Genomic DNA, 42,024 nt, shown 5'->3' with positions numbered 1-42,024 from the left:
TTTTTATCTAGTTTTACTCAAAGTCCCCGTATGCGACTTCTCCCACAAAGACACTGAGGACACAGAAAGGGCGCTGCGCTTGAAATTTGCCGAAATTAAGCTGAAAATCACTATTTTTTCAATAAAAAACATGTTATGCCGGTTTTACAGATTATATGTTTTATTTCTCTCTGTGACCTCGGTGCCTCTGTGGGAGATGGCCAAAAAAAAATTTAATCGAAATCCGCTGGTAGGTAGAAGGGACAGGTGTGGCGGGATATTGTATTGAGTACAATAAATCAACGTCTTAGCATGTTTGGGCTGGGACGCTTGTTGCATTTGTGACCCATTTGTTATATTTTTTGGGATATTAGTGAAATTTTATTTTGCCGTGTTTTATTAATTTTGCACTTGTCAAAGAATATAAACGAAACAAAAACCAAAAAAACAATACATTTGCAAATGAAAAGTTTTAAAAATTTAATTCCAGTAGCACTCGTGGCACTTGCCGCGACTACTCTACATGCAGCCACGACCGACATGACTGGCGGTCGCTGGAAAATCTCTTACGATGACCAAACCCGTATGGTGTCGCTCGCCAAGGACGGCCAGGCCGTGCTGAGCGGAGTGTATGCCAAGTTCAAAGTGAATGCCGACACGGTGAAGACCACCAGCTACACCGACGTGACGTTCAGCGACGCCACTGTCAATCCGGCAACAGGACGTGCCCGCAAGTACACAATCACCTACAAGGCCGATGATAAACCCACCGTGGAGCAGAACTTCTACCTCATGGCTGACAAGGACTACCTGCTCACCGAGGTCGTGCTGAGCAATGGCGGCGCCCAGGTGGCAAGCAACTACATCTGCCCCATCTACAGCGAGGCTAAAAACCTGTTCCTGCCACAGGATGCCAACAACCGTTTCCTCACCGTCCCCTTCGACAACGACGGCTTCGTGACCTACGGCAGTTATCCCTTGAGCCGCGGACAGTCGCTCACCTCAATGGCTAGCGGACGCTATGCCCGCGACAGCGTGTCGTTTGAGGTGACAGCAGTGTTCAACGGCGTTACCCAGAAGGGGCTCGTGCTGGGTAGCGTGTCGCACGACACATGGAAGAGCGCTGTGCGCCTCACCGGCAGCCCGCTCACGCAGGGCCACTTGTCAAAACTGGAGGTATTCAGCGGCATAACACATCCCGCCACCCGCGACCACTACAGCCGTGGCGAGGGCGTTCCCGGCTACCTCCAGCCTCACGGCACAGTGAAAGGCACCGAGGTGAAGAGCGCCATGATGATGGTGGGTCTCTTTGATGACTGGCGCACCGGTATGGAAACTTATGGCGATGTGAATGCCCAAATCGCTCCCAAGCGTCCTTACAATGGCCCCACTATCTACGGCTGGAACAGCTGGGGCGGCATGGAGAAGAACTGTAACTACGCTGGCGTGCTCTCAGTGAGCGATTTCATCAAGAAGAATCTTCAGGACAATGGCTGGGCCAAGGACGACGTAATCTACGTGGGCCTTGACTCTTGGGACAACATGAACTGGGACGAGCGCAAGGCATTTGCCGACCGCTGCCATGCCAATGGACAGAAGGCTGGTATCTACTGGACTCCCTTCAACGACTGGAGCGGTAGCGACAGCCGTGCAGTAGAAGGCAACAACGGTTACTCTTATGGCCAGGCACGTGTGAAGGTTGACGGCAAGATTATGACAGGCCGCGTCGATCCCACATCGCCCGCATCACTGTCTCGCATGAACTACTATATCACCAAGTTCCGTGAGTGTGGTTTTGAATACATCAAGCTCGACTTCATCAACGAGGGTATCAAGGAAGCCGACTCTTTCTATAACCCCGAAATCACCACCGGCGTGCAGGCCTACAACTACGGTATGAACTACCTGCGCGAACTCTGTGGCGACGACATCATCCTTGACCTTTCAATTTCTCCCCTGTTCCCCGCGCAGTATGCCGAGGCACGACGCATCAGCTGCGACGCATGGGGCGAGATGTGGCACACTAGCTACATGATGAACAGCCTCTCATTCGGCTGGTGGCTCAACCGCGTTTATTGCTACAACGACCCCGACCACTTGGTGATGGGTGGACGCAGCGAGGCCGAGAACATCTCACGCATGACCACTGCTGCCGTGTGTGGCTACTGCATCCTGGGCGACAACCTCGCTACCGAGGGCTCAGCGATAGGTCTCCCCATCTCACAGGAGAAGACCATCAAGTTCACCAGCTATCCCGAGGTCAACAAAATCATCTCTATGGGCAAGTCGTTCCGTCCCGCCTACGGTCACAAGCTCTATGGTGCCAACAACTCAGTTGACCTCTTCCAGCTCGAGGTTGAAGACAGCTACCTCATTGCTCACTTCAACTACAGTGTGGGCGACCAAAACGTGAGCCTCGACCTTGCTGGTATGGGTATTGACGCCAGCAATGTCGATCTGGATCGCAGCATCGAGTGCTGGACCAACCAGAAGGTTGACATCAGCAATGGCAAGCTCAACTACAAGTCGCTCCACGACCGTGCTCGCTTGTTCCGCTTGTACAAGAAAAATAAATAAGGAAATAAAATTAAAATATATATAACAATGAAACATTTACTCAAATTAGGAATGGGCACAGTGGCGGCAATGCTGGCTGTGCTGTGCCTTGCAACTTCTTGCAAGGACTCTAAGGATGATGTGAAGGACTATGACCCCTCAAAGCCCATCACTCTCACTGACTTCTATCCTGATTCAGGCGGTGTTGCAACCAAGGTTATCTTGAACGGAGACAACTTTGGCGGCGACGCAAGCATGATCCAGGTATTCTTCAACGACAAGCCTGCCGCTGTGATTCAGGCTATCGGCAACAAGATTTATGCCATCTGTCCCCGCAAGCCGGGCGAAGGCGACGAGCAGGGTCTCGTAAACTGTAAGGTGACCGTGAAAATCGGTGACAAGACTGTCGAGTACCCCAATCCCTTCAAATACCGAATCCAGACTGTGGTTACCACAGTGTGCGGTATCGTGGGTGCCCCCGACGACGTGGTCATGGGTGGCCTTGCGCAGACTTCATTCCCCCCTGTAACTTATCTTGCAGTGGATAATGACAACAACATCTTTGCATCGCTGCGCAACCGCAACAATTATTATAATTATAACAAGGTTATCCTGGTCAACGAGGACGAGGACGTGAGCCGTCTGCTCATCCCCGACACTGGCGCTCCACTCAACCAACCCTGTATGCTCGACGACGGCAAGACTGTATTTATCCCCACCGACAACCACAACGACTACTGGACAATGTCGAGCGAGGACATGTGGAGCCCCATCAAGCACCAGCTCAAACCCACTACAGGCATGTCAAACTTCGACATCCAGTTCAAGCACTCATTTGCTATGTGTACCGTTGACGGATACATGTATGTCCGCGACAAGCAGGGTATCCTCTACAAGTTCGAGCCCGAGACCGGTCTGACAACCCAGGTTGCTGCTGGCCTCATGAGCGGTAGTGACTCTTACACTGCCTTCTCAACCAAGAACCCCGAGGTTCTGTACCTGGCTTACACTAACAACCACTGCATCTACAGTTACAACATCAAGACCGGTGCCCACACCCTCATCGCTGGCATCAGCGGTAAGTCGGGGTACATCGATGGTAACGGCGCTTCGGCTATGTTCAACGAGCCTCGTCAGCTCATCCTCGACGAGAACGACGACATGTATATCGCCGACACCAACAACCACTGCATCCGCAAGGTGACCCCCAGCGGCAAGGTGAGCACCGTGATCGGCCAGCCCGGCAAGAGCGGTTATCAGGACGGTAGCCCCGAGATCGCACTGTTCAACCGCCCCTTCGGCGTGTGTCTCAACAAGGAAGGCATCATCTATGTGGCCGACTATGAGAACCAGTGCATCCGCCGACTCGCTATCGAGTAACACAACCGTGAGTGCTAAGCAATACTTAAATAATACATTCTAATGAATATGAAAAAGTTATTTGCAATAATATTATTACTGTGCTGCACGCTCACAGCGGTAGCGCAACAACTGACGGTGGCGGGTACCGTTTTCGATGAAAATGACGAACCATTCATCGGTGCCATCGTTTATGCTAAAGACCGTCCCGGTGCCGGCACTTCGACCGATGCCGACGGTAAGTTCTCTATCAAAGTAGGTAAGAACGACGTCCTCATCGTCTCTTGCGTGGGTTACAACAACCAGGAAATACCCATCACCAAGAGCGTGAGCGACCTCACAGTGAAAATGGAAATCTCGAGCACCATGCTCGAGGAAACCGTTGTCGTGGGTCTCGCCCGCCAGCGCAAGATCAGCACCGTGGGTGCAATCACCGCTGTTGACACCAAGGACCTGCAGGCTCCTGCAACTAACATCCAGAACATGCTCGGTGGACGTGTCCCCGGCGTGATCTCTATCCAGCGCAGCGGTGAGCCCGGTAAGAACATCTCTGAGTTCTGGATTCGCGGTATCGGCACCTTCGGTGCCAATAGCAGCGCGCTCGTGCTCATCGATGGTCTTGAGGGCGACCTCAGCCAGATCGACCCCACCGACATCGAGTCGTTCTCTGTCCTCAAGGACGCGAGTGCTACCGCTGTCTATGGTGTGCGTGGCGCTAACGGCGTTGTGCTCGTGACCACAAAGCGTGGTACTGCCGACCGTCTCCAGATCACCGGACGTGCCAACTTCACAATGTCGCACCTCACCAACATGCCCAAGTACCTCAACTCTTACGAGTATGCTAAGCTTGCCAACGAGGCTCGCGCCGTGCGTGGCAACACCGAACTCTACAGCCCCATCGAGATGGACATCATCAAGTATCACCTCGACCCCGACCTCTATCCCGACGTTAACTGGCAGAAGGAAGTCCTCCACAAGAACTCTTTCGCACAGACCTACTTCATCAACGCTCGCGGTGGTGGTAGCCTCGCTCGCTACTACCTCTCACTGGGTACCAGCATGGAGAGCGCTGCTTATCGCCAGGATAAGTCTTCTAAGTACTCTACTGCTGTGGGTTACAACACTTTGAACTACCGTGCTAACTTGGATATCAACCTCACCAAGACCACTCAGCTCTACTTCGGTGCCGACGGTTTCGTGTCAACCAAGAAAGAGCCCGGTAACAACAACACCGACGCTCTGTGGGCAACACAGCGCAACCTTACCCCCATCACCATCCCCACTCGCTACTCTAGCGGTGAACTTCCCGCCTATGGCGCCAACAATGCTTACTCGCCCTACGTGATGCTCAACAACACCGGTATGAGTAGCATTCGCCACTACCGCGGCAAGGCTACCCTCGAGATCAAGCAAGACCTCTCAATGATCACCGAGGGCCTCAAGCTCCGCATCCAGGGTGCTTATGACAACTCTTCTAACCTCAAGGAAATACGCTCTATCCTTCCCGAGATGTACTACGCTGCAACACGCAAGTACACCGGTGAGCTTGGTCTCGTGAAGCGCGTTGAGGCTCAGCCCGCAACTTATCGCCACGAGGATGCGCAGTACTACAAGTGGCACGTCGAGGGTACCGCAACTTGGGACCGCGTGTTCGGCGACCACCGCGTGGGCGCGCTCGCTTATTATTATATGAGTAGCGAGCAGACCATGGACGGCAACATCGACTCTAAGGATGCTTCTCTGCGCAGTATGTACGCAATTCCCATCCGCTACGAGGGTCTCTCTGGACGTTTGACTTACGGCTTCAAGGACACTTACTTCATGGACGTAAACTTCGGTTACACCGGCTCTGAGAACTTCGAGGCTGGTCACCGCTTCGGTTTCTTCCCCTCAATCGGTCTCGGTTGGGTTCCCACTAGCTACGACTGGCTCCACAAGGCAGCTCCCTGGCTTAACTTCTTGAAAATCCGTGCTTCTTACGGTACAGTAGGTAACGACCGCCTCACCAACGAGCGCTTCCCCTATCTCACTCTCATGCAGATGAGCACCAGCGGTGGCGGCTGGGGTAGCACCAGCGGTTGGATCACCGAGGAACGCGTGGGTGCCAACAACCTGCGCTGGGAGCGTGCCAAGAAGGCCGACATCGGTATCGAAGGTAAGCTCTTCAACCAGAAACTCGAATTCGTAGTTGACTTCTTCCAGGATATGCGCGACGGTATCTACCAGCGCCGCAGCCAGATCCCCTCTTACGTAGGTCTCACCCAGATGCCCTTCGGTAACGTGGGTAAGATGAAGAGCTACGGTAGCGACGGTAACATCTCTTACACTCACGACTTCGGCAAGGACTGGTCGATAACAGGACGTGCTAACTTCACTTACAGTGCCAACAAGGTTGAGAACTGGGAGCAGACCGAGCAGCCCTATGACTACCAGAACTACACCGGATATGTGAACAACGCATTCCGCGGCTATATCTCTCTCGGCCTCTTCCGCGACGAGCAGGACGTGGCTCAGAGCCCCGTGCAGACCTTCGGCTCTTACACCGTGGGTGATATCAAGTACAAGGACGTGAACGGCGACGGTAGAATCGACGAGGACGACAAGGTGCCCCTGTCTTATCCCAACTATCCCCGCCTCATGTACGGCTTCGGTCTCGAAGGACGCTGGAAAAACCTTTCAGTGGGCGTTATGTTCAAGGGTACTGGCAACACCGACTACTACTATGTTAACGGTACTACCAACGGTGAGGGTTACATCCCATTCTACAACGGTGAGACTGGTAACGTGCTCACAATCGTTGCCGACCAGAAGAACCGCTGGACTCCCGCCTCTTACTCTGGAACAAAGGACACCGAGAACCCCAACGCACTGTTCCCCCGCCTGAGCTACGGACGCAACGAGAACAACACCCAGCACTCTACATTCTGGCATGCTAACTCTCGCTACCTCCGCCTCCAGGAAATCAACATCAACTATCACCTCGAGTCTTATGGCGTGATCAAGCGTCTCGGCGTCAAGTCTATCGACTTCCAGGGCGTGATTTCTAATCTGGCAGTTTGGAGCCCCATGAAGCTGTGGGATCCCGAGCAGAGCGAGTACAATGGCGGTGCTTACCCCATCCCCACTACCTACGCTTTACAGATGTATATTAATTTCTAATAAACCGCAACATTAAAATATAATATGAACGCTATGAAAAGTTTAAGAAAACTCTTTTGGCTCGCTATAGTGGCGGTGGTAGTAATGGCTACATCGTGCGAGAAATTCCTCGATGTTGACGGTTACTTTGACGACACTTTGAAGTATGACTCTATATTCACTTCGCGCAACAATCTGGAGCGTTACCTCTGGGGGGCCGCAGGTGAACTCCCCGACGAGAGCGCTATCTTCGGTAACGATGTGATTCCCGGTGAAACTGGTACCGACGAAATCTTTACTCTCATGACCGAGGGCCTCTTCCACGGCAAGGCTCTCACACTGGGCCTCGTGAGCCCCAGCAACCTCCGTGGCATGAACACCTGGAATCCTTGCTACAAGGTCATCCGCAAGGCCAACGTGATCATCAGCCGCATCAACGAGTGCCGCGACCTCACTCCGCTGCAGCGTGCCGAGCTGGTGGGTTATGCCCACTTCATGCGCGGATATGCTTACTGGCAGATTCTACAAGTTCACGGACCCGCTGTGATCATCGGCGACGAGGTGCTTGACAACAACCAGGACGCTTCCTACTACGAGCGCGGACGCGCAACCTACGACGAGACCGTTGACTACATCTGCAACGAACTCGAGGAGGCTGCTAAGTACATCCCCAGCGAGGTGCCCGTCAACAACTTCGGACGCCCCACACGCGGCGCCGCTTATGGCATCATCGCTCGTGTGCGCCTCCAGGCTGCAAGCCCCGCTTTCAATGGTGGAGCGGCCGCTCGCCGTTACTTCGGCACTTGGACCCGCAGTACCGATGGCGCTTACTACGTGTCACAGGAATATGACGAGAACAAGTGGGCTCTTGCAGCAGCAGCTTGCCAGCGCGTCATCGACATGAAGAAATATGAACTCCACACCATGCCTCGAGTTGTCGAGAGTGGCGACGTGAGCGAGAAGACCGAACCGCTGCCTGCCAACGTCAGCGATCTCGACTTCCCCTATGGCGCTGGTAACATCGACCCCTTCAAGTCTTACTGCAACATGTTCAACGGTACCACTTATCCCGTTCAGAACAAGGAGCTCATCTGGGGTAAGAAGTCTGGCTCTATCCGCGACTTCACACAGCAGTCGTTCCCCATCTACATGAATGGTTTCAACGGCATGTGCATTCCCCAGAAGGCTATCGACCAGTTCCGCATGAAGAACGGTAAGACTATCGAGCAAGCCAAGATCGACGGCGAGTACAGCGAGACTGGTGTTGCGCGCACACAGAGCGTCTTCTCTGGCTACCGCCTGCTCCGTGGCACTAACAACATGTATGTCAACCGCGAGTGGCGTTTCTATGCTTGCGTTGGTTTCAACGGCTGCTACTGGCCCGGAACTTCTTGCAGCAACAACAACTTCAGCCAGCAGACTGTTTACTACTACAATGGTGCTAACGCTGGTAGCGACAAGGCCATCCAGGAGCCCCGCAACCGCTGTATCACTGGTTACGTCCTCAAGAAGTACATCCATCCTGAGGACAACTGGTACAACGGCGACGGTTCTACCCGCACCGACAAGACTTTCGCTATCATTCGCTATGCCGAGATTCTCCTCTCTTATGCCGAGGCTGTTAACCACCTCACTCAGTCTCACACAGTGAAATTGGCTAGCGGCGAGACTTACACCATTTCTCGCGCATCTAACCTTGCCGACGCTACGTTTGCTGTCAACCAGGTACGCTTCCGCAGCGGTCAGCCCGCTCTCAGTGCCGACGAGCTTGCAAGCGAGGAAGCGCTCGATGAAGCAATCCGCCACGAGCGTTTCGTTGAGTTCTTCTGCGAGGGCCGCCGTTTCCACGACGTGCGTCGTTGGGGTATCCTTGAAGAGGTTGAAAGCGAGCCCATGACTGGTATGAACGTTGAGGCCGATGCTGCCAACTACTATGTTCGCACCATCATCAACCACAGCGACTACCGCAACCGCGTGTGCGACAAGAAGATGGTATTCATTCCCCTCGAGCGCAACGAGGTGCGCAAGTCTAAGTCTCTTGACCAGAATCCTGGTTGGTAATTTATAATAAAATTGATTTTTCACGACAATAATTTATAAGATTATGAAAAGCAAATTATATATTGCACTCGCTCTGCTTGCCTCTGTCGCTCTCACCAGTTGCGACGAGGACGCTCAATTCCGCGGCGAACTCTACAAGAAGGTGATATATGTGCTCAGCAACACTGACTACACCTTCGAGGCCGAGCATGCTCTGGGCGAGACTAGCACTGGCTATGTAACCGTGTATTGCGGCGGCACTGAGCACATCAGCAAGGATGTCACCGTGCAGCTCGAATATGATGACGAGGCTGTGGGCAAGTACAACTACATCAACTATGACCTTGACGAGTCTAGGTATGCTCACGAGCTCGACCCCAAGCATTACACTATCGAAAACTTCAGCGTGGTTCTCAAGGCTAACAGCCCCGACAACTACTCTCTGCTCCCCATCAAGATTAATCCCGACGGACTGAGCCCCGACTCAATCTACTTCATCCCCTTGCGCATCAAGAGCGCTAGCGCACACGAGATTAACCCCGACAAGCAGTATGTTATGTATCGCGTCCTGCTCAAGAACGAATATGCGACAATGAAGAATACTACCTATTATCAGGTAACTGGTGTTGAGACTCGTGGCTCTGATGCCGCTGGTATCTCTATCACTCGCATCGTGGCTCCCGTGAGCAAGAACCAGGTGCGCTTCTTCGCTGGTACTACTACCTACAACCCCACTACTGTAACCAAGGAAGAGATTGCCAAGCTGGCGCTGATGGCTACTATCAATGCCGACAAGTCAATCTCCGTTTCTTCTTACAGCGGTTGTGAGGTTGAGCAGATCGAAGACCCCGAGTCTAACTTCTGTGAGGTAAATGCCCGCAAGCAGTATGTTTTCCACTTGCATTATCGTTACAAAGACACTAACGGTAACTGGGTGGAAATGGTTGAGAACTGCGTACAGCGCAACTAATTTAAAATAATATGGTCCCGGAAATTCCGTAAACTCTGGAATTTCCGGGCACTATATGAAATAAAAGAAACCCCGAATGAAATGCGTGCTGAACTTCTGCCAGAGTACACGACTTACCTGCGATAGGCGATATTTGACAAGACAAAATCGGAAACTTAAATAATTTTAATTATTTTAATTTCTTTCAGTTCAACTTTCGTATTAGATCCGCGAGGGAGCTCTTTAAGTAACGCATTTCCACACGGCAGTAACATGATTATTATGAAACAACTTTTTTTATCGGTATTGGTGTCAGTAGCGGCATTGACCCAGGCTGCCACACCCAAGGTTCAGCCAGTTGACTATGTAAACCCCTATATGGGGGCCATCAGCCACCTGCTGCAACCCACGTTGCCCACCGTGCACGTGCCTTACGGTATGATGCGCGTCTATCCGCAGCGCGGCAGCTATGTCGATACTCGCATCAACGGACTGCCCGTGCTCTGCCTCAATCATCGTGAGAATTGTTGTTTCAACATCTCGGCTACGCAGTCGCAGCGATTGTCTCACGTCATCAACACCGACTGGGACAACGAGACCGTGAAGCCCTATTACTACAGCGTGGACATTGACGGTCAGCGTGTGCACGCCGAGTATGCTCCCGCCCAGCATTCTGCCATCTACCGCTTCACCTTCCGCGACAAGGAGCCCGGATATGTTGTGGTCAATGGCAACGAGATGACCGTCAGCGGCAACGAGATCTCTGGCTTCCAGAACACCTGGGGCAATGTGAGGGTATATTTCGTTGCTCAGGCCGACGCGGCGCCTGTCAAGGCGGGTGCGCTGCATCACGGCAGCATCACTGCCGACAAAACTGGCCATGGCGCTGTCGCTTTGCAGTTTGCTGGCAACAGCACAGTGAACTTGCGTTATGCAGTGTCGCTCATCAGCGTGGATCAGGCTCGTGCCAGCCTCAAAGACGAGATTAGCACATTCTCTCTCGACAAGGTGGCTGAGCAGGCTCGCAAGCAGTGGAACGACGAGCTCGGCAAGATTATCGTTGATGCCCCTGCCAGAGAAAGCGACCTCAAGGTGTTCTACACATCGCTCTATCGCTGCTATGAGCGCCCCGTGTGCATCAGCGAGGGTGGACGCTACCGCAACCCCAGCGACGGCAAGGTTTATGACGACAACGGCCACAAGTTCTACACCGACGACTGGCTGTGGGACACCTATCGTGCCACACATCCGTTGCGAGTGTTCATCGCTCCCGACCGCGAGGTGGATATGATAACCTCGCTCATTCGCACTGCCGAGCAAGACCGCAACCACTGGTTCCCCACTTTCCCATCGCCCACTGGCGACTCGCGGCGCATGAACTGCAACCACGGTGTTGCTGTTGTGGCCGATGCTTGGGCTAAGGGGCTGCGTGGGTTCGACCTCGGCAAAGCTTACGATTACACCCGCCGCGCCATTGAGGAGAAGACCCTCATGCCATGGCAAGGAGGCAAGGCTTGCGGCGTGGATTCTTTCTATCACAAAAATGGTTATGTTCCCGCCCTTGCCCACGGCGAGAAGGAAACCGATCCTGGCGTTAACGGTTTTGAGAAACGCCAGCCCATTCCTGTGACTCTGGGCACCAGCTACGACCAGTGGTGCCTCTCACGCATCGCTGACGCTCTGGGACGCGACGACGACGCGCAGCGCTATCTCAAGTGCAGCTACAACTACCGCAACCTCTTTAACCCCGAGACTGGCTTCTTCCACCCCAAGGACAAGGACGGCAATTTCTTGCCCGGCATTGACTACCGCTTTGCTGGCGGGCTGGGTGCTCGCGAATATTACGACGAAAACAACGGCTGGGTGTATCGCTGGGACGTACAGCACAACCCTGCCGACCTGATATCTCTCATGGGCGGTCGCGACAACTTCTGCGACAACCTCGACCGCACCTTCAGCGAGTGGCTGGGTAAGAGCAAATTTGAGTTCTACAGCCAGCTGCCCGACCACACTGGCAATGTGGGTCAGTTCTCCATGGCCAACGAGCCCTCGCTGCACATCCCTTATTTATATACTTACGCCGGACGCCCCTGGATGACGCAGAAGGTGATCCGCGACCTCGTGCACGAGTGGTTCCGCGACGACCTCATGGGAGTGCCTGGCGATGAAGATGGCGGCGGCATGTCGGCTTTTGTGGTGTTCTCGATGATGGGTTTCTATCCTGTCACTCCGGGGCAACCTGCCTACACGCTCGGTAGCCCATTCTTCGGCAACATCACTTTGAAACTTGCTGGGGGCAAGTCTCTGCGCATCGTGGCACAGAACTGCTCCGACAAGGCTAAATATATACAGAGTGCTACGCTCAACGGACGACCGCTCAATCGAGCATGGTTCAGCCACGACGACATCAAGAACGGGGGCACACTGGTGCTGGTCATGGGCGAGCGCCGCAACACGGCATGGGCTTCAGCTCCCGGACAGGAACCGCCCAGCGCTCTACCGTATCCCGCTAAATGATAAATATTAAACATAGAACACATACTTAATTAATAATAGAGAATGAGATTACTAAAACTTGCATCATTTGTCTGCGCCGTGGCAGTGGCTACAGCAGCCCATGCCCTGGACGTGGAGTGGGTGGCTTCGACTGCTTCTGCTCCCTGGCTGCCACAGAATGATTACAGCGTTTCCAAGTTTGACCAGCACACGGTCTATGACGTGATTGTGACACGTTACACCGAGCAGACCATGCTGGGGTGGGGCGGTTGCTTCGGCGAACTCTCATGGGATGCTCTCAACCTGCTCGGAAAGAAGGATCAGGACAAAGTGCTCAACGAGTTGTTCAACACCAAGACTGGCATTGGCTTGACTTTCAATCGTTTCCCCATCGGCGCCAATGACTTTGCTCGCGACTGGTACAGTCTCGACGAGACTCCGGGCGACTACGCTCTCAAGCATTTCAGCATCAAGCGCGACAAGAAGTGCATGATTCCGCTCATCAAGAAGGCTCTCGCCGTGAACCCCGACATGACTTTGTGGGCTTGCCCCTGGAGTCCTCCCACTTGGATGAAGAGCAACCACAACTATGCTACCAAGGCCGATAAACTCAACGGCATGGATCCCAAGCTGGAGGTAAAGACGGGGGCCGAGGATATGGTCTTTCAAGACGAGCGCACGCTCGATGCCTATGCTCGCTACCTGTGCAAGTTCCTCACTGAATATAAGAAGGCTGGCGTGAATGTTGGCATGATTATGTTCCAGAATGAGCCTTACACTCACAACATCTGGCCCAACTGCTCATGGAGCCCCCGCGGCATTGCTAATTTTGTGGGCAAATACCTGGGACCGCGCATGCGTCGCGAGCACAAGGACGTGGAGCTGTGGCACGGCACGATGAACACCAGCAACTTCGATGACCTCATGACCGTGATGACCGACCCCGAGGCTGGGCAGTATTTCACCGGCATGGGCTTCCAGTGGGAAGGCAAGGACGTGCTCAAGCAAATCCACGGTGCGCTGCCACACATGAAGATGATGTGCACCGAGAACGAGTGCGGTAGCGGCACTTTCGACTGGCCAGCGGCTGAAAAAACTTTCGACAATATAAAGACTTATCTTGAAGGTGGTTGCGGTGCTTATATGTACTTCAACATGATTCTCAAGGACAAGGGAACCAGCTCATGGGGATGGGATCAGAACGTGCTCGTGCGTGTTGACTCGAAGACTCACACTGCACAGTTCACCCCCGAGTTCTACCTCATGAAGCACCTGGGCTACTACGTGAAGCCCGGTAGCGTGAAGATGAAGACTATGGGCAACGACGAGAATTTGCTCGCCTTCAGGCTTGAGGACGGCTCCACGGTGGTCTTTGTTGCCAACAAGGACAAGAACGACCGCAAGGTCACCGTGGCTCTCAAGGGCGACGTGATCACGTTCAATCTCAAGGCAAAGTCGTTCAACACCGTCTTAATCAAGAAATAACTTTCTCGGTTGATGGTGCGATTTTGCCGAGCACAGCTTATTTTTGCACCGAAACGCGATTTTGCGACAGTTACTGATTTCACGACTTTTCAGGCACTTCTGTTTTGGACCAGTTTTTTGGTTCAAAACTCGCTCAAAAAAGTGATAAAAGTGATCAACCTGATAAATTGGTGATAAAAGTGATAAACATGATTAATGTGATAAGCGTGATAAAGTCGATAAATGTGATAAATCAGCACTTTTTCATGCCCGTTAACCAGGCAAGCCACCGTGCCCGAGGGGTCACCCGAGGGAATAATAAAAAAAAGATTATGATAAAGAAATCACTATTACTGGCATCATGCCTTGCTTTAGCACTTGCCGCCACTGCCCAGAAGGTGGAGTGGCGCACATCGACCGAGGGTAACTACTGGCAGCTCAACAAGACTGCCAAGCTGACAACAGCACCTGCGGCAGGTGCTCAGGTAATTGAGATCACTGATGTCAAGAAGCAGACGCTCGACGGCATGGGCGGTTGTTTCAACGAGCTGGGCTGGGACGTGCTGTGCGAGGTGAGCCCCGAGCAGCGCCAGGACGTAATCAACAAGCTCTTCAGCAAGGACGAGGCCAACTTCACTTATTGCCGCATGCCCATCGGCTCGAGCGACTTCGCGATGAACTACTACTCGCTGTGCGACGTGGACGGTGACTACAACATGATAAACTTCTCCATCGACCGCGACCGCCACATCCTCTTGCGATACATCAAGGAAGCGCAGAAGGTGCAGCCCGGACTCAAGATTTGGGGCTCGCCTTGGACTCCTCCGGCTTGGATGAAGACCAACAACCACTATGCTAGTTCCTACGACAACGACAAACCCAATCACAACGGCCTGCCGCGCGAGAAGGAACAAGAGCTCGACCGCACCGGCATTCGCATGGAAAAGGGTGTATTGCAGGCCTATGCGCTTTACTTCTCTAAGTATGTCCAGGCCTATGCCAAGCAGGGCGTGAAGATATATGCCATCAACGTGCAGAACGAGCCTTGCTCGCCCACTAAATACTCTAGCTGCCCCTGGAACCCGCAGGACCTCGCTTACTTCGTGGGCAACTTCATGGGACCGCAGTTTGAGAAGGACGGGCTCGACACCGAGATTTACCTGGGTACCTGCAACCGCGACAACCCCGACTGGAGCCGCACTGCTCTCAACGACCACAAGGCAAAGAAATACTGGGCTGGAGAGGGTTTCCAGTGGGACGGCAAGGGTGCTATCCCTTATATCAACAAGGAATATCCTCTCCTCAAGATGATGCACACCGAGGCCGAGTGCGGCAATGGCTCTAACGACTGGGGCGCTGCCGAGCACACCTGGTGGCAGATGAGCCACTACCTGCGCAACGGCTGCGTCGTGTTCTCTTACTGGAACATGGTGCTCAGCAAGGGCAACGTGAGCCCATGGGGATGGAAACAGAATGCGCTCATCTCGGTTGACCCCGCTACGCAGACAGTGACCTACAATCCTGAGTTTTACCTCATGAAGCACCTGTGCCACTGGCTCAATCCCGGTGACGTGCGTCTTGAGACCACCGATCGTGACGACGTGCTCGCCTTTGCATGCAACGATGGCTCAAAGGTTGTGATGCTCGTGAACCGCACCGGCGACGACCGCAGCCTGAGCATCAAAGTGGGCGGTCAATACCTCAACCAGGTGCTCAAACCCCACTCCTTCCACACGATATACTTAAAATAAATATAGGTTTAACCGTTTGAGAGATTAACGGATTAATGTGATGAAAGTTAAACTTTTAAACTTTTAAACCTTTAAACCTTTACAAAAAAACAATATGAAATTTTACAAAAAAATGATTGCGCTTGCTGCTGTGGCGTCGCTGGGACTCGCGGCAACTGCGCAAAACGAACTCTTCCGTGACCCCAATGCTCCCATGCACGACCGCATCATGGACTTGCTCTCACGCATGACCGTTGAGGAGAAAATCTCCATGATGACCCACAACGCTCCGGCTATTCCGCGCTTGGGCATTGACAAGTTCTACATCGGAAACGAGGCCCTGCACGGCATCGTGCGCCCGGGCAAGTTCACTGTGTTCCCACAGGCTATCGCGCTATCGGCAACATGGAACCCCAATCTCATCCACTCGGTTTCATCCGCTATCAGCGACGAGGCTCGCGGCAAGTGGAACAAGTTTGAACTGGGCAAGAAGCAGCACGACGGTTCTAGCGACCTGCTGTGCTTCTGGTCGCCCACTATCAATATGGCTCGCGACCCACGCTGGGGACGCACCCCCGAGACCTACGGCGAGGACCCCGTTCTCACCGGTAACATTGCTATGGGATTCGTGCGCGGTCTCCAGGGCGACGACCCTCGATACATCAAGACCGTGTCAACCCTCAAGCATTTCGCTGCCAACAATGAGGAGCACAACCGTGCAAGCTGCAATGCTGTCATCAGCGAGCGTGACCTGCGCGAATACTACTTCCCCGCCTATGAGATGTGTGTCAAGAAAGCCAATGTGCAGAGTGTCATGACTGCCTACAATGCAGTCAACGGCATACCCTGTGTGGCTAATCCCTACCTCATCCAGAAGGTTCTCAAGCAGGACTGGGGATTTGACGGCTTCATGGTGAGCGACTGTAGCGCACCGCAGTGGATGGTCACCCAGCACAAGTATGTCAACGACTACGAGACTGCTGCCGTGCTCATGATGAAGGCAGGAATGGATCTTGAGTGTGCCGACAATGTATATACACAGCCCCTTCTCGACGCTTATCACCACTATCGCGTGACCGATGCCGACATCGACTCGGCTGCTTACCACCTGCTGCGTGGACGCATGCGTCTGGGCGTGTTTGACGACCCCGATCTCAACCCCTATAACAAGATCAGCCCCAGCGTGGTGGGCTGCAAGAAACACCAGGAACTCGCTCTTGAGACTGCTCGCCAGAGCCTTGTGCTGCTCAAGAACGACAAGAACATCCTCCCCCTTAACCCCAGCAAGGTCAAGAGTGTGGCTGTCGTTGGCCTCAACGCTGCCCGCTGCGAGTTTGGCGACTACAGCGGTACGCCCGTCAACGAGCCCGTCACCATTCTCGACGGTATCCGCAACCTCGTGGGCAACCAGGTGAAGGTCGTTCACGCTCCCTGGGTATCAAGCTCAAGCGGTTACAAGCCCATCAGCAAGGAGTTCTTCCCCCGTGGCATCAAGGCCGAGTACTTCACCAATGCCAACCTCGAAGGCTCTCCCTCAACCACCCGCATCGAGGATGAGATTTACTATGATCCCGCTTCTCAACCACCCGATCCCGCACGTTCGTTCGCACCCATGTCGGCTCGTTGGACTGGCGAACTCTGCCCCACAGTGAGCGGTGAATACACCATCTCGCTCAAGACCGACGACGGCTGCCGCATGTGGATCGACGGCAAGAAGGTTATCGACGCATGGGTGAACCGTCCCGCTGCCGAGGACAAGATTCCCATCACCCTCGAGGCTGGCAAGAAATATGACATCAAGATTGAGTACTTCGACGGTGGCGGCGACGCATTTGCCCGTCTCTACTGGCGTGCTCCCTCGGTTGACGAGAAGCAGCGCATGGAATTCTTCGGCGACGCTATCAAGGCCGCTAAGTCTTGCGACTACACCATCGCTGTGATGGGTATCGACAAGAGCATCGAGCGCGAAGGCCAGGACCGCTACACAATGGATCTCCCTGCCGACCAGAAGGAGTTCCTGCGCGAAATCTACAAGGCTAACCCACGCACCATCCTCGTCCTCGTGGCTGGTAGCTCGCTCTCAATCAACTGGGAGAAGGAGAACTTGCCCGCTATCCTCGACGCCTGGTATCCTGGCGAGCAGGGTGGCAACGCAGTGGCCGAGGCGCTCTTCGGCAAGATGAACCCCGGCGGCAAGCTGCCCCTCACGTTCTACTCGTCGATGGACGACCTCCCCGAGTTTGACGACTATGCCATCAACACTGGCAAGGGCCGCACCTACCAGTATTTCACTGGCAAGCCGCTCTACGAGTTCGGTTACGGTTTGAGCTACACCACTTTCAAGTACAAGAACCTCAAAGTCAATGCCGCAGGCGACAAGGTGAACGTGAAGTTCGACCTCACCAACAGCGGCAAGTGCGACGGCGACGAGGTAGCACAGGTCTATGTACACTATCCCGAGACAGGCACCTACATGCCCATCAAGCAGCTCAAAGCCTTTGAGCGCGTGGCTGTGGCCAAGGGCAAGACCCGCGCGATGGAACTCACCATCGACAAGGCCGACCTCCGCTACTGGGACGACAAGACTGGCGGCTTCGTCACTCCCAAGGGCGAATACCAACTCATGGTAGGCTCATCATCAGCCGACATCCGTCTCAAGGGCACATTCACAATCGAGTAAGGCCGAAACGTTTTTTGGAAATTAAAATGACAGGCGGTCACTGATAGTGAAGTGACCGCCTGTCATTTTAATCTCCTAAGCGTGTTTGTAACTCATTGAGATCGATGCCTTCAATACGTTCGCTTATTGATTTGCTCTGTAAACAATCCTTGATATTGCTAATAAATTCAAAATCATTTGTGACAATAATGATTTTGTCTATATTGTTTCTGCTTTCTAACTCGATTGCTGTTGCAAGCATATCATTGTCTTTAATGTTATGGTCAAAACCTGTGGGTAGTAAATCCCTATTTACATTATCATGAATAGACACAAAGTGAGGAAAATCTTCTTTTTTGCGTCTTAGTTGCAAACGAGCCATTCTCGCTCTTTCTTTTTTAGTAATATCTGCATCATGTGCGAGTCCGTCAAGTTCTTGTTCCATTGCTCTTGGAATAACTATTTTATCATGCGTTAAGTCAAATTGGTCAAGGACTTTTGGCATATCCATAAATACATTCGTGTCGATGATATATACTGTCTGCAATTGAATATTAGGAGTTGGAATGGGGGCATCGTGGTTATGGTGAACCATCCTTTGTTTGATATCGCTTATGCGAGACAATACATTAGTATCGTGTAAGATGCATTGTTGTGCATCCGATTCTATTTGCTCAAGTATATTCACATAATGTGATTGCAATTCATTGATATCAGTAGATGGAATTTGGGCATCAAGGTTATCAAGTCTCTCATGTAGAGAATTGAACCATTGGTCTTTCATTTCTTCTGCAATATTGTTAAGTTCTTCTGCTTTGTTTATAATGTTTTGATTGCCTGAAATGTAATTTAGTATTTCGTAAATATTTTTGCAACTATACAGTATGGTATTGACTAGTGTGTGAGACGGGGTTCTTTGAAACTTCAACAAATATTCCCGAGCAAAATGTATATGTCTGTTAAGTATATGTTCAACGTAAGGAGCATATAAAGCCTTTTTGTTGTATTTACATATTTCTGATTCAGAGTGTTTATAAACTAAAGGAATGTTGTAATCAATCCCTTTGTAATTAACAACAAAAGGCTGAAAAGAATAATAGATATCATCGCAAACACAAAAATTGCATGTTCTAACTTCATCAATGTGATAGTAACAGATATCATTTTCGATGATACAGTTGGAGACTAACTGGTTGTCGTCAAATTCACCTTCTACATAATCAATACACACTATTAGATTGTCAAGTTGTTTGACAAACTTCTTAAAGTCATCTGTTATCTTTTGCAATGAAAAGAACACAATAGGGATGTAGTTGGTTGTCAAACTTATATTTGTGTCTAAATTAGACATAAAAATTTCTTTACACGCAACAATATTTGAGTAGGTAATTGTATTGTCTTCTTGATTTAAAATGAAGTTCTCTTTTTCTTCTTGACTAGATGGTTTATAAATCACGGATTTGTTCTTACCATCGAAGAATTTGTCAAGCAATGAAACTTGCAATATGTCATTGCTTGCTAATAAGTCATCAATGTATCTTGAGTTGTTAAAAGTGCAAACATATAGTTGTTGCGTCTTTAAGTCGTAACAGATTTTACACTTAAGGGTGGCAATAAAATATTCCATGCGTTCGCACTGCATAGATGTTACGCTTCTTCCCAAGTTGTTGTCAACTAATTCCTTTCTTTGGATTCTAAGTGTTGTTTCAGGAGAACGCTGTAGTATATTCCAATCAGGGTGTGCCTCAAAATCCACAGAATGTAAAGACGATGCTTGTAATAAATCTGTATTGAAATCTGAACCTAAAAATTCTGAAACCCATAATTCGACTATCTCGTAATTAGTTCGCAGTTTTGTCTGTGTTCTAATCGACTGTTTTCCTGTAAGAGTCAAGCTTATCTCGTTGTCGTTGTCAGTGACAAGATGATAGTTAACTAATGCTTCTACAGCATTATCAAAGATCTTTTTTTCAGAGAGATCCTCATAACGGTTTTCAGACGGGTCGTTAATTACATTAAATCCTAAAATAGTTGCTATTTCTGTTTTTTTCATACTTCTATTGCTTTTAGAAAGTATGCGGCAGATAGCTTTATCAAAGGCATTTGTGTTTTCTGTATCTGCACAGCAGCATGTGTAACTTCCTTTAGCAAAATGCCAATCTAAATTTACTGTACCAAGTATTATTGTTTTATTGTTCATATCCAAGTAAAGTTTTTAATTCACGATAGTCTATAATGATACCATTATTTTTTTTGATTGTGTCAATAACATTTCTATAAATGTATTGTCCATCATTCGTTCTTGCCGTCTCGGAATAATAGAAATCACGATTACCTACTATTATGAGCAAACGGCGAGCTCGTGACAATGCAACATTTAGACGCTCGGGGGTTCGAGTGAATCCCAATCTTTTAGTTCTTACTGTTGAAACGATAACAATACCGCTTTCCTGTCCTTGAAATTTATCAACGGACTTTGTGGATACTTTTATCTCGTTACGGTCACAGAAGGACTGTAAGGTTCGCCTAATCTTTTGGACTTGCGTAGCATAGAAACTGATTACACCTATTTTGCTTTCTGTGATTTTAACCTCTGTTTTTTTGCATTTTTGCCAATAATTCATATATCGGTCAAAGCCATCAGCTTTAGATAATGCTTCAATTACTAATCTGACGGCTTCTACTTCTTTTTCATTATATATTGAACTTCCGTCACCTCCTAGTTCCATGCCGTCAGGGACATCAACCCAAATTGTATGGACATGTGGTTGTATGAATCTACCTAGAGAAAGGCCATGGTATCTGCTGTCTCTTTCTGAAAAATCTGGAATGTCAATCTTTCTTAAGTCGAGACCGCAAGTTAAACCGCCTGAATCATTTTTGTAGAATTGGGATACCATATCGTTAATATGTGAATGCATACGATACTGGATATTAAATGTTGCCTTTATTGTTGGAGATATAAATGGATGCATGATTAAACGCTTGAAGAGTGATTGCTCAACAAGTTCGCGTCTAAATTGTTTGTCTAATTCTGCCACCAGCTCGGGGTCAATTGCCTGAATTTTTTCAAAGAAATCATTTTCAAAAATAACAGGTGGAAGCTGACGGTGATCACCGATAATAATTGATTTGCGTGCATAGCACAAAGGCATTAGTAGCTCAGGTAGAGTGGCTTTGCTTGCTTCGTCAACTATAACTACGTCAAACCCTTCTCCCTTTTCATAATCCTTGAAATCTTTAGAATTGACTCTTCCGCAAGTCATGCAAAGAACATTTGAGTTCTGTATATACTGTTTAGCAAACAGTTTTCGCATACTTTGATCCGGATTATTTAAAGCTTGTTTCCATTCTATTAGGATATCGGAATATAGATCATTAGGTTCTATGCGTTGAACAATATGATTCATCCATGTATATACGATATTATTTGATGATATGGACTCATCCTGACCGTTAATCCAATTTTTAATTCTTTCCTCAGAAAAAGGAGCACCCTCATCCTCGATTTTGTCTGTATCAGCTTTTCTAAGGGGCTTAATGAGCATCATGTTGCGCCAAGAGGGAGAACCTTCAATAATAGCGGAATTACTAAATAATCGATTTAGTGCGTTATCAATCGCCAAATTAGTTTGCGAAGTAAGCATTATGCGAACCTCTTGGTCCTTTCGAATATGCTGCCATATTAATTCCGAAATCACGGTGGTTTTCCCTGTACCAGGAGGCCCTTGTAAAAGACATAAATCTTGAGCATAGAGTCCCTTCGTCACAGCTTCTTGCTGTGACGGGTTCAGTGATAACATTTGACTTTCTAGACATTCAATATATTTAGGTGTTGAAGCTATTGTTTCAGAATTCAAGCCAATAAATTCTTCTGTCGCTTTTGCTCTAGAAGAATTGAAAATAAAATCTTTTAGAGAACTGTTCTGCAAAAGATTGGGTTTTTCTATTTTTTTCAGTGCTTCGTACTCTCTGTTTAAAAGCACTTGCTCCTTGTATAGGTTGGGATAGATAAGAGAACCTGTATGATTATTAAAAAAATCTTTTGCAGCACTAATCTCATCCTCGTTCATATCTTTAAAGATAATACGCAGATGTTTTTTATCATAGCCATTTTTACTTAATTGTCCGAGACGAATACCGTATCCGTCGGGCTTTGAGAAAAATTCGTGATTAGCAAGGATGTCAATGCGTTTTTTGCGTTCCTCATCTGTTTCTGTTGTTGTCACTTGCAGCGAGAAAAACACTATAACTCTATAAAGTGGTACAGGTACACGATTAATGAAACGATAACTGTTATTAACGCGCTCATAAAATTGAAATAAAGCGTCGGTCTCGTTTGTGAGGTACTCAAGTTCGATTGAAGAAGTGGCTCTGTTAAATTGGCTATAACGGAAAAAGGGTCGTGCATAGTCATAATCATTTCCAAATGCTCTCGCATTTCTGAAATCACTACATCTAACGGCCATTTTCAATCTGATAAGTCCATTGATCTGAGCATCAATAAGGTTTCTGTCGTTTTCTTGCCAATTTTTAAATTCTTCTAACGTCATTTCATGCTCGATAATAGAAGTGATTTGCGGCAATGTTTCTATATCAACCGAAGACTTTCTTATTGTTGGTAATGAATTGGCTAATTTAAAAGGTTTATTAGCACTATCCAGTAACTCTCGTTCCTTCTGTATGTATTTGGTCCATACATCTAATTGCTTTTTTGCATTTTCGTTTTCTTCTTGTTCTCGTTTGCGAATCTCTTCTTGTCTTTGTAACTCTGCAATAACAGCATCGTAATTTTCTAATGAATTAATCTCTTCAGATAAATTCATAGTTACATAGGTGCCATTTGAGTTGGTGTATCTCCAACCTTCTGGTTTGACGGCAATTTCGAGTGTTCTATCAATATGGCTAACCTTGCTGAATTCAACAGTGGTACAGTCTAATGAGTTTAAATACTTGCATTCTTGAATTTTAAAGTAATGCCTGTCGTCGTCATAGGAAGCGGTGAGTTCTATATTTTCGAATATAAATACAAATAAGCAATCATTTTTTTTGATGATTATGCATCTATGAGTGCCTGTGTTCATTCGGTCTTTACATTGCTCCAATAAATTGAAACCATCATATTTAAAAATTACCGCATAACGATCATCTTTTTCAGTAAACATGTTTTTTAGTTTATTAAATATGGACATTCTATAGGTGTGAGTTATAAAATTGAGTTTCTAATAAGTTGACGTAAGAACTGTGACAATATACTCTTGTGTGAATAAAATCTTATGTAGCAAGGTGCTATGATTCTTGGAAAGATTTGTTATTGTGTGCGTTACGATAAAATCGTGTCTTGAGATAATAGTTCATAGATTTAAATAATTATTCCGCCGTTCCTCACGGAAATACATAAAAAGAAGCGTGGAACTGCAATGCTCCCCCGTCTAATTGATGGTCGTAGGAAAAACCGTGAATGCACAGGTGATACAACAAAGCAGTCCACGCCTAAGCGTGGAAGCCGCTATGCCATTCCTTGCATTCGTTTGAAAATTTCCTACGTTCTCAATTAGCAAGAATAAGCAAAACGCTTCGATATGATAAATATTTGCAGTTGCTCTTCAACTACAATGCAAAGGTAATATTTTTTTTCTGTATATTAAGTATGTCTGGGTGCTAAATGTGGCATTAGGCTTAATTTTTACAATCGAGAAATGAAAAGCTTTGCTACGAGACATTTGCTGCGCTTATTACGAAATCCAAAAAAATGTTGAGATTAATGCTGGGGGATGTGGGTTTTGTTGTTATATATGGGGATAATTGCTTGGAATTTATTAAATTTGCCATGAATTAAATTTTTATATAGGGATTCTAGAAATTCTAGATTGTCGAGAAAATCTAAAATCATAAATTCTATCAAATAAAATTATTGAGGCATGGAGAAGGATTTCAAGGTGGTGAAGTCGCAGGATGTGTGGAGTGAGTTGTACTTTTATCAAAAGGATTGTGGGACTCTCAGCACGCACGATACCAGTCGATGCTTGCCTTTTGCCGCGAGCACAACAAGATAGAAGAATACCGACCTTATTTTGAGAAAAGGAGCGACGAGGAGATGTGCAACATCGCGATTACATTGTGTCACATGACCGACCGCATGCTATCCAGTTATATCAAAAAACTTGAGAAGGATTTTGTTGAGAATGGCGGCATCAAGGAAAGGATGTATAACGCCCGCACTGGCTACCGCAACACTGTGGTGGAACAACTTAAAGCCGAGATAGCCCGCCTGAAGTCACTGCTCGACTCCCACGGCATAAAATACTAATTGCCTAATACATCTAGAAACACTAGGATATCTGAAACTCTAGATATTTTAGGGTTGCTATTATGGCTCAAATAGAGAATCAATGGTTATGGACTTTTGAATTTGTCCTGAGTATTCGTTGTGAGTTGTTCCAAAGGTTGTTATGAATGTGAGGTGTACAGTTTGGGTTCGGTTGGTTTGGAAAAATAAATAGGGTGTTTATTTCTCTATGAGCATAAAAAATGTGTTGATTTGGAGAAATAAGTACCTGCTTATTTCTCCAAATGGCGTGGTAAAAGTGTGATTTTGGAGGAATAAACAGGTTGCTATTATGGTTTCAGGATGGTGTTGATGACGGCGTTGGCGTCACTGATGTCGATTGTGCCGTCACCAGTGACATCGGCGGCGGGGATGGCTTCCTGATGACCTAGGATGATGTTAATCAATATGTTTGCGTCGCTCACATCGACTGTGCCGTCGCCGTTCACGTCACCGGGGAGGGGTGCTGGTCCTGCGCCTGTCACGTTGATGACACATGTGGCGCTGCTGCCGCCGTCAACTGCGGTGGCGGTGATGACGGCTGTGCCGCCAGCCAGGAGCTCCACGATGCCGCTGCGCACGCGTGCCACGCGCTCGTTGCTTGATGTCCAGGTGACGCGCTGGTCGGTGGTTGTGGTGGGGTAGAACCAGTGGGTGAGCGCCACGGTGTCCTGCTCGGTGATGTTGACGGTGCGCTCGGTTGCCGGCAGGGTGAGCTCGCGGCTCACGATGGGGTCCTGCTGCCCGGTGAGGCGGTAGAGGTTGGGCAACGGCAGGGTCTTGCTGGTGTAGTTCCAGAAGCGTGCATATCCGTCGATGGGTGCGTTGTAGCGCATGGTGCCGTACTTGGTGTTGGTGCTGGCGATGGTAGCTCCGTCATATCCCATGGTGATGTCCCACGTTGTGACGCCCTCGTCCCATGCCAGGTTTTTCTCGCCACGGGCACCCAGTTGCTGGCCGTGCTGGTTGGTGAGCGTGAAGTGGCCGTCGCTGTCCTTGGTGGCGGTGAAGAGGGTGATGAAGGGGTCGTCGATGGTGGCTGTCGAGGTCACGCCTATGGCGTCAAGGTAGTGTGACGTGTCCATGCCGTCGATGTCGCCGGCCGCGCTGCCGTTGCGATACATCATCACCACGTCGCCGTCGTTGACTTTGCCCTTGGCTTCGATTTTCTCAAACTTCCAGGGCAGAGCGCTCTCGGTCACTACTCCGTTGCCGGGAGTGTAGTCGATGGTGATGGCGTTGAGATAGACCGATCCCTCCTGTGTGCCGCCCTTGACGCTGATGCCCAGCTCAGCATCGCTAGCCACGGTGACGGGCGAGGGCAGTTGCTTGGTCATGTCAACGTACACGTAGAGGTCCTTGCTCACCCAGCGGCCAAACCACTGGTCGCTGTTGAATGCGGCGTTGGGGGTCTTGTAGCACTCCTCGCCGTCCTGGCTCACCACGAGGGCAAACGTGCCGGCGGTCTTGTTGGAGCACATCGACAGTGTCACCGCGTTGATGGTGCAGTCGTCCCACCCCTCGAGCCACAGCGTGGCCTCGCGGTTGCGGGGTATCTGGTTGTAGCGGTTGCCGGTGGTTGCGCCATATTCGTTGTCAAACCAGGCGTAGCTGCCAGCGGGCCTTGTTCCAGCGGGAACCATGGTGAAGGAACCTGTTGATGTGTTGAATTCGGTGATGCGATAGGTGATGGTCTCGGCCCAGCAGTCCAATGCAGTGCCCATGACCAGTGCAAGTGCTATTAGTAGCGAAAAGATGTTTTTAAAGTTCATGTTAAGTTGTTTTGTGATAAGTGACCGCAAAATTAATGCGTTTGGACCGAAAAAACAAGATAACAAGGTGAAAATTAAAAAATCGAGGTATTTAATTTGGCTATACAGGAAAAGGTTACTATACACCAATGTTTTTTTGCGGACTCCCCACGCGGATTTCACAGATAACACAGATTTAATAATAACTGAAATAAATTAAAATAATTAGAATAATTTCTTTTTTACCATTGTTAAGTAAAAAATATAAAATCTGATTAATCTGAAATAAAATTCCCTTATTTCTGTTTCTGTGGTTTATTTGATTTGATGAACTCGTCGATGTTGGTGGCGTTGAGTTTGCGGGCTATCTGCACGCGCTTGTTATAGACAGTTCCCAGGCTTTTGTACTTCATGCACACCATGATCACTGTGCGTGAGAACCCGCAGCAGTACAGGGCGAGGAAGTTGATTTCGTCGTCGCGCAGAGTGCCTCCGGCGGCTTCCTGGGCCTTGATGAGGATGCCGTCGTGCAAGTCGTTGGCGATTGACTGGATGTCTTTGAGGAATGACTCGCTGTTGCCGTCGCTCACGGCCATCATGCTGTTGAACTTGGCGGCAAACTTCTTCTCGTCGTACTCGTAGGACCACAATATGAGTTGGTGCAGGTTCTTGATCTGCTCGTCGATGATGTTCCTGATTTCATTCACTTTGCGTGTGCTCTCGTCGGCCTCGGTGAGCTTGTTTTCATACAGGTGCAGGGTGTTTTGCATTTCTTCAAGGCTGTGGAGCGAGTTGTCAAGGTCGGCTGTTAGCAGCTCATATTCGTTTTGCTTGATTTTGAGTCGGTTGCGGTAGCGCAGGGCAAAGAGTGCAATGACCAGTGCGGCGATCACGATGACGGCAGCGCCCGTGAGGGTGCGGTGTAGGTCGGCTTGCAGCGTCTGGCTGCGCAGCTCGGCCTTCTGGGTGTCGTAGCTCTTCTCCACGGCCAGCAGCCTGTGGTTGAGGCTGCTGATGAGAATTGAGTCGCCCATGTCGTTGGCTCGGTCGTAGTACCACCGCGACAGGGCGTCGTTGTGGCTCGATTTCTCAATCTCCGACATGGTGTTGTAGTACCACATGATGTCGGCCGTGGTGGTGCGTTCGGGTGAATTGTCCACGACGATTCTTGCCGAGTCGATGTGCCCCATGTGCAGGTGGCACAGAGCCAGGCAGTAGTGAGCCCGCGGATGTGTCTTGATGCCTTGCGCAGCATCGAGCGCCCGCAGTGCAAATAACTTGGCGGTGGGGTAGTCCTTAGCTATCTCGCAGTAGTACTCGGCGAGTTTGAACAGGTTGCTGAACTTCTGCCGCTGGTCTCCCATGCTGTCGGCAAGAGTGATGGCATTGTTAAGGTACAGCACAGCGCTGTCGCCTTTGCCCTTGATGTTGCGGTAGATGGTGCCAAGCTGGCTCAGGCAGGCGAGTTTGGAGTGCTTGTCGTTCACTTGGTCGAACAGAGGCAGCGCCTCGCGGTATTTGTCCACGGCGATGAGGTTGGCTCCCACCACTTGCTGCTGGTAGATGTGTCCCAGCCGCAGTTTGGCCTGCGCACAGGTGCTAGGGTTGTCCTTCCGGGCAATGTCCTCGGCCTTGTGGAGGCATTCCACCGCCTTGTCGAGGTTGCCGATGTCCTCGTTGACGCATCCTTGCAGCAGCAGTGCGCGTGCGTGGCGCGAGTCGTTGCCGCTGCGTGCATAGTGGTCCACAGCGATGCCTATGATGCTGTCGCTGGCGATGGCGAGGTTGCTGTTGAGTCGGGCTTCGGTCATGAGCAGAGCATGGTAGGCCTTGTCGTCATCGTTGAGCCCGTTGGCAGGCAATGCTTTGAGCTCTTTCAGCGCTCCGTTGCTGTTCCCCTGCGAGAGCAAGGTGTCGGCCAGCTCCAGACGATGTGCATAGTCGCTGCCACCACATGAATGCAGCGACAACACGGTGGCGAGCGCCACGACTATATGCAGCAGTTTCTTTATCACGTTGCAAAGTTACAAAAAATCGTCAGTCTGGCAAAAGCTTTATTTTTGCGGATTGAAGGTGATGGGTAATATATATGGCATGTCTTGCACCTCACCGCGGTAACTGCCGGGGATGAAGCGGGAAAAGGTCTTACACACTCTCACGACTTCCTTGTCAATTTCCGGGTGAACCGACCGCACTATCTTGATGTCGGTGACATCGCCCGTCCGGGTGACGGTAAACTGCACGATGACCTTGCCGCCAAACACCTCGCACGTTTGGGGATAATGAAAATTCTTTGCTATATACTCTATAAGGGCATTCTCCCCTCCGGGAAACGAGGGTCTCACAATGTCGCTGTCAAATGTGGCTTGTCTCTGCACTGCGTGGTCATAGTCGGCACGGATGCTTTGCACCCGGCTGCTGCAACCCATGCACAGCATGGTTATGAATATATAGATAAAAATTTTCATATATCGTCATCTACAATTTCTATTTTAAAAAACCTATACGTGATTTTGTTCTCAGAGTCAATGTTAAGTTCAATTTCGTTTTCAGCGCATTGGCACTCTTCTTTCGAAATCCATAGGGTGTTTTGTTGGGTGCGTCCTGTTTTGTTAAATAGACGGTCAACGGTTGCAGGAGATGTGGCATAGCACCACTTGTCGCCCAACTTGCACGCTCCATATACACTATCCATGGGAATACCGTGTTCGCCATGATAGGTTTCTAGCTTGAGATTACACACGAAATCGTATGGCCTATTGGGATCTTCCGATTCGACCCACGCGGTATCAGGGGTTTCAAGGCACTTGATGTAAAAGGCGTCGGCATCATTGAACTCCTCAAGGTTGGCGCTATCGAGGATATTAGCCAGTGCTTTGCCCACAGCAGGGCCTTTGAATTCAAGGACCTCGGTTTGCACGTCAAATTTGTTGCTGCAACCCGCAAGGCACGTCATCAAGATTATTGCATAAAGGAGATGTTTCATAACTTTAAATTGCCAAATTCTTTCGGTTATACCGTGGTTTTTGCTCGCTTGTTGCTGTTCTGCTGTTAGGACTTTATTTTCTCCCACTCGGCGGTGAAAGTGGAGGTGATAGCATCGTCGTTCAGGTCAAACAACGCTCGTGTCTTGTCGTCAATCTCCATAGCATGCTGGTTGTCGCGCACGTAGTTGAGCACACGTTTCATCACGGTGATATATCCTTTGAGGTCTAGCTCCTTGACTTTGTTCTCGATACAATAGTCGACGATTGCAGCCATGAAGGGTGACGCATATTGCAACATCGACATCTCGCTGCTCAATGTGAGCGACACATCGCTGGTGTTGATAGTCCACATGATGAGTGCATGGTTAAACTTGGTGCGCAGTGCGCTCACGCTGTCGTAGGGGGCGGTGATGAGCCAGTCGGCAATCTGCTTGATGTTGCCACGATGTTTCTTGCACCCTTTGTCATCGCTTAATTCCTGGGCCGAGGGCACATCTATACGAGCTGCCACATGGGTGCGCAGGCGTGGCACGCCGCACAAGTCTTTGTTTTTTAGCTTATTCTCATTGTTGAACCAGTCAATAAACGCTTTGATGCGTGCATCGCATGAGTCATTGCTCCACATAGGTGTCTCGTTTCCGATTGCCAGCAGCCACATGTTGTAACCTTCAAGGTGGCCTGTGGCAAGGGCTTCGCGCTGTAACTTGAATACGGGCACATCATAGTAGTCGTGGCATGTGGTGTCCATGTGCTCCGTTGCCCGGCAGCGCAGTTGCATCACATCGTCTATACTCATCTCGCTGCCTGTATAGGGAATAGCATTGAGCACTGTCGAGTTTTCAAATTGCCAGTTGTAAGGCACATCGCAGTCGTAGCTTGCGTTGCGTGGCATTGTGATGTTGTGGGTGAGCGAAACTTTCATAGAGTCGCCATCGCTCTTGATGTTTTCTCTGTAAATGTCATATATGAGTTTGCTCATTTCCTTGATGCGGTTCTCGTTGTCACGCTCAAGCACGATGTAGTTCTCGGCATACATGATAGCCCACACAGGGTCGTAGGTGTTACTGAATATGTTGGCAAGTCTATAATATGCCGGTGTATATACAGGATTGAGTGCTACCGACTGCTCAAAGTAGTCCACGGCTTTGTCGTAATCTTGTGCTGACATCGCCATGTTTCCCATCTCGACCAGCAGGCGTCCCGACTCGGGGAATTTCTTGAGTCCTTGGTTGTAGATTTTCAAGGCTTCGTCACGCTTCCCCAGGTAGTCAAGCGTGTTACCGGCTGCTACATAAGTGTCGGCGGTGGCATTGGGCAGTTTGAGCATGCGGTTAGTCCACACCTCGGCTTGGTCATATTGTTTTGCGACCGTGTGGGCATACACAATCTCGTACATAATGGTTTCGCTGCCGGGGTACTTCTTGTCGAGCATTGTGAGTAGTTCGATTGCTTCGTTAGGCATGCCGTTGTCCATGAAGTGGATTGCCGCGTCCATTTTCTTGCGATCTTGCTCGCTCATCTCGTCCCTGGTGATTGCCAGCGCGTTGGCGGTTGTCAGCATCGCCAGGAGAGTGAATAGTGCGGTGAGGAAATTTAAGTGTCTCATAATCGTATTGGGGTTTCGTGTAAATTCTGGTTGCAAAGTTAACCCTTAATAATTTTAGGTGCAAGTAAATGGAGGAAAAAACGACATCATTTCCTGTGTTGCAAATGGCTGATATATAGGTGTGTAGAAAAATTTTTTCTAATTAGTGCGGTATTATCGTGTTTTTTAGGGCATTATTGTGAATTGCCAAATTCTTTCGGTTGTTCCGTTGCTTGGTGTGAAAAAGTTTGGTTTTGCGTGATAATAGTAGTATCTTTGCATCATGATGCGACGCTTTGTGATATTGCTTGTGCTTGCACTGGGTGCAATAGCTGCGTGGGCTTGCGAGAAGAACGACTCAACAAGGCTCACGTTTGGCAAGACTATGCACGACTTTGGCGAGATAAGCATGCACGCCGGCAAGATCATGTGCCAGTTTGAGTGCGTGAATAATAGCGATAGCGCCGTGGTAATCCTTGGTGTGCTTGCCAACTGCGGGTGCACAACTCCCGTCTATCCCAAGGACCCTATTCAGCCTGGTGCCACAGCCGTGGTTCAGGTGACCTACGACACCACAGGCCGCCCCGACGGTGAGTTTGAGAAAGAAGTGGTGCTTCACACCACAGCCCCCAAGCCGCGCATTGCCCTGACCGTGCGAGGCCACGCCGTGCGTTGATAGGGGGCATAATGATTACAAGTCTTCTATCTGTTCCCTCGAGAGCTTGGTGTAACGCATGATTTTCTCAATGGATTCTCCGTCTTGAAGCATCGCGCGTGCCATCTCAAATGCTTTTTCTTCACGTCCCTCGGCGCGTCCCACAGCACGTCCTTCAACAAGTCCTTCGGCGCGTCCCTCGGCAAGTCCTTCGGCACGTCCCTCGGCGCGTCCCTCAGCGCGTTCATTTCTCATCACAGAGAGATTCGTGCGATATGAGTCAAGGCTGATGTTGTAGATTTCGCGTTCTTGCTCGGTCATGTTGACCAACTCCGAGATATTGCCTACCTTGCTGAAGATAGGGCGTTGTGCATTGATAGGGGGCATAATGATAATTACATATTTTCTATTTGTTCCCTCGAGAGCTTGGTGTAACGCATGATTTTCTCAATGGATTCTCCGTCTTGAAGCATCGCGCGTGCCATCTCAAATGCTTTTTCTTCACGTCCCTCAACAAGTCCCTCGGCACGTCCTTCAACAAGTCCTTCGGCGCGTCCCTCGGCGCGTCCTTCGGCGCGTTCATTTCTCATCACAGAGAGATTCGTGCGATATGAGTCAAGGCTGATGTTGTAGATTTCGCGTTCTTGCTCGGTCATGTTGACCAACTCCGAGATATTGCCTACCTTGCTGAAGATAGGGCGTTGTGCCTGGAAAGGCATTGGTGTAGTCATAGTTTCCATATTTGCCAAATTGTACAGCCAATAATCCATGTAGGTTTTACAGTCAGATTCTTGCATCTTGCGGTAGCCGGGTAACTCAAGAGTAAATGCTTTGAGATTTTCGTTGAATATCTCACCCGTCTCATTCACTTTCATCTGGATAGTACGAATAGACTGTGGTTTGAATCCTTGAAGGTGAAAATTAATGAAGAACACACCATATACAGGAGTGAGTTTATAATCCCATTCTGTGTTCCCTTTCTCGGCCTGAGAAGAAATGCTTCGCGAGAGATAATAGATGATACGGTCTGAAAAGTTGAGTTGACCTTTATTCTGCATCTCGACAATCACCTCGCTGCCATCATCACATGTGCAGCGCAGGTCATAGATAACGCCACGCTCATACTTCGTCAATCCCAACTCGTCCTTGTCAAGAAATAAAACATGTGCGATAGGTGATTTAGGCTCAAGCAGATCGTTAAGGAATGCAATCATCACATCCTCATTTCCAAAGATCTTCTTGAAACCGAAGTCCGTAAGAGGGTTTATGTATCTTGGAGTATTCATATCATTCTCAAAAATTGTGTTGTTTCAGTAGATAACCGACTTTGTGGGCAAAGATACAAAAAAATACATAAATAACGCACAATAAAGCCTCCGAACAGTCGTTTTGCAGATTATTTAACATATTCCTACCACTTTGGCAACTATTCTGCAAAGAGGTAATCTCACGATGATGACAGTGGTTTTGCAGTAATTTTGCAGTAATTTTGGTGTGGTTGCTCTGTAAAAAAGTCGATGTGATGCGGATAATATAAAAAAAATTATTACCTTTGCCTTTCAATAAATTAAAGACGATATGCAGTACTGGATAAATCAAAACGGAGTTCAGTCGGGTCCTGTTACCCGCGAGGAGCTTGAGAAGATGGACGTGAGTGCCGATGCCTATGTGTGGCGCAGTGGTCTTGACGACTGGGTGAAGATATCAACTTTGCCCGAGTTGGAGGGCGTGATTGGCAATGCTGCCCCCGCCGAGGAAAATGCGCCTGCTGCCGATGAGACACCGGCAATCCCTGCCGAAGAGTCGGCTCCCGCCATTATCCCCGATCTGTCGCAGGCCGACGAGCAGGCCGCGCCGCAGCCGCAATACGTAGCACAACAGCAAGTTCCCCAGATTCCACAACAGCCCGGAGAAAAGTGTCCTCCCACCAATATGGTTTGGGCCATTATCACCACTTTGATGTGCTGCACGCCTGTGGGTGCTGTTGCTATCTACTATGCTTTGAAGGTCAAGAAGAAATATGCTATGGGTGATTATGAAGGCGCCCAGCGTGCTAGCGAGACTGGTGCCTGGTGGTGTATAGCAAGTATCGTCCTGAACATTGTCTCGGCTCCGTTCTCAATGCTGATTCAGTTGATGATGCAGTAATGAAAAAGAAGAAAGTGATCACAATCATCGTCCTGGCGGCGGTGATTGTGTTTATGGTGGCATGCTATTTCAGTTTTGACCCCACAGTAGAAAAGTTCTTCCCCCAGTGCATTTTCAAGGCTGTCACAGGATATGATTGCCCGGGATGCGGCATTCAGCGTGCTTTTCATGCGCTGCTTCATGGCGACGTGAAGGCTGCTTTTCATTATAATGCGTTCCTGGTGGTGAGTGTTCCGCTGATGTGCCTTTATGGGTATGGCGAGTTGCGTCGCGAGAAGCAACCCCGGTTATACTCGTTTCTTAATTCGCCTTATATCATCGTCGGGATAGGCATCATGACGATGGGGTGGTGGATATTCAGGAATTTGTAGTGAATGCTAGATGAATCGTGAGATTTATAGGATTGCTGTTCCTGCGATTGTCGCTAATGTGACCATTCCGTTGCTTGGATTGCTCGATACCGCCATTGCCGGTCACCTAGGGGCGGAGTCCTTCATAGGCGCTGTGGCGGTGGGGGCGATGATATTCAACCTTATCTATTTCAGTTTCGGTTTTTTGCGCATGTCCACGTCGGGTCTCACTGCCCAGCAGTGCGGACGTGGCGACGACAGCGGGTCGGTGCGTGTGCTCAAGGAGGCGCTTGCCGTGTCGCTTGCTCTGGGAGTGGTTGTGATAGCATTGCAGTGGCCCTTGCAGTGGCTGTTGCTGGCCGTCATTGCTCCCTCGCGCGAGGTGGCGGCGCTCTCGCAGCAATATTTCCACCTGTGCGTTTGGGGTGCACCCCCCATACTCATGATGATGGCCGTGAAGGGCTGGATGCTGGGTATGCAGGACTCGCGTGGCCCCATGAAAATCTCGATAGCTGTCAATGTGATAAATACCGTCGTGAGCCTTGTGTGCGTCTATGTGTTCGACATGGGGTTCATGGGTATTGCCGTGGGTACGCTCGTGAGCGAGTATGCGGCCTTGTGTTACAGCGTGTTGCTGCTGTGGCGTTCATTCCCGTCTCATGTGCGCATGCTGCTGGGTGGCAGTGTGCGTGTGAGAGTATCGCGGCGTTATTTCACAGTGAGCGGCGACATCTTTGTGCGCAGCCTGCTGCTCACGCTGGTGCACCTTGCCGTGGTGTCGATAGGTGCACGCAGCGGAGACCTGATGCTTGCGGTAAACTCTCTCATGCAGCAACTCAACACATTCTTTGCCTATTTTCTTGACGGCATTGCGTTTGCCGGCGAGGCGCTTGTGGGCAAGTATTATGGAGCTGGCGACATGAAAAACATGCACCGTTGCGTGCGTCGGCTGTTCTTGTGGGCCACAGTGCTGGCTCTGTCGTTTGCGGCGATTTATGCCTTTCCTCGCGGGTTGTTCTCGCTGCTCACCGACCAGACTAGCGTCGTGAGTGCAGCGATGGATTACCGCTGGTGGTGTGCCGCGTTGCCACTGGCAGGCATGGCGGCATTTGTGTGGGACGGAGTGTTCATTGGGCTCACGCGCTCGCGTGGCATGCTTGTTGCGGTTGCGGTTGCCGTGGCGTTGTTCTTCGGGCTTTATTTTGCCATGCCCTCGTCGCTGGGCAACCACCGCCTGTGGCTAGCGTTTGTGGCCTACTTATTCACACGCGGCGTCGTGCAGACGGTTATCTTCTACGCGCCATCAAAGGCACCATCAAAGGGACGGTTCGAGGCCACTGAAAAAGTCAAAAACAGCCTTTTTTGACCGTTCTAAACCCTCCGCCATCAAAGGGACGGTTCTTTTGATGGTGTGTAAAGATGATATCTACCAGTCGTCTCTGGGTACTCCGTGCAGTTTTTCACTTGCTAAACTTATATTTATTCAATTTGTCTCCAACACTAATTTTACAAACAATATTTTTTTCATATATCTTCGAGGCTAATTTTAATGTGAGTACGATGAAAATAATCAGAAGATTGTGAGTTGTTTATCCTCAAGTAGCTCAACAATATGTTTGTAAGACATGTCTTATGGGAAACGCTTGCGCATCTCGGCATCGGTGCATATATGGTTGAGATAATAATGTTTCAAGCACCTGTAGCCCGATTTGTGGAACAGGATTAGAATAGTCATGACCTCCGAGTCGCACATCCTAGGGGCACGGTAATATTTGCGCTTGCCGGGATTTGGAGCCTCAAGTGAAGTTTTTTGAGGAACTCATCAAATTTCTGGCAGCAATCATTGCGAAGTACGAAAATTTTACTAATTTTGTCATCAGAAAACATGGCGGATTCTTTTTGTATTTTTTTTACATTACAAAATGTACAAAAACCAATATTTAATTTCCTCAAAAATATGTAAATTAAATCCATAGAATTAGCGACATAAAACTAACGTTACTTATATGGTAATAAACATAATAACTTAAAATACATTTAGTATGAAATTTAATTTTTCATTAACAAAACCTTTTTTTAGTCATCAGCACGTTATTTATACTTGGTTCTTGTTCGGATGATTTTGTTTTGGAGACCAAATCTGCCGAAAAAGTAAAAAGAGAATCTGTTTGACTTTACCGATATTGTCAATTCTGTCTATGGGGAAAGCTACAGTAACTTTCAACAAAGAATGAAGATACGACATCAGATTCTTGTATAGAGCATTCTGCTGTTGCTTGGTGAGTATACATATCAACAAATAGTTGTGTAATTAATAATTAGAACTTTGCATGAAAAAATCATTATTATTTATGCTTCTCGTTTCGGGATTAGCATTAATTTGTGGAAGTTGTGGAAATGACGAACCGGACCCAGGAACTAGAGGAGACGACCCCGCAATCACTCGTCCTAAAGATGGCAACGGAAAGGCGTTTGATGCAAATGGTGTTCTCGTGGATGCCAATATCTATTTTTCAGCTTCTGACCTTCAAACCGCTCTTTCTTTGACCGACTGGGAATGTGAGTATATTTTTCTTTATGACAATACACATGTAGGAGATAAATATGCTTACATCTATGCACTTATACCACAGGTTCTTCACAAAGACGGGACATCAACTTCGTTTAACAACTATGTAAGCAAAATGACCGTGACAGGCAAAGAAATTGTTATTCATCAACCACCCCTCAGCAGCACTCTATTCCTCAATAACTTCTATAATGTTGTTGCGCTCGATTATACCGAGGATCTGAAGCGAATGATAATTGATCGCAAGTTGGTTGCAGGTTCTGCTCTATCCCCAACTCCTGAAGGATTCAAACAAACGGAGTCGAGCATTAGGATGGTATTCGTTCCTGTTGCAGAATAGCCCATACTATGAGAAAACTTTGGTTATCAGTCACGCTATGTGGCTGTCTCTCCATGGCTACAGGAGTGGCGGCCCAATCAACTACAGCTCCTCCCGACACCACTTCAAGCATTGGTGGTATACACCTCGATGATGTGGTAGTCTATGGAGCGCACAACAATTTTGGCGTTACATCGTCGCAGATGAGTGCCATAGAATTAAGCAAGAAACAAATCATGTCAACACCAGTGTTCATGGGCGAACCTGATGTGTTGAAATCTTTGCAGAAACTCCCTGGCGTTCAATCAAGCAATGATGGTACGGCTGGAATTTTCGTGCGAGGAGGTGACTACGACCAAAACTATATTACGCTTGACGGCTCGGCTATTTATAACGCCGAGCACATGAAAGGCTTTGTGAGTGCCATTAATCCCGATGTGGTTCAAAGTGTTAACTTCTATCGTGGCGGCTTTCCTGCACGGTATGGTTCTCGCTTATCAAGCGTGTTGGATGTGGGTATCAAATCGGGCGATTTCAACAAATACCATGGGCTGCTCAGTTTGGGCATGCTTTCCGGACGTTTTCAAGCCGAAGGACCCATTTGGAAAGGACGCACTTCGTTCAATATTGCTGGGCGCATGTCTTATTTTGGACTCATTGCCATGCCCATACTCAGGTCTATCTATGACCGCCCCGAGTCATTACAGCCTTATGAAAACATGAACTATTATGATTTGAGCGCAAAGGTGGTTCATAGGTTCAATGCTGCTCACAGGCTGTCGGCAGTTGTTTATTTCGGAGAAGACAAGGACTTGAATTCTCCCACGATGAGTACATCACATTTCTCCAATAAAGAGGATGTCTATGTGCGCCGTGAAAACCAATATGAGCAGGATTCCAAACGCAGCAGCGGCATGGCAAACAACTGGCACAACCTCGTTTCCAGCCTATATTGGACTGCTGATTTTAACCCGCATTTTCGAGTGAATACAAATCTCAGTTTCAGTCAATATAAGTATTGGCTAAACTATGAAAGCACAATAGAACGAGAGACCCGGGATTGGTACCGACTCTATCATCTCTACTCCGAATCATCATCCATCGTCCAGAAAAACGACATCAGCGATTTGGCTCTTACTATTGATGCTAATTGGAAACCAACTATACGCCACAATATCAGAACCGGTGCCAAGTTGTCTTATCAGTCGCTCTCGCCGGGCATGATAATCAACAAGCATTCGGTCACTAAAACCTATAGGGGATCCCTCAACCACTCAGGCCCCTCGCCTGAGCCAGAATATAATATACTGAACGATAGCATTCATTCACAAACCAACAAAGAACAACCGATAAATAGCTTTGCCGTCTATGCCGAAGATGATTTTAGTCTCACAGAACGGTACAAATTGAATCTCGGTGTTAGAGCCACTGCATTTAAGGTAGATGAAAAGTCTTATTTTTCACTGGAACCTCGATTGTCAATGCGGTACCTTGTGACTGATGGTTTTTCTGTAAAATTGTCATATTCACGCATGGCACAGGCAATACACCGTCTCATCAGCGGAAATCTGGTTATGGCGAGCGACATTTGGGTTCCCATTACCAAAGATGTTCCTCTCATGACCAGCGATTTGTATGGCTTGGCATTCAACTATAATTTACCTTTGGGATTAGAAATTTCGGTTGAAGGCTACTACAAGACCATTAACAATGTGCTTGACTACCGCAACGGATCTTCGGCAGTGATGAGTGAAGGCGATTGGGAAACCATGGTAGCCATCGGCAAGGGGCGTTCTTATGGTGTGGAATTAATGCTTGAACGTCGTGTGGGCAACACTACTGGATGGTTAAGCTACACATGGTCGAAGGCTTTGAGAACATTTGATCGCCCGGGCGACGTGATTGATGCAGGTAAGGAGTTCTATGCAAGTAATGACCGACGCAATAATTTTAGCATCAATGTGTCGCACCACATTGACTTGTCACATTCTTTTATGCTGGATTTATCAGCATCATTTTCTTACCAAACAGGACGACGTGGCACAATCCCTTACACTTGCCTCTTTGGATATACTATACGAGACTACGACTACAAGGTAAATGACGGTCATTTCTCTTACTGGGATGTAATTGCAGGAAAAAGCGAGGCAAAACTATATGAAACCTATCTGGGAAATCCCAACCTTTCTCCGTTGCAACTGTTCTCATATAAAACACGCAACGACTTCAAACTCCCCGATGTCCATCACCTCGATATTACCGCAACACTTACCCATCGCAGTAAGATTGGTGACTGTTCGGTAGGGCTAAGCCTTTATAACGTTTACAACCACAAGAACATCAGCAATGTTTATGTAGGCTACGACAAGAACCACTTAGTGCTTAAAGGCATCTGTCCGTTCCCGTTCATGCCGTCATTAATACTAACCTATAAATTCTAATGATATGGGCAAGTATATTTTCTCACTATTAATCCTCATGCTCGCGTTGAGCAGTTGTGAACAAATCATAGAATTTCCCCAAAAAGAAAACGACATGCTCACTGTGTGTGCCGTTGCCGTGACAGGGCAACCCCTTGAAGTGCATGTGTCTAAATCCGTCCCTGTAGATAAGGTCCCCAATTTTTATGACCGTGGTTTTGATGTATATACCAAAGAGTCAAAGGAATTCTACGACAATAACGTGTTGATTAGAGATGCGGTTGTAGAATTGAGCGTAAACGGTGTGGCAAAGTGCAAACTTTATTTCAACGAGGAAAGCCTCTGTTACCAGTGTGACTATGTGCCACATGCTGGCGAGACGCTCTCTTTGACCGTCAGCGCAGGGGATTATCCGCAAGCCCATTGCACGACTACTGTCCCAGAAACAGCTTCTGAACTCAGTGACATCGAGTATGAAGTTTACTATGATAAAGCAGCGACTCCACAAGAACGAGAGGAAGCCAATAGAGGACGCGATTGGGACCAATATGGAGCAGACTCGATAATGACTATCTCATTCCAATTTGAGGATCCAGTATCAATAGAGAATTATTACAGACTGAGGGTGAGAAGTGTGGGGAAATTCAAGAGTATGTTCTCGCAAACTGCCGACTCTTACACCGCATGTGACGTATTCTCCTCCAACGACCCAATATTTTATGACATTGACCTGAAGAAAGGATACGGCTCATGGAGTGCATTCTTCTCTAATGTGTTTGATGACCATTTGATAGACGGGAAAAACTATCACTTGACAGTGAACAGTCGCAAGCGAATAGACCCCGAGACATTCACCATCATCGAACTGCAATCTATCAGCCCCGACTTGTATTACTTTTTGAAAACAATGCAAATTTACCGCATTTCCACCGACGATTGCTATCAAACCCCTGTTGGATTATACTGCAACGTCGTTAACGGATGGGGGTATTTCGGAGCCATTAATACTCGCAGTTATACAATAGTCCGTTAATTAGATGTTTCTTGTATCTATTACGTGTGACTAATTAACGTGAATTCGACGAAAACAATCAGAAGATTGTGAGTTGTTTATCCTCAACTCGCTCTAAATCCAGCATTGGTTTCTTCGGGAAAAAGCAGTAGGCGGCTATACCAGCCATGTCGCCATCAAAGGGACGGTTCTGTTGATGGTGTCTATTCTTGATCCCTGCCATCAAAGGGACTGCCATCAAAGGGACGGTTCTTTTGATGGTGCCTTTTCTTTGTTGTTTGTTAATCTGCAAGTTATGGCTATTGTTTTATAGTCGATTTTTGATAATCTTGCTAGTTGTCGCATCCCTACTCCGGCTTTTATGATGGCTGTAATGATGCTTTTGCGTTGCTCGCCTTGCATCTCCTTAACAGGTTCGCCATTGCTGATGCGGGCTATGATTTCGGTTGCCTCGGCATCGGTGAGACGTCGTCGCTCAATCCTCGGCTTGGGGCTTGGCATGTTGCTGACAGCCATGGCCAATTCACACACTTTGTTCCATGTCATGCGCGAGAACGGTAATTTCCGGGCGCACACCCCGTCGGCCTTTATGCTGCCCGAATATTCGTGCCAACTGCTCCACTGGTACTGGTCGGGGGAGTCAACCATCTCGGCCTCAACAGGGTTGCGGTGTATGTAGCGGAGTAACGTTACGAAATATCCTGCGTCGCCAACTGGCTCGCTGCGAAAACGGTCGTGAAACAGGGGTCCCAAGCGATTGTGGCGCTTGTTGTAGTAGCTCACATAAGAGATGCCAATGCGTTTCATTGTTTGTCCTATTGGCTCAGTCCCCTCGGCGATGAGCAGATGAATATGGTTGGTCATCAAGCAGTATGCGTGGATGTTGCAGTAGGGTGGCAATGGGTTGTTGTCTTTGTCCTTAGGGTTGATGAGCTGGCGCAAAATCTTTACAAACTTGCGGCAATCCTGGTCATCGGCAAATATGGTGTTGCGGTCAATGCCGCGCAGCATCACATGATAGATGCCAGTTGGACTATTTTGTCTGCTTGATCGGGGCATAATAAAAAGAATTAAGTTTATGCTGCAAAGTTAACTAAATCAAGTATGAAAACCAAAATAATTGTCTCTAAAAAGCAATATGAATGTTCAAAGATGCAATATTTAGCGCATTTTATAAATGTTACACTATTGATTGAGTGTGTGTTAGATATAATCGCCATCAAAAGAACCGTCCCTTTGATGGTTTTATAAATGTTACACTATTGATTGAGTGTGTATTAGATATAATCGCCATCAAAAGAACCGTCCCTTTGATGGTTTGCAGACGGTTATCTTCTACACAAGAATCAAGTGATTTAGAATCAATGGGAATGTTTTTTTGATTGAATATTTAACCCAACTTTGACCCCTTGAAAATTTTTTTAATGAATTTTCGGGGGTGTTTGGCGGCTAAATCGCTGGTTTTCAATAGCGGCATTCCCGAAAATCAAATTGTAGTACACAGGAATGTCGCCGGAATGTTGTATCTTT

Annotated in this window: 27 protein-coding genes; 17 read left to right on the top strand and 10 right to left on the bottom strand. The window is 48.6% G+C overall.

Annotation, left to right across the window (positions count from 1 at the left end; all coding sequences use genetic code 11):
* Positions 1-441: 441 nt before the first annotated feature.
* The 9 genes from ACKI3C_RS09195 (at position 442) to ACKI3C_RS09155 (ending at position 18,391) form a co-directional block, all read left to right on the top strand.
* Positions 442-2,556 (top strand): hypothetical protein, encoded by a 2,115-nt coding sequence (locus ACKI3C_RS09195; RefSeq protein ID WP_407404285.1) that lies wholly within the window; start codon positions 442-444, stop codon positions 2,554-2,556.
* Between the two features lie 27 nt (positions 2,557-2,583).
* Positions 2,584-3,915 carry an IPT/TIG domain-containing protein gene (locus ACKI3C_RS09190; protein WP_407404283.1) on the top strand — a complete coding sequence of 444 codons (1,332 nt, stop codon included), beginning with the start codon at positions 2,584-2,586 and terminating at the stop codon, positions 3,913-3,915.
* Positions 3,916-3,963: 48 nt separating this feature from the next.
* The gene (locus ACKI3C_RS09185; RefSeq protein WP_407404281.1) at positions 3,964-7,053 is read left to right on the top strand and encodes a SusC/RagA family TonB-linked outer membrane protein; all 3,090 of its coding nucleotides are present in this window, start codon (positions 3,964-3,966) and stop codon (positions 7,051-7,053) included.
* Between the two features lie 33 nt (positions 7,054-7,086).
* On the top strand, positions 7,087-9,093 hold the full coding sequence (locus tag ACKI3C_RS09180) for a RagB/SusD family nutrient uptake outer membrane protein (protein WP_407404279.1): 2,007 nt from the start codon (positions 7,087-7,089) through the stop codon (positions 9,091-9,093).
* Positions 9,094-9,136: 43 nt separating this feature from the next.
* Positions 9,137-10,042, top strand: coding sequence for a BT_3044 domain-containing protein (locus ACKI3C_RS09175; RefSeq protein ID WP_407404277.1), 906 nt, complete (start codon positions 9,137-9,139; stop codon positions 10,040-10,042).
* A 261-nt stretch (positions 10,043-10,303) separates the two neighbouring features.
* Positions 10,304-12,538 (top strand): GH92 family glycosyl hydrolase, encoded by a 2,235-nt coding sequence (locus ACKI3C_RS09170; RefSeq protein WP_407404275.1) that lies wholly within the window; start codon positions 10,304-10,306, stop codon positions 12,536-12,538.
* Positions 12,539-12,580: 42 nt separating this feature from the next.
* On the top strand, positions 12,581-14,002 hold the full coding sequence (locus ACKI3C_RS09165; RefSeq protein WP_407404273.1) for a glycoside hydrolase family 30 protein: 1,422 nt from the start codon (positions 12,581-12,583) through the stop codon (positions 14,000-14,002).
* Between the two features lie 311 nt (positions 14,003-14,313).
* Entirely contained in the window at positions 14,314-15,732 is a 1,419-nt protein-coding gene (locus ACKI3C_RS09160) for a glycoside hydrolase family 30 protein (protein ID WP_407404271.1), read from the top strand.
* Between the two features lie 94 nt (positions 15,733-15,826).
* Entirely contained in the window at positions 15,827-18,391 is a 2,565-nt protein-coding gene (locus tag ACKI3C_RS09155; protein ID WP_407404269.1) for a glycoside hydrolase family 3 C-terminal domain-containing protein, read from the top strand.
* A gap of 67 nt (positions 18,392-18,458) precedes the next feature.
* Here the strand turns inward: ACKI3C_RS09155 and ACKI3C_RS09150 are convergent, their stop codons facing one another.
* Both ACKI3C_RS09150 and ACKI3C_RS09145 read right to left on the bottom strand, forming a co-directional pair.
* Entirely contained in the window at positions 18,459-20,570 is a 2,112-nt protein-coding gene (locus ACKI3C_RS09150; protein ID WP_407404267.1) for a PIN domain-containing protein, read from the bottom strand.
* Positions 20,560-23,535, bottom strand: coding sequence for an AAA domain-containing protein (locus tag ACKI3C_RS09145; protein WP_407404265.1), 2,976 nt, complete (start codon positions 23,533-23,535; stop codon positions 20,560-20,562). Before ACKI3C_RS09145 ends, ACKI3C_RS09150 begins: the two co-directional genes overlap by 11 nt.
* A gap of 824 nt (positions 23,536-24,359) precedes the next feature.
* Here ACKI3C_RS09145 and ACKI3C_RS09140 point away from each other — a divergent pair.
* On the top strand, positions 24,360-24,680 hold the full coding sequence (locus tag ACKI3C_RS09140; RefSeq protein ID WP_407404263.1) for a four helix bundle suffix domain-containing protein: 321 nt from the start codon (positions 24,360-24,362) through the stop codon (positions 24,678-24,680).
* A 308-nt stretch (positions 24,681-24,988) separates the two neighbouring features.
* On the opposite strand, the gene ACKI3C_RS09135 is transcribed toward ACKI3C_RS09140, so the two are convergent.
* The 5 genes from ACKI3C_RS09135 to ACKI3C_RS09115 form a co-directional block, all read right to left on the bottom strand.
* Positions 24,989-26,470 (bottom strand): dockerin type I domain-containing protein, encoded by a 1,482-nt coding sequence (locus tag ACKI3C_RS09135; protein WP_407404261.1) that lies wholly within the window; start codon positions 26,468-26,470, stop codon positions 24,989-24,991.
* 275 nt (positions 26,471-26,745) lie between these two features.
* Positions 26,746-28,464 carry a tetratricopeptide repeat protein gene (locus tag ACKI3C_RS09130; RefSeq protein WP_407404259.1) on the bottom strand — a complete coding sequence of 573 codons (1,719 nt, stop codon included), beginning with the start codon at positions 28,462-28,464 and terminating at the stop codon, positions 26,746-26,748.
* Between the two features lie 39 nt (positions 28,465-28,503).
* Positions 28,504-28,917, bottom strand: a complete 414-nt coding sequence (locus ACKI3C_RS09125; protein ID WP_407404257.1) for an energy transducer TonB — start codon at positions 28,915-28,917, stop codon at positions 28,504-28,506.
* Positions 28,914-29,435 carry a hypothetical protein gene (locus ACKI3C_RS09120; RefSeq protein ID WP_407404255.1) on the bottom strand — a complete coding sequence of 174 codons (522 nt, stop codon included), beginning with the start codon at positions 29,433-29,435 and terminating at the stop codon, positions 28,914-28,916. Before ACKI3C_RS09120 ends, ACKI3C_RS09125 begins: the two co-directional genes overlap by 4 nt.
* A gap of 65 nt (positions 29,436-29,500) precedes the next feature.
* On the bottom strand, positions 29,501-31,042 hold the full coding sequence (locus ACKI3C_RS09115; RefSeq protein ID WP_407404253.1) for a tetratricopeptide repeat protein: 1,542 nt from the start codon (positions 31,040-31,042) through the stop codon (positions 29,501-29,503).
* A gap of 262 nt (positions 31,043-31,304) precedes the next feature.
* Between ACKI3C_RS09115 and ACKI3C_RS09110 the strand changes: the two genes are divergently transcribed.
* Positions 31,305-31,697: a DUF1573 domain-containing protein gene (locus ACKI3C_RS09110; RefSeq protein WP_407404251.1), complete on the top strand. Its 393-nt coding sequence runs from the start codon at positions 31,305-31,307 to the stop codon at positions 31,695-31,697.
* A 15-nt stretch (positions 31,698-31,712) separates the two neighbouring features.
* On the opposite strand, the gene ACKI3C_RS09105 is transcribed toward ACKI3C_RS09110, so the two are convergent.
* Entirely contained in the window at positions 31,713-32,063 is a 351-nt protein-coding gene (locus ACKI3C_RS09105; RefSeq protein WP_407404249.1) for a hypothetical protein, read from the bottom strand.
* Between the two features lie 8 nt (positions 32,064-32,071).
* The gene (locus ACKI3C_RS09100; protein ID WP_407404247.1) at positions 32,072-32,962 is read right to left on the bottom strand and encodes an Rpn family recombination-promoting nuclease/putative transposase; all 891 of its coding nucleotides are present in this window, start codon (positions 32,960-32,962) and stop codon (positions 32,072-32,074) included.
* Between the two features lie 292 nt (positions 32,963-33,254).
* On the opposite strand from ACKI3C_RS09100, the gene ACKI3C_RS09095 reads away from it, so the two are divergent.
* From ACKI3C_RS09095 to ACKI3C_RS09070, 6 genes are all read left to right on the top strand, one after another.
* Positions 33,255-33,824: a CD225/dispanin family protein gene (locus ACKI3C_RS09095; protein ID WP_407404245.1), complete on the top strand. Its 570-nt coding sequence runs from the start codon at positions 33,255-33,257 to the stop codon at positions 33,822-33,824.
* Positions 33,824-34,195 carry a DUF2752 domain-containing protein gene (locus ACKI3C_RS09090; RefSeq protein ID WP_407404243.1) on the top strand — a complete coding sequence of 124 codons (372 nt, stop codon included), beginning with the start codon at positions 33,824-33,826 and terminating at the stop codon, positions 34,193-34,195. Before ACKI3C_RS09095 ends, ACKI3C_RS09090 begins: the two co-directional genes overlap by 1 nt.
* 10 nt (positions 34,196-34,205) lie before the next feature.
* Positions 34,206-35,540, top strand: coding sequence for an MATE family efflux transporter (locus ACKI3C_RS09085; protein ID WP_407404241.1), 1,335 nt, complete (start codon positions 34,206-34,208; stop codon positions 35,538-35,540).
* Positions 35,541-36,504: 964 nt separating this feature from the next.
* Entirely contained in the window at positions 36,505-37,083 is a 579-nt protein-coding gene (locus tag ACKI3C_RS09080; RefSeq protein WP_407404239.1) for a hypothetical protein, read from the top strand.
* An 8-nt stretch (positions 37,084-37,091) separates the two neighbouring features.
* Positions 37,092-39,503: a TonB-dependent receptor plug domain-containing protein gene (locus ACKI3C_RS09075; protein ID WP_407404237.1), complete on the top strand. Its 2,412-nt coding sequence runs from the start codon at positions 37,092-37,094 to the stop codon at positions 39,501-39,503.
* A gap of 4 nt (positions 39,504-39,507) precedes the next feature.
* Complete coding sequence (locus tag ACKI3C_RS09070; protein ID WP_407404235.1) at positions 39,508-40,515, top strand: DUF4249 domain-containing protein; 1,008 nt, start codon at positions 39,508-39,510, stop codon at positions 40,513-40,515.
* A gap of 216 nt (positions 40,516-40,731) precedes the next feature.
* Here ACKI3C_RS09070 and ACKI3C_RS09065 read toward each other — a convergent pair whose 3' ends face one another.
* Positions 40,732-41,553, bottom strand: a complete 822-nt coding sequence (locus ACKI3C_RS09065; protein WP_407404233.1) for a transposase — start codon at positions 41,551-41,553, stop codon at positions 40,732-40,734.
* Between the last annotated feature and the right edge of the window lie 471 nt (positions 41,554-42,024).

Source organism: Sodaliphilus sp. (assembly GCF_045598405.1).
Lineage (GTDB): Bacteria > Bacteroidota > Bacteroidia > Bacteroidales > Muribaculaceae > Sodaliphilus > Sodaliphilus limicaballi.
The sequence above is the reverse complement of the archived record's forward strand: the minus strand, read 5'-3'. Positions and strand labels throughout refer to the sequence as shown.

What these genes read in the sequence shown, in the direction of transcription:
- ACKI3C_RS09195 (WP_407404285.1), top strand. Translation starts at nt 442, where the DNA reads ATGAAAAGTTTTAAAAATTTAATTCCAGTAGCACTCGTGGCACTTGCC.
- ACKI3C_RS09190 (WP_407404283.1), top strand. Translation starts at nt 2,584, where the DNA reads ATGAAACATTTACTCAAATTAGGAATGGGCACAGTGGCGGCAATGCTG.
- ACKI3C_RS09185 (WP_407404281.1), top strand. Translation starts at nt 3,964, where the DNA reads ATGAAAAAGTTATTTGCAATAATATTATTACTGTGCTGCACGCTCACA.
- ACKI3C_RS09180 (WP_407404279.1), top strand. Translation starts at nt 7,087, where the DNA reads ATGAAAAGTTTAAGAAAACTCTTTTGGCTCGCTATAGTGGCGGTGGTA.
- ACKI3C_RS09175 (WP_407404277.1), top strand. Translation starts at nt 9,137, where the DNA reads ATGAAAAGCAAATTATATATTGCACTCGCTCTGCTTGCCTCTGTCGCT.
- ACKI3C_RS09170 (WP_407404275.1), top strand. Translation starts at nt 10,304, where the DNA reads ATGAAACAACTTTTTTTATCGGTATTGGTGTCAGTAGCGGCATTGACC.
- ACKI3C_RS09165 (WP_407404273.1), top strand. Translation starts at nt 12,581, where the DNA reads ATGAGATTACTAAAACTTGCATCATTTGTCTGCGCCGTGGCAGTGGCT.
- ACKI3C_RS09160 (WP_407404271.1), top strand. Translation starts at nt 14,314, where the DNA reads ATGATAAAGAAATCACTATTACTGGCATCATGCCTTGCTTTAGCACTT.
- ACKI3C_RS09155 (WP_407404269.1), top strand. Translation starts at nt 15,827, where the DNA reads ATGAAATTTTACAAAAAAATGATTGCGCTTGCTGCTGTGGCGTCGCTG.
- ACKI3C_RS09150 (WP_407404267.1), bottom strand. Translation starts at nt 20,570, where the DNA reads ATGAACAATAAAACAATAATACTTGGTACAGTAAATTTAGATTGGCAT.
- ACKI3C_RS09145 (WP_407404265.1), bottom strand. Translation starts at nt 23,535, where the DNA reads ATGTTTACTGAAAAAGATGATCGTTATGCGGTAATTTTTAAATATGAT.
- ACKI3C_RS09135 (WP_407404261.1), bottom strand. Translation starts at nt 26,470, where the DNA reads ATGAACTTTAAAAACATCTTTTCGCTACTAATAGCACTTGCACTGGTC.
- ACKI3C_RS09125 (WP_407404257.1), bottom strand. Translation starts at nt 28,917, where the DNA reads ATGAAAATTTTTATCTATATATTCATAACCATGCTGTGCATGGGTTGC.
- ACKI3C_RS09120 (WP_407404255.1), bottom strand. Translation starts at nt 29,435, where the DNA reads ATGAAACATCTCCTTTATGCAATAATCTTGATGACGTGCCTTGCGGGT.
- ACKI3C_RS09115 (WP_407404253.1), bottom strand. Translation starts at nt 31,042, where the DNA reads ATGAGACACTTAAATTTCCTCACCGCACTATTCACTCTCCTGGCGATG.
- ACKI3C_RS09110 (WP_407404251.1), top strand. Translation starts at nt 31,305, where the DNA reads ATGATGCGACGCTTTGTGATATTGCTTGTGCTTGCACTGGGTGCAATA.
- ACKI3C_RS09105 (WP_407404249.1), bottom strand. Translation starts at nt 32,063, where the DNA reads ATGCCCCCTATCAATGCACAACGCCCTATCTTCAGCAAGGTAGGCAAT.
- ACKI3C_RS09100 (WP_407404247.1), bottom strand. Translation starts at nt 32,962, where the DNA reads ATGAATACTCCAAGATACATAAACCCTCTTACGGACTTCGGTTTCAAG.
- ACKI3C_RS09095 (WP_407404245.1), top strand. Translation starts at nt 33,255, where the DNA reads ATGCAGTACTGGATAAATCAAAACGGAGTTCAGTCGGGTCCTGTTACC.
- ACKI3C_RS09090 (WP_407404243.1), top strand. Translation starts at nt 33,824, where the DNA reads ATGAAAAAGAAGAAAGTGATCACAATCATCGTCCTGGCGGCGGTGATT.
- ACKI3C_RS09085 (WP_407404241.1), top strand. Translation starts at nt 34,206, where the DNA reads ATGAATCGTGAGATTTATAGGATTGCTGTTCCTGCGATTGTCGCTAAT.
- ACKI3C_RS09080 (WP_407404239.1), top strand. Translation starts at nt 36,505, where the DNA reads ATGAAAAAATCATTATTATTTATGCTTCTCGTTTCGGGATTAGCATTA.
- ACKI3C_RS09075 (WP_407404237.1), top strand. Translation starts at nt 37,092, where the DNA reads ATGAGAAAACTTTGGTTATCAGTCACGCTATGTGGCTGTCTCTCCATG.
- ACKI3C_RS09070 (WP_407404235.1), top strand. Translation starts at nt 39,508, where the DNA reads ATGGGCAAGTATATTTTCTCACTATTAATCCTCATGCTCGCGTTGAGC.
- ACKI3C_RS09065 (WP_407404233.1), bottom strand. Translation starts at nt 41,553, where the DNA reads ATGCCCCGATCAAGCAGACAAAATAGTCCAACTGGCATCTATCATGTG.